This is a genomic window from Kitasatospora sp. NPDC004531 (genome assembly GCF_053602195.1).
The window spans coordinates 1-57,671 of sequence record NZ_JBSGDD010000040.1 but is presented as its reverse complement, the minus strand read 5'-3'; the positions used below and the strand labels follow the sequence as shown (position 1 = coordinate 57,671).

General features: G+C 73.6%; 45 protein-coding genes, 1 tRNA gene and 1 pseudogene (1 of these 47 running past the window's edge). 30 read left to right on the top strand and 17 right to left on the bottom strand.

The genetic code is table 11. From position 1 onward, the window contains the following. From ACWEMJ_RS18130 to rarD, 14 genes are all read left to right on the top strand, one after another. Positions 1-440: part of a molybdopterin-dependent oxidoreductase coding region (locus tag ACWEMJ_RS18130; protein WP_452138050.1), annotated on the top strand (this coding region is incomplete at its 5' end). 445 nt of the annotated region lie to the left of the window's left edge; the window shows 440 of its 885 annotated nt. Next, the gene (nuoH, locus tag ACWEMJ_RS18125) at positions 437-1,768 is read left to right on the top strand and encodes an NADH-quinone oxidoreductase subunit NuoH (RefSeq protein ID WP_452138049.1); all 1,332 of its coding nucleotides are present in this window, start codon (positions 437-439) and stop codon (positions 1,766-1,768) included. The genes ACWEMJ_RS18130 and nuoH, both read left to right, overlap by 4 nt. An 8-nt stretch (positions 1,769-1,776) precedes the next feature. Then, a complete protein-coding gene (gene nuoI / locus ACWEMJ_RS18120) occupies positions 1,777-2,358 on the top strand; it encodes an NADH-quinone oxidoreductase subunit NuoI (protein ID WP_452138048.1) in 582 nt (193 codons plus the stop codon). Beyond that, positions 2,355-3,209, top strand: a complete 855-nt coding sequence (locus tag ACWEMJ_RS18115; protein ID WP_452138047.1) for an NADH-quinone oxidoreductase subunit J — start codon at positions 2,355-2,357, stop codon at positions 3,207-3,209. Before nuoI ends, ACWEMJ_RS18115 begins: the two co-directional genes overlap by 4 nt. Then, complete coding sequence (gene nuoK / locus ACWEMJ_RS18110) at positions 3,206-3,505, top strand: NADH-quinone oxidoreductase subunit NuoK (RefSeq protein WP_035865142.1); 300 nt, start codon at positions 3,206-3,208, stop codon at positions 3,503-3,505. The genes ACWEMJ_RS18115 and nuoK overlap by 4 nt, the downstream gene beginning before the upstream one ends. A 15-nt stretch (positions 3,506-3,520) precedes the next feature. Then, a complete protein-coding gene (gene nuoL, locus ACWEMJ_RS18105; protein ID WP_452138046.1) occupies positions 3,521-5,416 on the top strand; it encodes an NADH-quinone oxidoreductase subunit L in 1,896 nt (631 codons plus the stop codon). Next, positions 5,416-7,029: an NADH-quinone oxidoreductase subunit M gene (locus ACWEMJ_RS18100; RefSeq protein WP_452138045.1), complete on the top strand. Its 1,614-nt coding sequence runs from the start codon at positions 5,416-5,418 to the stop codon at positions 7,027-7,029. Before nuoL ends, ACWEMJ_RS18100 begins: the two co-directional genes overlap by 1 nt. Further along, positions 7,026-8,663, top strand: a complete 1,638-nt coding sequence (gene nuoN / locus ACWEMJ_RS18095) for an NADH-quinone oxidoreductase subunit NuoN (protein ID WP_452138044.1) — start codon at positions 7,026-7,028, stop codon at positions 8,661-8,663. The genes ACWEMJ_RS18100 and nuoN overlap by 4 nt, the downstream gene beginning before the upstream one ends. A 90-nt stretch (positions 8,664-8,753) precedes the next feature. Beyond that, positions 8,754-9,338, top strand: a complete 585-nt coding sequence (locus tag ACWEMJ_RS18090; protein WP_452138043.1) for a Uma2 family endonuclease — start codon at positions 8,754-8,756, stop codon at positions 9,336-9,338. 162 nt (positions 9,339-9,500) lie between these two features. Then, positions 9,501-10,514 (top strand): polyprenyl synthetase family protein, encoded by a 1,014-nt coding sequence (locus ACWEMJ_RS18085; protein ID WP_452138042.1) that lies wholly within the window; start codon positions 9,501-9,503, stop codon positions 10,512-10,514. A 230-nt stretch (positions 10,515-10,744) separates the two neighbouring features. Further along, complete coding sequence (locus ACWEMJ_RS18080; protein ID WP_452138051.1) at positions 10,745-11,404, top strand: response regulator; 660 nt, start codon at positions 10,745-10,747, stop codon at positions 11,402-11,404. 143 nt (positions 11,405-11,547) lie between these two features. After that, complete coding sequence (locus tag ACWEMJ_RS18075; RefSeq protein WP_452138041.1) at positions 11,548-13,515, top strand: 2-oxoacid:acceptor oxidoreductase subunit alpha; 1,968 nt, start codon at positions 11,548-11,550, stop codon at positions 13,513-13,515. Next, entirely contained in the window at positions 13,512-14,549 is a 1,038-nt protein-coding gene (locus ACWEMJ_RS18070; RefSeq protein WP_452138040.1) for a 2-oxoacid:ferredoxin oxidoreductase subunit beta, read from the top strand. The genes ACWEMJ_RS18075 and ACWEMJ_RS18070 overlap by 4 nt, the downstream gene beginning before the upstream one ends. Before the next feature lie 126 nt (positions 14,550-14,675). Continuing rightward, positions 14,676-15,713, top strand: coding sequence for an EamA family transporter RarD (gene rarD / locus ACWEMJ_RS18065; RefSeq protein ID WP_452138039.1), 1,038 nt, complete (start codon positions 14,676-14,678; stop codon positions 15,711-15,713). A gap of 102 nt (positions 15,714-15,815) precedes the next feature. Here rarD and ACWEMJ_RS18060 read toward each other — a convergent pair. Then, positions 15,816-16,802, bottom strand: a pseudogene (locus ACWEMJ_RS18060) (extracellular solute-binding protein); the annotation flags it as partial. A 172-nt stretch (positions 16,803-16,974) separates the two neighbouring features. Next, on the bottom strand, positions 16,975-18,141 hold the full coding sequence (locus ACWEMJ_RS18055; protein ID WP_452138038.1) for a LolA family protein: 1,167 nt from the start codon (positions 18,139-18,141) through the stop codon (positions 16,975-16,977). A gap of 183 nt (positions 18,142-18,324) precedes the next feature. Between ACWEMJ_RS18055 and ACWEMJ_RS18050 the strand changes: the two genes are divergently transcribed. Further along, on the top strand, positions 18,325-20,907 hold the full coding sequence (locus ACWEMJ_RS18050) for a bifunctional FO biosynthesis protein CofGH (protein ID WP_452138037.1): 2,583 nt from the start codon (positions 18,325-18,327) through the stop codon (positions 20,905-20,907). Between the two features lie 118 nt (positions 20,908-21,025). Then, positions 21,026-22,126 (top strand): ADP-ribosylglycohydrolase family protein, encoded by a 1,101-nt coding sequence (locus ACWEMJ_RS18045; RefSeq protein ID WP_452138036.1) that lies wholly within the window; start codon positions 21,026-21,028, stop codon positions 22,124-22,126. A gap of 80 nt (positions 22,127-22,206) precedes the next feature. Here ACWEMJ_RS18045 and ACWEMJ_RS18040 read toward each other — a convergent pair whose 3' ends face one another. From ACWEMJ_RS18040 to ACWEMJ_RS18030, 3 genes are all read right to left on the bottom strand, one after another. Beyond that, positions 22,207-22,413: a DUF397 domain-containing protein gene (locus ACWEMJ_RS18040; RefSeq protein WP_452138035.1), complete on the bottom strand. Its 207-nt coding sequence runs from the start codon at positions 22,411-22,413 to the stop codon at positions 22,207-22,209. Then, positions 22,410-23,267 (bottom strand): helix-turn-helix domain-containing protein, encoded by an 858-nt coding sequence (locus ACWEMJ_RS18035; protein ID WP_452138034.1) that lies wholly within the window; start codon positions 23,265-23,267, stop codon positions 22,410-22,412. Before ACWEMJ_RS18035 ends, ACWEMJ_RS18040 begins: the two co-directional genes overlap by 4 nt. Before the next feature lie 400 nt (positions 23,268-23,667). Then, a complete protein-coding gene (locus ACWEMJ_RS18030; RefSeq protein WP_452138033.1) occupies positions 23,668-24,390 on the bottom strand; it encodes a GOLPH3/VPS74 family protein in 723 nt (240 codons plus the stop codon). Positions 24,391-24,692: 302 nt separating this feature from the next. Between ACWEMJ_RS18030 and ACWEMJ_RS18025 the strand changes: the two genes are divergently transcribed. Continuing rightward, positions 24,693-26,921, top strand: coding sequence for a serine hydrolase (locus ACWEMJ_RS18025; RefSeq protein WP_452138032.1), 2,229 nt, complete (start codon positions 24,693-24,695; stop codon positions 26,919-26,921). A gap of 71 nt (positions 26,922-26,992) precedes the next feature. On the opposite strand, the gene ACWEMJ_RS18020 is transcribed toward ACWEMJ_RS18025, so the two are convergent. After that, a complete protein-coding gene (locus tag ACWEMJ_RS18020) occupies positions 26,993-27,754 on the bottom strand; it encodes a polyprenol monophosphomannose synthase (RefSeq protein ID WP_452138031.1) in 762 nt (253 codons plus the stop codon). 216 nt (positions 27,755-27,970) lie between these two features. Here ACWEMJ_RS18020 and ACWEMJ_RS18015 point away from each other — a divergent pair, with 216 nt between their 5' ends. Together ACWEMJ_RS18015 and ACWEMJ_RS18010 are read left to right on the top strand one after the other, a co-directional pair. Then, the gene (locus ACWEMJ_RS18015; RefSeq protein ID WP_452138030.1) at positions 27,971-28,258 is read left to right on the top strand and encodes a hypothetical protein; all 288 of its coding nucleotides are present in this window, start codon (positions 27,971-27,973) and stop codon (positions 28,256-28,258) included. Between the two features lie 118 nt (positions 28,259-28,376). Further along, positions 28,377-28,449, top strand: a tRNA-Arg gene (locus ACWEMJ_RS18010). Between the two features lie 63 nt (positions 28,450-28,512). Here the strand turns inward: ACWEMJ_RS18010 and ACWEMJ_RS18005 are convergent. Then, entirely contained in the window at positions 28,513-29,166 is a 654-nt protein-coding gene (locus tag ACWEMJ_RS18005) for a response regulator (RefSeq protein WP_452138029.1), read from the bottom strand. Further along, on the bottom strand, positions 29,163-30,368 hold the full coding sequence (locus ACWEMJ_RS18000) for a sensor histidine kinase (RefSeq protein WP_452138028.1): 1,206 nt from the start codon (positions 30,366-30,368) through the stop codon (positions 29,163-29,165). The genes ACWEMJ_RS18005 and ACWEMJ_RS18000 overlap by 4 nt, the downstream gene beginning before the upstream one ends. Before the next feature lie 156 nt (positions 30,369-30,524). Here ACWEMJ_RS18000 and ACWEMJ_RS17995 point away from each other — a divergent pair, with 156 nt between their 5' ends. Next, a complete protein-coding gene (locus ACWEMJ_RS17995; protein ID WP_452138027.1) occupies positions 30,525-32,096 on the top strand; it encodes a serine hydrolase domain-containing protein in 1,572 nt (523 codons plus the stop codon). 59 nt (positions 32,097-32,155) lie between these two features. Here ACWEMJ_RS17995 and ACWEMJ_RS17990 read toward each other — a convergent pair whose 3' ends face one another. From ACWEMJ_RS17990 to ACWEMJ_RS17975, 4 genes are all read right to left on the bottom strand, one after another. Continuing rightward, positions 32,156-32,893: an isocitrate lyase/PEP mutase family protein gene (locus ACWEMJ_RS17990; RefSeq protein ID WP_452138026.1), complete on the bottom strand. Its 738-nt coding sequence runs from the start codon at positions 32,891-32,893 to the stop codon at positions 32,156-32,158. Between the two features lie 105 nt (positions 32,894-32,998). Then, positions 32,999-33,619: a mycothiol-dependent nitroreductase Rv2466c family protein gene (locus ACWEMJ_RS17985; RefSeq protein ID WP_452138025.1), complete on the bottom strand. Its 621-nt coding sequence runs from the start codon at positions 33,617-33,619 to the stop codon at positions 32,999-33,001. 168 nt (positions 33,620-33,787) lie between these two features. Beyond that, positions 33,788-34,597: an ABC transporter permease gene (locus ACWEMJ_RS17980; RefSeq protein WP_452138024.1), complete on the bottom strand. Its 810-nt coding sequence runs from the start codon at positions 34,595-34,597 to the stop codon at positions 33,788-33,790. Further along, positions 34,594-35,622 (bottom strand): ABC transporter ATP-binding protein, encoded by a 1,029-nt coding sequence (locus ACWEMJ_RS17975; protein ID WP_452138023.1) that lies wholly within the window; start codon positions 35,620-35,622, stop codon positions 34,594-34,596. The genes ACWEMJ_RS17980 and ACWEMJ_RS17975 overlap by 4 nt, the downstream gene beginning before the upstream one ends. Positions 35,623-35,896: 274 nt before the next feature. On the opposite strand from ACWEMJ_RS17975, the gene ACWEMJ_RS17970 reads away from it, so the two are divergent. From ACWEMJ_RS17970 to ACWEMJ_RS17935, 8 genes are all read left to right on the top strand, one after another. Next, a complete protein-coding gene (locus ACWEMJ_RS17970; RefSeq protein ID WP_157852240.1) occupies positions 35,897-36,061 on the top strand; it encodes a hypothetical protein in 165 nt (54 codons plus the stop codon). A gap of 101 nt (positions 36,062-36,162) precedes the next feature. Continuing rightward, on the top strand, positions 36,163-37,398 hold the full coding sequence (locus tag ACWEMJ_RS17965; protein ID WP_452138022.1) for a cytochrome P450: 1,236 nt from the start codon (positions 36,163-36,165) through the stop codon (positions 37,396-37,398). After that, a complete protein-coding gene (locus ACWEMJ_RS17960) occupies positions 37,395-38,198 on the top strand; it encodes a biotin/lipoyl-containing protein (RefSeq protein ID WP_452138021.1) in 804 nt (267 codons plus the stop codon). The genes ACWEMJ_RS17965 and ACWEMJ_RS17960 overlap by 4 nt, the downstream gene beginning before the upstream one ends. Further along, positions 38,195-40,567, top strand: coding sequence for an ATP-binding cassette domain-containing protein (locus tag ACWEMJ_RS17955; RefSeq protein ID WP_452138020.1), 2,373 nt, complete (start codon positions 38,195-38,197; stop codon positions 40,565-40,567). Before ACWEMJ_RS17960 ends, ACWEMJ_RS17955 begins: the two co-directional genes overlap by 4 nt. Then, positions 40,564-42,819, top strand: a complete 2,256-nt coding sequence (locus ACWEMJ_RS17950; protein ID WP_452138019.1) for an ATP-binding cassette domain-containing protein — start codon at positions 40,564-40,566, stop codon at positions 42,817-42,819. Before ACWEMJ_RS17955 ends, ACWEMJ_RS17950 begins: the two co-directional genes overlap by 4 nt. A 1-nt stretch (position 42,820) precedes the next feature. Then, positions 42,821-46,066, top strand: a complete 3,246-nt coding sequence (locus ACWEMJ_RS17945; RefSeq protein ID WP_452138018.1) for a DUF4135 domain-containing protein — start codon at positions 42,821-42,823, stop codon at positions 46,064-46,066. A 29-nt stretch (positions 46,067-46,095) separates the two neighbouring features. After that, positions 46,096-48,372 (top strand): TOMM precursor leader peptide-binding protein, encoded by a 2,277-nt coding sequence (locus ACWEMJ_RS17940; RefSeq protein WP_452138017.1) that lies wholly within the window; start codon positions 46,096-46,098, stop codon positions 48,370-48,372. Between the two features lie 53 nt (positions 48,373-48,425). Continuing rightward, positions 48,426-49,943, top strand: a complete 1,518-nt coding sequence (locus tag ACWEMJ_RS17935; RefSeq protein ID WP_452138016.1) for a SagB family peptide dehydrogenase — start codon at positions 48,426-48,428, stop codon at positions 49,941-49,943. 84 nt (positions 49,944-50,027) lie between these two features. Here ACWEMJ_RS17935 and ACWEMJ_RS17930 read toward each other — a convergent pair whose 3' ends face one another. The 3 genes from ACWEMJ_RS17930 to ACWEMJ_RS17920 form a co-directional block, all read right to left on the bottom strand. Then, positions 50,028-50,720, bottom strand: a complete 693-nt coding sequence (locus tag ACWEMJ_RS17930) for a response regulator transcription factor (protein WP_452138015.1) — start codon at positions 50,718-50,720, stop codon at positions 50,028-50,030. Positions 50,721-50,754: 34 nt separating this feature from the next. Next, a complete protein-coding gene (locus ACWEMJ_RS17925) occupies positions 50,755-51,021 on the bottom strand; it encodes a hypothetical protein (protein WP_452138014.1) in 267 nt (88 codons plus the stop codon). A 314-nt stretch (positions 51,022-51,335) separates the two neighbouring features. After that, positions 51,336-51,668, bottom strand: a complete 333-nt coding sequence (locus tag ACWEMJ_RS17920; RefSeq protein ID WP_452138013.1) for a hypothetical protein — start codon at positions 51,666-51,668, stop codon at positions 51,336-51,338. A gap of 277 nt (positions 51,669-51,945) precedes the next feature. Between ACWEMJ_RS17920 and ACWEMJ_RS17915 the strand changes: the two genes are divergently transcribed. After that, positions 51,946-52,959, top strand: coding sequence for a LuxR C-terminal-related transcriptional regulator (locus tag ACWEMJ_RS17915; protein ID WP_452138012.1), 1,014 nt, complete (start codon positions 51,946-51,948; stop codon positions 52,957-52,959). 19 nt (positions 52,960-52,978) lie between these two features. Here the strand turns inward: ACWEMJ_RS17915 and murJ are convergent, their stop codons facing one another. Together murJ and ACWEMJ_RS17905 are read right to left on the bottom strand one after the other, a co-directional pair. Next, the gene (murJ, locus tag ACWEMJ_RS17910) at positions 52,979-55,153 is read right to left on the bottom strand and encodes a murein biosynthesis integral membrane protein MurJ (RefSeq protein ID WP_452138011.1); all 2,175 of its coding nucleotides are present in this window, start codon (positions 55,151-55,153) and stop codon (positions 52,979-52,981) included. A 316-nt stretch (positions 55,154-55,469) separates the two neighbouring features. Further along, positions 55,470-56,288 carry a phosphatase PAP2 family protein gene (locus ACWEMJ_RS17905; RefSeq protein ID WP_452138010.1) on the bottom strand — a complete coding sequence of 273 codons (819 nt, stop codon included), beginning with the start codon at positions 56,286-56,288 and terminating at the stop codon, positions 55,470-55,472. A gap of 323 nt (positions 56,289-56,611) precedes the next feature. Here ACWEMJ_RS17905 and ACWEMJ_RS17900 point away from each other — a divergent pair, with 323 nt between their 5' ends. Further along, positions 56,612-57,583 carry a sigma-70 family RNA polymerase sigma factor gene (locus ACWEMJ_RS17900; protein ID WP_452138009.1) on the top strand — a complete coding sequence of 324 codons (972 nt, stop codon included), beginning with the start codon at positions 56,612-56,614 and terminating at the stop codon, positions 57,581-57,583. Positions 57,584-57,671: the final 88 nt, after the last annotated feature.

Sequence of the window (57,671 nt, the reverse complement as noted above, 5' to 3'; positions counted from 1 at the left end):
GGCCGATCGGCCTGCCCGACGTCCGGGCCGCCCGGCTGGAGCTGGACCGCTTCGCGCCCTGGCAGGGCGACCGCCCGGCCGCGCCCGCCGCGCACCCCGGCACGCTGCCCCGCCCGGTGACCGGGCAGGCCGTGCTGGCCGGGCACCGGATGCTGCTCGACAACGGCTCCCTCCAGGACGGCGACGAGCACCTGGCCGGCACCCGGCACCCCGTGGTGGCCCGGCTGTCCGCCGCCACCGCCGCCGAGATCGGCGCCACCGCCGCGCTGCGGATCACCGGCCCCGCCGGGTCGCTGACCCTGCCGCTGGAGATCACCGCGGCGATGCCGGACCGCACGGTCTGGCTGCCGCTCAACTCGACGCCCGGCGGCGGCGCGCACCGCACGCTCGGCACCACCCTCGGCCACCTGGTCACCATCGCCCCGGCGGAGGAATCATGAGCCTCGCTGCTGCGTACGACACCCTGGCGTTCTTCGGTCGCGACCCGTGGTGGCTGGTGCTGCTGAAGGCGGTGTTCTGCTTCGCGTTCCTGGTGCTGACGGTGCTGATCGCCATCGTCTGGGAGCGCAAGGTCGTCGCCTGGATGCAGCTGCGGATCGGCCCCAACCGGCACGGCCCCTGGGGTCTGCTCCAGTCGCTGGCCGACGGCGTGAAGCTGGCGCTCAAGGAAGACCTGGTGGTCAAGGGCGCCGACAAGGCGGTCTACATCCTGGCCCCGATCGTGGCGGCGATCCCCGCGTTCATGGCGTTCGCGGTGATCCCGTTCGGCCCGGCCGACAACGAGGTGTCGATCTTCGGCACCCGCACCCCGCTGCAGCTCACCGACCTGCCGATCGCGCTGCTGTACATCCTGGCCACCGCCTCGGTGGGCATCTACGGCATCGTGCTGGCCGGCTGGTCGTCCGGCTCCACGTACCCGCTGCTCGGCGGCATCCGCTCGTCCGCGCAGATGATCAGCTACGAGATCGCGATGGGCCTGTCGTTCGCGGCGGTGTTCATCTACTCGGGCTCGATGTCGACCTCGGAGATCGTCGCCTCGCAGCAGCCGACCTGGTTCGCGGTGCTGCTGCCGGTGTCGTTCATCGTCTACATCATCGCGATGGTCGGCGAGACCAACCGCGCGCCGTTCGACCTCCCGGAGGCCGAGGGCGAGCTGGTCGGCGGCTTCAACACCGAGTACTCCTCGCTGAAGTTCGCGATGTTCATGCTCGCCGAGTACGTCAACATGGTCACCGTCTCCGCGGTCGCCTCGACGCTGTTCCTCGGCGGCTGGCGGGCCCCGTGGCCGATCTCCACCTTCTGGGAGGGCGCGAACCACGGCTGGTGGCCGATGCTGTGGGTGGTGCTGAAGATCCAGCTGCTGCTGTTCTTCTTCATCTGGCTGCGCGGCACCCTGCCCCGGCTGCGCTACGACCAGTTCATGAAGCTCGGCTGGAAGGTGCTCATCCCGGTCTCCCTGGTGTGGCTGGTGATGGTCTCGGCGGTGCGGGCGCTGCGCAACGAGGGCTACGACTTCACCAAGGTGCTGCTGTACGTGGGCGCCCCGCTGGCGGCGGTCCTGCTGATCGCGCTGATCGCGGACGTGGTGCGCAAGAAGCCCGAGGAGCCGCCGGCCGCCGCGCCGCCCGCGGCCTTCGACCCGATGGCCGGCGGCTACCCGGTCCCGCCGCTGCCCGGGCAGGAACTGCCGCCGGTGCCGCGCCGCCGCCGCCGGACCCCGCAACTCCAGGACGCCCTCAACGGGGCCGACCATTCCGAAGGGAGCTGAGTTCCGCGATGTCTGACGAATCTTCGGAAAAGTCGGTCCTCGGACCGGCCGCCGGCTTCGGCGTGACCTTCAAGGCCATGTTCAAGAAGCGGCTCACCGAGCAGTACCCGGAGTACAAGAAGCCCACCGCCCCGCGCTTCCACGGCCGCCACCAGCTCAACCGGCACCCGGACGGCCTGGAGAAGTGCGTCGGCTGCGAGCTGTGCGCCTGGGCCTGTCCCGCCGACGCCATCTACGTCGAGGGCGCCGACAACCGCGACGAGGAGCGCTACTCGCCCGGCGAGCGCTACGGCGCCGTCTACCAGATCAACTACGCCCGCTGCATCCTGTGCGGGCTGTGCATCGAGGCCTGCCCGACCCGGGCGCTCACCATGACCAACGAGTACGAGCTCGCCGACTCCAGCCGGCAGGACCTGATCTTCACCAAGGAGCAGCTGCTGGTCGGGCTGACCGAGGGCATGGTCGACTCGCCGCACGCGTACTACCCCGGCGCCGACGAGGGCGCCTACTACCGGGGCGAGATCACCGGCGCCGCGCCGGGCACCGTGCAGCAGGAGAAGCACACGCGGGACAAGGAGGCGCAGTCATGACCTCCACCGGCGAGGCCGTGCAGTTCTGGGTGCTGGCCGTGATCGCGGTCGGCGGCGCGCTCGGCATGCTGCTGATGAAGAAGGCGGTGCACTCGGCGCTCTGCCTGGCCGCCACCATGCTGTCACTGGCGATCTGCTACCTGGCGCAGGGCGCGGTGTTCCTGGGCGTGGTGCAGATCGTGGTCTACACCGGCGCGATCATGATGCTGTTCCTGTTCGTGGTGATGCTGGTCGGCGTCACCACCGCCGACTCGCTCAAGGAGCAGCTGAAGGGCCAGCGGATCGCCGCCCTGCTCTGCGGCCTGGGCTTCGGCGTGCTGCTGGTCGCCGGCCTGGCGAACGCGAAGCTGACGCACTTCACCGGCCTGGCCGAGGCCAACGCCGAGGGCAACGTGCAGGGCCTGGCCCGGCTGATCTTCACCAAGTACGTCTGGTCGTTCGAGGTGACCGGCGCGCTGCTGATCACCGCGGCGATCGGCGCGATGGTGCTGACCCACCGCGAGCGGATCCGCGAGCGGATGACGCAGCGCCAGCTCGCCGCCCAGCGCGTCAAGGACAACATCCAGGTGCCGCCGCTGCCCGCCCCCGGCGTGTACGCCCGGCACAACGCGGTGGACATCCCCGGCCTGCTGCCCGACGGCACCGTCGCCGAGGACTCGGTGATGGGCACCCTGCGCGAGCGCGGCCAGATCCGCGACGTCAGCCAGGAGATGCTGCAGCGGATGGCGGAACTGGAGGAGAGCACCGCCGACTGGCTCGGCCGCCCGTCCTCCGCCCGCCCGCGGGTGACCGGGCCCCGCCGGCCCCTGGAGACCGTGCCCACCCCGTCGACCGAGGAGGAGGCGGAGTGAACCCGGTCAACTACCTGTACCTCGCCGCGCTGCTGTTCACCATCGGCGCTTCCGGGGTGCTGATCCGCCGCAACGCGATCGTGCTGTTCATGTGCGTGGAGCTGATGCTGAACGCCTCGAACCTGGCGCTGGTCACGTTCTCCCGGATGCACGGCAACCTGGACGGCCAGATCCTCGCGTTCTTCACCATGGTGGTCGCGGCGGCCGAGGTCGTGGTCGGCCTCGCCATCATCGTCTCCATCTTCCGGACCAGGCACTCCGCTTCGGTCGACGACAGCAACCTGATGAAGCTGTAGGCGGAGGGCCCTTCAGTGAACTCTCTCATTCCGCTGCTGGTCGCGGCGCCGCTGGCCGGCGCTGCCCTGCTGCTGCTCGGCGGACGGGCCCTGGACCGGTTCGGGCACTGGATCGCGACCGCCCTGGCGGCGCTGTCCTTCGCCTTCGGCCTCACCCTGTTCTTCGACATGCTGGGCCGCGACACCGAGCACCGCGCCGTCACCGAGCGGCTGTTCAGCTGGATCCCGGTGAACGGCTTCCAGGCCGACGTCGCCTTCCAGCTCGACCAACTGTCCGTCGTCTTCGTGCTGCTGATCACCGGCGTCGGCAGCCTGATCCACCTCTACTCGGTGGGCTACATGGCGCACGACGAGCGCCGCCGCCGGTTCTTCGCCTACCTGAACCTGTTCCTGGCGGCCATGCTGATCCTGGTACTGGCCGACAACTACCTGCTGCTGTACGTCGGTTGGGAGGGCGTGGGCCTGGCGTCCTACCTGCTGATCGGCTTCTGGCAGCACAAGCCGAGCGCCGCGACGGCCGCCAAGAAGGCGTTCATCGTCAACCGGGTCGGCGACCTGGGCCTGTCCGTCGCGATCATGCTGATGTTCGCCGAGTTCGGCTCCTTCGCCTTCCAGCCGGTGTTCGGCGCCGCGGACGGGGCGAGCGAGGGCAAGCTCACCGCGATCGGCCTGACGCTGCTGCTCGCCGCCTGCGGCAAGTCCGCGCAGGTCCCGCTGCAGTCCTGGCTGGGCGACGCGATGGAGGGCCCGACCCCGGTCTCCGCGCTGATCCACGCCGCCACCATGGTCACCGCCGGCGTCTACCTGATCACCCGCTCCGCGGCGATCTTCGACCTGGCCCCCGACGCGCAGACCGCCGTCGTGGTGGTCGGCGCGGTCACGCTGCTGTTCGGTGCGATCGTCGGTTGCGCCAAGGACGACATCAAGAAGGCGCTGGCCGGCTCGACCATGTCGCAGATCGGCTACATGATCATGGCGGCCGGCCTCGGCCCGATCGGCTACGCCTTCGCGATCATGCACCTGGTCACCCACGGCTTCTTCAAGGCCGGGCTGTTCCTCGGCGCCGGGTCGGTCATGCACGGCATGAACGACGAGGTGAACATGCGCCACTACGGCGGGCTGCGGAAGTACATGCCCGTCACCTTCTGGACCTTCATGGTGGGCTGGGCCGCGATCATCGGCTTCCCCGGCCTGTCCGGCTTCTGGTCCAAGGACAAGATCATCGAGGCGGCGCTCGCCAAGGGCGGCACCGAGGGCTGGATCCTCGGCGGCTGCGCGCTGGTCGGCGCCGCCGTCACCGCCTTCTACATGACCCGGGTGGTGCTGCTCACCTTCTTCGGCGAGAAGCGCTGGCAGCCCGACGCGGACGGCAACCTGCCGCACCCGCACGAGTCCCCGAAGACGATGACCGTCCCGATGATCGTGCTGGCCGTCGCCGCGTTCGCGGCCGGCGGGCTGTTCTCGCTCGGCGACTCCTTCCTGAAGTTCCTGGAGCCGGTCACCGGCCACGAGGAGGGCCACTCCCCGCTGAACGCCTACACCGTCAGCGGCATCGCCACCGTCTGCATGCTGGCCGGCGTCGGCCTCGCCTGGGTGATGTACGGCCGCAGCCCCGTCCCGGTGACGCCGCCGGTCGGCTCGCCGCTCACCCGGGCCGCCCGCCGCGACCTGCTCCAGGACGACTTCAACCACGCCGTCCTGGTCCGGCCCGGCACGGCGCTCGCCGCCACCCTGGTCTGGTTCGACAGCAAGGGCCTGGACGGCCTGGTCAACGGCCTGGCCGCCGCCATCGGCGGCCTGTCCGGGCGGATGCGCCGGATCCAGACCGGTTTCGTCCGGACGTACGCGCTCTCCATGTTCGGCGGCACGCTGGTGCTGGTCGCCTCCACTCTCCTGATGAGGTCGGTCTGATGAGCTACCTCCTCGCCGCCACCTGCGCCGTCCCGGCCGTCGGAGCGGTGGTCACCGCCGCTCTGCCGGCCGGCACCAGCGAGGCCCGGCGGCGCACCACCAAGGCCGTCGCCCTCGGCGCCTCGCTGGCCACCCTCGGCCTGGCCGCCGCGATCGCCGCCGCCTTCGAACCGGGCGGCCCCCGTTACCAGTTGACCGAGTCCTACAGCTGGATCCGGTCGTTCGGGATCAGCTTCTCGCTCGGCGCGGACGGCATCGGCACCGTGCTGGCCCTGCTCACCGCCGTGCTGGTCCCGCTGGTGATGCTGGCCGGCTGGCACGACGCCGACCCCGCCGCACCCGAGGGCACCTTCGAGTCCAAGCGCCGTACCCAGGGCTTCTTCGCGCTGATCCTCGCCGTCGAGGCGATGGTGCTGGTGTCCTTCCTGGCCACCGACGTGTTCGTGTTCTACGTGTTCTTCGAAGCCATGCTGATCCCGATGTACTTCCTGATCGGCGGCTTCGGCGACCGGGCCGGCGGACCCGACTCGGCCCGCCAGCGCTCCTACGCCGCCGTCAAGTTCCTGCTGTACAACCTGCTCGGCGGACTGGTCATGCTGGCCGCCGTGATCGGCCTGTACGTGGTGGCGAGCGACCAGGGCCTGGCGACGTTCAGCCTGCCCGCGCTCACCGACGCGATCTCCTCCGGCAAGCTGGTGATCGACCCGACCGCGCAGCGCGCGCTGTTCCTCGGCTTCTTCTTCGCCTTCGCGGTGAAGGCCCCGCTGTGGCCGCTGCACACCTGGCTGCCGAACGCGATGGGCGAGTCCACCGCCGGAACGGCCGTGCTGATCACCGCGGTCGTCGACAAGGTCGGCACCTTCGCGATGCTCCGGTTCTGCCTCGGCCTGTTCCCGGACGCGTCGAAGACCTTCGCCCCGACGATCATGGTGCTGTCGCTGATCGGCATCGTCTACGGCGCGCTGGTCGCCATCGGCCAGAAGGACATCAAGCGGCTGGTCGCCTACGCGTCCATCTCGCACTTCGGGTTCATCATCATGGGCATCTTCGCGATGACCAGCCAGGGCCAGTCCGGCGCCACCCTCTACATGGTCAACCACGGCATCTCCACCGCCGCGTGGATGCTGGTCGCCGGCTTCCTGATCTCCCGCCGCGGCTCCCGCCTGATCGCCGACTACGGCGGCGTGCAGAAGGTCGCCCCGGTGCTGGCCGGCACCTTCCTGATCGGCGGACTGGCCACCCTGTCGCTGCCCGGCCTGGCCCCGTTCGTCAGCGAATTCCTGGTCCTGGTCGGCACGTTCACCCGCTACCCGGTGATCGGCGTCATCGCCACCTTCGGCATCGTGCTTGCCGCGCTGTACGCGCTGATGCTCTACCAGCGCACCATGACCGGCCCGGTCAAGGAGTCCGTCAGCGGCATGCACGACCTGAAGGCCCGCGAACTCGCCGTCGTCGCACCGCTGGTGGCCCTCACCCTGCTGCTCGGCGTCTACCCGCAGCCGCTCACCCGGATGGTGAACCCGGCCGTCGACGACACCCTCAGCCAGGTCCACCGGACCGACCCCGCGCCCGCCCACCCGGTCGCCGCCACCAACGGAGGTGAGCAGAAGTGATCGCCACCCACGCGCTTGCCGCCGCCGGCGGCAACAGCCCCAGCATCCCCGCCCCGCACATCGAGTACGGCCAACTCTCGCCGATGCTGGTGGTGTTCGGCGCCGCGCTGCTCGGCATCCTGGCCGAGGCCTTCCTGCCCCGCCGGCTGCGCGCCGCCACCCAGCTGGGCATCTCGCTGCTCGGCCTGGTCGGCGGCTTCGTCGCCGTCGTGGTGCTCGCCGCCCAGGGCCACGCCACCACCCGGGCCGGCCTGCTGGCGATGGGCTCGGTCGCCATCGACGGGCCCGCGCTGTTCCTCCAGGGCGTCATTCTGCTGACCGCCGTCCTCGCCGTCCTCACCTACGCCGAGGGCCGCCTGGAGCCGCGCATCAACGGCCACCGGATCGACGCGTTCGCCGCCCAGGCCGCCGCCGTCCCCGGCGGCGAGCAGGAACGCGAAGCCACCCGCGAGGGGCTGCGCACCACCGAGATCTACCCGCTCACCCTGTTCGCGGTCGGCGGCATGCTGCTCTTCCCCGCCTCCAACGACCTGCTCACCATGTTCGTGGCGCTCGAAGTGCTCTCGCTGCCGCTGTACCTGATGTGCGCGCTCGCCCGGCGCCGCCGGCTGCTCTCGCAGGAGGCCGCCGTCAAGTACTTCCTGCTCGGCGCGTTCGCCTCCGCGTTCTTCCTGTTCGGCACCGCGCTGCTGTACGGGTACGCGGGCACCCTCCGCCTCGGCGAGATCGCCGACGTGGTCTCCGGCGTAGCCCCCGTCACCCCCGCGCTCGCCGTCACCACCCAGAACGACGCGCTGCTGCTCATCGGCCTCGCCATGCTCGCCGTCGGCCTGCTGTTCAAGGTCGGCGCGGTGCCGTTCCACTCCTGGACGCCGGACGTCTACCAGGGCGCGCCCACCCCCGTCACCGGGTTCATGGCCGCCGCCACCAAGACCGCCGCGTTCGGCGCGCTGCTGCGGCTCTTCTACGTCGCCTTCCCCGGCATCCGCTGGGACTGGCGGCCCGTCATGTGGGGCGTCGCGATCCTCACCATGGTGGTCGGCTCGATCCTCGCCGTCACCCAGCAGGACGTGAAGCGGCTGCTCGCCTACTCCTCCGTCGCGCACGCCGGGTTCATCCTCACCGGCCTGATCGCCACCGACCGGCGCGGCGTCGCCGCCGTCCTCTTCTACCTGCTCGCGTACTCCTTCGTCACCCTCGGCGCGTTCGCCGTCGTCACCCTGGTCCGCGACTCCAAGGGCGAAGCCACCCACCTGTCCAGCTGGGCCGGGCTCGGCCGGCGCTCGCCGCTGCTCGCGGCGGTCTTCGCGCTGTTCCTGCTGGCCTTCGCGGGCATCCCGCTCACCTCCGGCTTCACCGGCAAGTTCGCCGTCTTCCAGGCCGCGGCCGGCGGCGGCGCGACCCCGCTGGTGATCGTCGGTGTGCTGTCCTCCGCGATCGCCGCCTTCTTCTACATCCGCGTCATCGTCCTGATGTTCTTCTCCGACCCCCAGCCCTCCGGCCCCGCCGTCGCCGTCCCCAGCACCCTCACCGCCACCACCATCGCCTTCGGCGTCCTGGTCACCCTGGGCCTCGGCCTGCTCCCGCAGTACTTCCTCGACCTGGCCACCAAGGCCGCCCTCTTCGTCCGCTGACCCGTTCGCCCAGCGTTCCGGCCCCCGCCACCACCTGGCGGGGGCCGACTCGTTGTCCGTGGAAAGGGCACAAGGAAGGCGGCGTATCGGATGGACGCGGCGACTGCTGACTGGCGTTTTCCACCCTCCACGGGCTGGACGTACGACCAGGTCAAGGACTCTGATTGGCCCTTCGAGTTCGAGCTGGTGGACGGCGGGTTCGCGATCCGCGGCCGGACCGGCCAGTGGCACGACACTGTGCGGGACGAGCTGTTCTTCGCACTCCACCGCGCCTGCCAGGGGGCGTACGAGGCCGGCATCAGGCGTTGCGTGCTGGTCGATCCCCACAACGCGCCCAAGCCCGACGCGATCGTCTTCGACCGGACCGGGCTCGACTTCTTCACCATGGAGCGCGTTCCCGTCACCGCCGTGAAGCTCGCCGTCGAGGTGGTCTCGCACGGCTCGCGCAGCGACGACCGCTTCCGCAAGCCCGGCATGTACGCCGAGGCGGGCGTGCCGTACTTCTGGCGGGTCGAGCGCGGTGAGGACGGCTCCCCGGTGGTCTACGAGTTCCACCTGGACGAGGAGACCGGGGTGTACGCCCCGGCCCCCGGAGTGGCCGTTCATCACGGCAAGTTGATCACCGAACTCCCTTTCCGTATCGAGCTGGACCTCACCCGGATCGTGCCGCGCTGAGCTGGGGCTCGTGTCCTGGGCACTGGTCGGGCCCGCCACCAGCGGGGGAAGGGCCCAGGCCCGTGCAGTGATCCACTCCGGACCGGATACGCTGCCTTGTATGTGCATCGGCGGCGCTGAGGGACCGGCCCGCTGGATCGACCAGGGACAGGAGTGGTCAGCGTGACCGTCGTGGGGCCCTTCGGGCTGAGCGTGCAGGACCGCGATCTGACCCGTGACGTCCAGGCCGGGATGGAGGCCGTGGAGGCCGCCCTGATCGAGGCCGTCAAGTGCGACGTGCCCTTCATCACGGTGACCGCCAGCCACCTCATCGAGGCCGGGGGGAAGCGGTTCAGGCCGCTGCTGGTGATGCTCGCCGCCCAGTTCGGCGACGCCGCCGCACCCGGCGTGGTGCCGTCCGCCGTGGTGGTCGAACTGACCCACCTCGCGACGCTCTACCACGACGACGTGATGGACGAGGCCCCCGTGCGGCGCGGCGCCCCCAGCGCCAACAGCCGCTGGGACAACTCCGTCGCCATCCTCACCGGCGACTTCCTGTTCTCCCGCGCCTCCCAGGTGCTCTCCGACCTCGGCCCCGAAGCCGTCCGGGTCCAGGCCGACGCGTTCGAACGACTCGTCACCGGCCAGATCCTGGAGACCGTCGGCCCCCGCCCCGAGGACGACCCGCTCCAGCACTACCTCGACGTCCTCTCCGGCAAGACCGGCTCGCTGATCGCCGTCTCCTGCCGCTTCGGCGCGATGATGGCCGGCGCCGAACCGTGGATCGTCGACCTGCTCACCCAGTACGGCGAACGGATCGGCACCGCGTTCCAGCTCGCCGACGACGTCCTCGACATCGCCTCCGACGGCCACGAGTCCGGCAAGACCCCCGGCACCGACCTGCGCGAGGGCGTCCCCACGCTGCCCGTCCTGCTGCTGCGCCAGCTGCCCGTCGACCCGGCCGACGCGGAGGACGTGCGACTGCGCGAACTCCTCGACACCGACCTGGCGGCCGACGACGCCGCCCACGCGGAAGCGCTGCGCCTGCTGCGCCGGCACCCCGCGCTGGAGCGGGCGCGGCGGGAGACGCTGCGCTACGCGGAGGAAGCGCGTGCGCTGCTCGACCCGCTGCCGGACTGCCCGGCGAAGGCGGCGCTCCAGGAGCTCTGCGACACGGTGGCCATCCGCACCATGTGAGTGGGTGCGAAACCGGGGGCGCGGGGAACTGCGCGAATGGGAACGCACCACATCGGAAAGATCGCGACGCAGGACAATGACCTGCACTTGATCGCGACCTTGCGGACGGGCCTTGCGCTTGTCGCGCAGTTCTCCCCCAGCCCTGGCGGGCCGGGAGGTGCCCCCACGCGCCCCTGGTTGTGCGCTCCCTGGTCTCGCATCCTTCCGCGCCCGCTAGGGTTCGTGGCATGTTGCGTGTGGTGATCGCCGAGGATTCCGTGCTGCTCCGGGAGGGGCTGACGCGGTTGCTGACGGACCGGGGGATGGAGGTCGTGGCGGGGGTCGGGGACGGGGACGCGTTGCTGCGGGCGGTGGACGGGCTGCAGGGGGAGGGCGCGTTGCCGGACGTCGTGGTGGCGGACGTGCGGATGCCGCCGACGCACACCGATGAGGGGGTGAGGGCGTGCGTGGAGCTGCGCAAGCGGTATCCGCAGCTGGGTGTGCTGGTGCTGTCGCAGCACGTCGAGGAGCAGTACGCGGGTGAGCTGCTGGCGGGTTCGACCCGCGGGGTGGGCTACCTGTTGAAGGACCGGGTCGCGGAGGTGCGGGAGTTCGCGGAGGCGGTGACCCGGGTGGCGCAGGGCGGCACCGCGCTGGATCCGGAGGTGGTGCAGCAGTTGCTGAGCCGCAGCCGGCAGGTGGACACGCTGGCGAACCTGACGCCCCGTGAGCGCGAGGTGCTGGGGCTGATGGCGGAGGGCCGGACGAACGCGGCGATCGCCAAGCAACTGGTGGTGTCCGACGGTGCGGTGGAGAAGCATGTGTCGAACATCTTCCAGAAACTGCGTTTGGGGCCGAGCCAGGAGGATCACCGGCGGGTTCTCGCGGTGCTGGCGTATTTGGAGTCGTGACCGGCCGGGAGACCCGTCGGGGCGGTCTTCGCGAGTTCCCTTCCAGGGCTGCTCCAGCTGTTTAGGATTCCCTTGGTGCGCCAGGCGGACGGGGCACACGGCTCACGCCCGCTGCTGGCTCCTTCTTGAGGAGGTCCGCGGCAGTGACCAGTCAGGTCGATCAGTCAGAGGCAGTGGACGGCCCGGGCGGCGAGCGCCGGTCGGGCCCGGCCTCGCCCCGTTCGGGCCCGCAGGGCGGGTCCGGGCGGCCGGCCAAGCCGATCCGGCGGTTGGACCGGGTGATCATCCGTTTCGCCGGCGACTCGGGCGACGGTATGCAGCTCACCGGCGACCGGTTCACCTCGGAGACGGCGGCGTTCGGCAACGACCTGTCGACGCTGCCGAACTTCCCGGCGGAGATCCGGGCCCCCGCAGGCACCCTGCCGGGTGTGTCGAGCTTCCAGCTGCACTTCGCGGACCATGACATCCTGACGCCCGGCGACGCCCCCGACGTGCTGGTGGCGATGAACCCGGCGGCGTTGAAGGCGAACCTGCCGGACCTGCCGGCCGGCGCCGAGATCATCGTCAACACGGACGAGTTCACCAAGCGCGCGCTGGCGAAGGTCGGGTACGCCGCGGACCCGCGGTCGGACGGTTCGCTGGAGGCGTTCCGGCTGCACCCCGTCCCGCTGACCACGCTGACGCTGGAGGCGTTGAAGGACAGCGGCCTGGCGCGCAAGGACGCCGAGCGGGCGAAGAACATGTTCGCGCTGGGCCTGCTGTCGTGGATGTACCACCGGCCCACGCACGGAACGGAGTTGTTCCTGCGTCAGAAGTTCGCGAAGAAGCCGCTGATCGCCGAGGCCAACGTGGCGGCGTTCCGGGCGGGTTGGAACTTCGGCGAGACCACCGAGGACTTCGCGGTCTCCTACGAGGTCCCGCCGGCGAAGCTGCCGGCCGGCACCTACCGCAACATCTCCGGCAACCTGGCGCTGTCCTACGGCCTGGTCGCGGCGGGGGAGCGGTCCGGGCTGCCGGTGTTCCTCGGGTCCTATCCGATCACCCCCGCGTCGGACATCCTGCACGAGCTGTCCAAGCACAAGAACTTCGGCGTGCGGACCTTCCAGGCCGAGGACGAGATCGCCGGCATCGGCGCGGCGCTCGGCGCGGCGTTCGGCGGCGCGCTGGGCGTGACCACCACGTCCGGCCCCGGCGTGGCGCTGAAGTCGGAGACCATCGGCCTCGCGGTGTCGCTCGAACTGCCGCTGCTGGTGGTCGACATCCAGCGTGGCGGCCCGTCCACCGGCCTGCCGACCAAGACCGAGCAGGCCGACCTGCTGCAGGCGATGTTCGGCCGCAACGGCGAGGCCCCGGTGCCGATCGTCGCCCCCGCGACGCCCGCCGAGTGCTTCGGCGCCGCGCTCGACGCGGCCCGGATCGCGCTCACCTACCGGACCCCGGTGTTCCTGCTCTCCGACGGCTACCTGGCCAACGGCTCCGAGCCGTGGAAGATCCCGGACGTCGACGAACTCCCGGACCTGCGCGTCGAGTTCGCCACCGAGCCGAACGGCCCCGACGGCACCTTCCGCCCCTACCAGCGCGACCCGCAGACGCTCGCCCGGCCCTGGGCCGTCCCCGGCACGCCCGGCCTCGAACACCGCATCGGCGGCATCGAGAAGCAGGACGGCACCGGCAACATCTCCTACGACCCCGCCAACCACGACTTCATGGTCCGCACCCGGCAGGCCAAGATCGACGGCATCGAGGTCCCCGACGTCGAGGTCGACGACCCGAGCGGCGAGGCCCGCGTCCTGGTCCTCGGCTGGGGCTCGACCTACGGCCCGATCACCGCCGCCGTGCGCCGGGTCCGCGCGGACGGCGGCCGGATCGCCCAGGCGCACCTGCGCCACCTCAACCCGTTCCCCGCCAACCTCGGCACGGTGCTGCGCCGGTACGAGCGGGTGATCGTCCCCGAGATGAACCTCGGGCAGCTCGCCCTGCTGCTGCGCGCGAAGTACCTGGTCGACGCGCAGTCCTACAACCAGGTGCGCGGCCTGCCGTTCAAGGCCGCCCAGCTCGCCGACGTGCTGCACGCGGCGATCGGCACGCTCGACGCGGAGGAGACCCGATGACCGACTTCCCCGCCCTGCGGCTCGTCCCCAAGGCCGACGCCCCGCAGTCCGCGAAGGACTTCAAGACCGACCAGGAAGTGCGCTGGTGCCCCGGCTGCGGCGACTACGCGATCCTGGCCGCCGTCCAGTCGTTCATGCCGGAGCTCGGCATCCGGCGCGAGAACACCGTCTTCGTCTCCGGCATCGGCTGCTCCTCGCGGTTCCCGTACTACATGAACACGTACGGGATGCACTCGATCCACGGGCGCGCCCCGGCGATCGCGACCGGCCTGGCGGCGTCCCGTCCGGACCTGTCGGTGTGGGTGGTGACGGGCGACGGGGACGCGCTGTCGATCGGCGGCAACCACCTGATCCACGCGCTGCGGCGGAACGTCAATCTGAAGATCCTGCTGTTCAACAACCGGATCTACGGACTGACGAAGGGGCAGTACTCGCCGACCAGCGAGGTCGGCAAGATCACCAAGTCGACGCCGATGGGGTCGCTGGACGCGCCGTTCAACCCGCTGTCGCTGGCCATCGGGGCGGAGGCGAGCTTCGTGGCGCGGACCATCGACTCCGACCGGCAGCACCTGCAGTCGGTGCTGCGGGCGGCCGCGCAGCACGAGGGCGCCGCGCTGGTGGAGATCTACCAGAACTGCAACATCTTCAACGACGGGGCGTTCGAGCTCCTCAAGGAGCCCGGGACGCGGGACGAGGCGCTGATCCGGCTGGAGCACGGGCAGCCGGTCCTGGTCGGCGCGGAGCGGCAGGTGACCCGCGGCGCGGACGGCGAGCTGCGGATCGTCCCCCGGGGGGAGGGCGAGCCGCTCGTCCACGACGCGCACGCGAGCAGCCCGGCGACGGCGTTCGCGCTCAGTCGACTCGCGGAGGCGGACGCGCTGCACCACACGCCGATCGGGGTCCTGCGGGACGTGGCGAGGCCGGTGTACGACACGCAGATGGCGGATCAGTTGGCTATGGCGGAGGAGCAGAAGGGGCGGGGGGAGCTGGCCGGGCTGCTGGCGGGGTCCAGTACGTGGACGGTGAGCGAGTAGGGGGGACGCCCACGAGTCGCTGATCACCGACCCGTCAGCAGCAAAAGCTCTTTTTGGGGATGACACCTTCACCCGCGTGCCGCTACCTTTCGTAGGACGTTTCGTGCGCGGGTGAAGGGCAGGGCCATGGCGGAGGGTTCGCGGGAGGCCAGGGTCGGTTTGTGGAACGGGTTCGCGGCGTACGGGATGTGGGGGTTGTTCCCGCTGTTCTGGCCGCTGCTGGAGCCGGCCGGGGCGACGGACATCCTGGCGAACCGGATGGTGTGGTCGCTGGTGGCGGTGGCGGTGATGCTGCTGGTGCGCCGGCGCTGGGGGTGGATACGCCCGTTGCTGCGCCAGCCGAGGAGGCTGGCGCTGCTGGCGTTGGCGGCGGTCACCGTCTCGGTGAACTGGGGCGTGTACATCTGGGCGGTGAACGCCGGGCACGTGGTGGAGACGAGTCTCGGGTACTTCATCAATCCGCTGGTGACGATCGCGTTCGGCGTGCTGGTGCTGCGCGAGCGGCTGCGGACGGCGCAGTGGGCGGCGGTCGGGGTCGGGGTGGCGGCGGTCGCGGTGCTGACGGTGGCGTACGGCCGGCTGCCGTGGATCGCGTTGACGCTGGCGTTCTCGTTCGCGACGTACGGGCTGCTGAAGAAGAAGGTCGCGCTGGGCGGGGCGGAGAGCCTGGCGGTGGAGAGCGCGGTGATGTTCCCGTTCGCGCTCGGGTTCCTGGTGTACCTGGGGGTGCGCGGCGAAGGCAGTCTGGGGCAGTACGGCTGGGGGCACACGGCGCTGCTGATGGCGAGCGGGGTGATCACGGCGGTGCCGTTGATGTGCTTCGGGGCGGCCGCGCTGCGGGTGCCGCTGACCACGCTGGGGCTGTTGCAGTACCTGGCGCCGGTGTTCCAGTTCCTGATCGGGGTGACGGTCTTCCACGAGTCGATGTCGCCGGCCCGCTGGGCGGGCTTCGGGCTGGTGTGGGTGGCGCTGGTGGTGCTGAGCGCGGACGCGCTGCACCGGGTGCGGTCAGCCGGCCGCCAGGTCGCGCGCCAGGCGGGTGCTGTCGCGGTGGGTGGTGAACGCCGTGGCGGCGGCCAGCGCGGCGGTGCGCCGGCGGTGGTCGAGCAGGCCGCCGTGGGCGAGGGAGTCGAGGGGGCGGCGAAGGCGCCACTCGTCCAGTGACCAGCGGGCGTACGCGCCGAACAGGGCGAGGGCGGGCTCGGGCAGGTCGGTGCGGGCGGGGACGGCGGCGCGGGCGCCGTTGAGGGCGATCTGGCCGTCGAGGCTCGCGCAGACGTCCAGCCAGGCGAGGGCGGCGGCGCGGTGGCGGGCGTCGCGCGGGAGGACGAAGACGTCGGCGCGGGACTGGAACAGCGTCGCGGTGCCGGGCGCGGCGGCCCAGCGGTAGTCGGCGCCGGGGCGCAGGGCGAGGTTGTCGCGGAGCCAGCCGTCGGCCCAGTCCCCGGTGAGCAGGTAGCCGGCCCCGCCGGTGCCGAGGAGGCGGGCGGCGTCCGTCCAGTCGGCGTCGGGGCCGATCGGGGCGGCGTGGGCGAGCAGGGTGTCCAGGACGCGCAGGGCACCGGTGGTGGCGGGGGAGCTCCAGGGGCCGCCGGGCTGCCAGAGGGCGGTGAACGCGTCGGGGCCGTGGGCGGCCAGCAGGACGGTCTCGGCGAGGTGGAGCACCTCGGCGGGGCCGCCGACGGCGAGGGCGGGGCGGCCGGTGGCGGTGACGCGCTGGAGCTGGGCGATCAGCAGGTTCGGGTCGGCCGGGGCGGGGTCGGCGGCGGCCTCGGCGAGGACCTGGGGGTGCGACCAGAGCAGGTTGGTGCGGCGCACGCCCGCCGGGACGCCGTACAGCCGGTTGCCGGCCCGCAGGCGGGGGCGGAGCGCGGCGGGCAGGCCGGCGGCCCAGCGGCGACCCCGGGCGAGTGCGTCGAGGGGCTCCAAGTGCGGGGCCAGGGCGGCGAGTTCGGCGCCGCCGGAGCAGCGGAGGCTGTCCGGTGGGCGGCCGGTGGCGAGGCGGGCGGCCGGGTCGGTGTCGGTGGAGCCGTCGCCGGTGACGAAGGTGACGTCCGGGGCGTGGCCCTTGAGGGCGGCGAGCAGGGCCTGCAGGCCGTTGCGGTCGGGGCCGGAGCTCCAGCCGCAGGTGACCTCCAGCAGCCCGGCGGGGTGGCCGGAGGAGTCGGCGACGGCCGGTCCGCAGCGGGCCAGGGCGGCGGCGCAGGCGACCGCGATCCCGCCGAGCAGGGCTGAACGGCGGCGGATCGGCACGGTGCTCCCAGCGGACGGGCGGACTGAGCGGACGGGCGGGCGAACAGCGGACGAACGGCCCGCGGCGGCGCACCATCCCACCGGTTCGCCCGAGCCCGCGTCAAGAGTCGCGCCGGGCCGGAACACGACGCGGGGCCCCGGGGTGCCGACTCCCCGGGGCCCCGCGCGACGGCTACTTGCCGGTGGCGGCGACCCGCTCCAGGGTCTCCGCGGTGACGGCGCCCACGTACACCTTGCCGTCGTCGGTGACCAGGGCGTTGACCACCCGGGTGGACACCAGGGTGCCGCCCTTGGCCGGGTGGCCGGCGAACTTGGCGAGGCCCTTCGCGGCGTCCGCGCCCGCCTCGGCGCGCAGCACGGCCGTCCAGCCCTCGCCGATGACGTCCGCCTTGCCCGCGTCGCCGGCGGTCGGCAGGCCCGGGACGGACGGCAGCGGGTTGGCGTCGTGCTGGCCCGGGGACCGCTCGACCACCTTGGCGCCCTTGGGGACGGTGAACTGGAAGGTCTTGGCGTCCGGCTTGGCGTAGGACAGGGTGCCGAAGCGGACGTCGAACGCGGTCGCGTCGTCCACCGTGCGCAGCTGCACGGCCAGCGGCAGGCCCTTCTCGGCGTCGATCGAGACCCGGATCTCGGCGACCGTGGAGCCGGCCTGCTTGGGCTTGACGCTGAGCTTGTACGCGGCGTGCCCGGCGACCCGCTCGGTGCCGTCGACGGTGACCGAGGTGGAGTCCGCGGAGTGCTCCAGCAGCTGCTTGGCGACGTCCTGCGGGGTGATCGAGCCGATGCCCTCCTTGCCGTCGGGGCGGTGCCCGTCGGCGCCGGTCAGGTGCAGCGCCTGCTGGGAGTTGCGGTCGTACGCCCACACCTGGTCGCCGTTGTGGACCAGCTCGTAGCCGGACTTCTGGCCGGACAGGGTGAGCTTCTGGCGGTCCGGGCCGTCGGAGGCGACCGTCAGGGTGTGCGAGCCGCCGAGCAGTTCGACGGCCTTCAGCTGCGGGTCGGCGCTGCCGGTCTTCGCGCCGGCGCTGCGGGCGAGTTCGCCGATCGGGCCGGAGCCGGTGGCGGCGTCGGTCAGCGCGCCGGGCAGGCCCAGGTCGGCGTTGACCCGGACGGTGCCGGTGAAGGTGTCGGTGTTCGCCGAGAGGGCCTTGGCGATCAGGTCCTGGGCGCTGATGGCGGGCAGGTTCGGCGACTCGTCGCTGGCCAGCGCGGGCACCAGGCCGAGGCCGGTGGCGACCGCGGCGGCGATCGCCGCGGGCACGCCGATCCGCACGGCGGCGCGCGGCCGGCCGGTCCGCTTCGGCGTCAAGTCCTGTACTGCGGTGGATTCCTGGTCCACTGCGGCCCCCTTCGGAGTTCGTTCGCTGTCACTGTCCATTGAAGCCGCGCGCAGCTGTTCGACGCGTCGCCCGGCGGCAGCAGATTGCGGTACGTCTCGCGTCGTATCCGGCGCATGACGACCCTGAGACGCCCTCAGGGTCGGGTACTCCCACAGGCGTACGGCTCGCGTAGGGTCGGGCCCATGAACGACCAGCCCTCGCAGCCCCAGTACCCCACCACCACGGCCATGCGGCGGGCGCTGCGCCGGGCCAGGGACGGGGTGGCGCTGGACGCCGCGGAGGCCGCGGTGCTGCTCCAGGCGCGCGGCGCGGACCTGGAGCAGCTGTGCGCGGTGGCCGCGCGGGTCCGGGACGCCGGGCTGGAGCAGGCCGGCCGGCCCGGGGTGATCACGTACTCGCGGAAGGTGTTCATCCCGCTCACCCGGCTGTGCCGGGACCGCTGCCACTACTGCACCTTCGTCACCGTGCCCGGCAGGCTCCGCAAGGACGGCCACGGGATGTACCTGTCCCCGGACGAGGTGCTGGAGATCGCCCGCAAGGGTGCCGAACTCGGCTGCAAGGAAGCCCTGTTCACGCTCGGCGACCGCCCCGAGGACCGCTGGCCGGAGGCCCGCGAGTGGCTGGACGCGCACGGCTACGACGACACCCTGGCGTACGTCCGGGCGATGGCCGTGCGGGTGCTGGAGGAGACCGGGCTGCTGCCGCACCTGAACCCCGGCGTGCTGTCCTGGACGGACTTCCAGCGCCTCAAGCCCGTCGCCCCGTCCATGGGCATGATGCTGGAGACCACCGCCACCCGCCTGTGGTCGGAGCCCGGCGGCCCGCACCACGGCTCCCCGGACAAGGAGCCCGCCGTGCGGCTGCGGGTGCTGGAGGACGCCGGGCGCAGCGCCGTCCCGTTCACCACCGGGGTGCTGATCGGGATCGGCGAGACCTATCAGGAGCGGGCCGAGTCGCTGCTGGCGATCCGCAAGGTGGCCCGCGCCTACCAGGGCGTGCAGGAGGTGATCGTGCAGAACTTCCGGGCCAAGCCGGACACCGCGATGCGGGCCATGCCGGACGCCGAACTCTCCGAGCTGGCCGCCGCCGTGGCGGTGGCCCGGCTGGTGCTCGGCCCCGCCGCCCGGATCCAGGCCCCGCCGAACCTGGTGGACGCCGAGTTCGCGCTGCTGATCGGCGCCGGCCTGGACGACTGGGGCGGCATCTCGCCGCTGACCCCCGACCACGTCAACCCGGAACGCCCCTGGCCACACATCGAAGACCTGGCCGAACGGACCGCCGAGGCCGGGTACACCCTGCGCGAGCGGTTGACGGTCTACCCCGAGTACCTCAAGCGCGGCGAACCCTGGCTCGACCCCCGCCTGCTGCCGCACGTCCGCGCCCTCGCCGACCCCGCCACCGGCCTCGCCGTCGAGGGCCGCAACCCGGTCGGCCTGCCCTGGCAGGAACCCGACGAGCCGATGACCGGCGGCGGCCGCACCGACCTGTTCCGCACCGTCGACACCGAGGGCCGCACCGGCGACCGCCGCTCCGACTTCGACGACGTCTACGGCGACTGGGACGCGCTGCGCGAACAGGCCGCCGTCCCCGCCCCGCGCCGACTGGACGCGGACGTCCGGGCCGCGCTGTCGGTGGCCGCCGACGACCCGACGAAGCTGACGGACGACCAGGCCCTCGCGCTGTTCCACGCCGACGGCGAGGCGCTGGACGCCCTCACCCGGATCGCCGACGAGCTGCGCCGCGACACCGTCGGCGAGGAGGTGACGTACTGCGTCACCCGGAACATCAACTTCACCAACGTCTGCTACACCGGCTGCCGGTTCTGCGCGTTCGCCCAGCGCCGCACCGACGCCGACGCGTACACCCTCTCGCTCGACCAGGTCGCCGAACGCGCCGAGCAGGCCTGGCAGGTCGGCGCGACCGAGGTGTGCATGCAGGGCGGCATCCACCCCGACCTGCCCGGTACCGCCTACTTCGACATCGCCCGGGCCGTGAAGCAGCGGGTGCCCGGCATCCACGTGCACGCGTTCTCGCCGATGGAGGTCGTCAACGGCGCCACCCGCACCGGGATGTCGATCCGCGACTGGCTGGCCGCCGCCAAGGAGGCCGGGCTGGACTCGATCCCCGGCACCGCCGCCGAGATCCTCGACGACGAGGTGCGCTGGATCCTCACCAAGGGCAAGCTGCCCGCCGCGACCTGGGTCGAAGTCGTCACCGCCGCCCACGAGTCGGGCCTGCGCTCGTCGTCCACCATGATGTACGGGCACGTCGACACCCCGAAGCACTGGCTCGGCCACCTGCGGCTGCTCGCCGAACTCCAGCAGCGCACGGGCGGGTTCACCGAGTTCGTCACGCTGCCGTTCGTGCACACCAACGCCCCCGTGTACCTGGCGGGCATCGCCCGGCCCGGCCCGACCGCGCGCGACAACCGGGCGGTCACCGCGATGGCCCGGCTGCTGCTGCACCCGCACATCCGCAACATCCAGACCAGCTGGGTGAAGCTCGGCGCGGAGGGCGCCGCCGAGATGCTCCGCAGCGGCGCCAACGACCTCGGCGGGACGCTCATGGAGGAGACCATCTCCCGGATGGCGGGCTCCTCCTGGGGCTCCTACAAGTCGGTCCGCGACCTGGAGGCGATCGCCGCGCTGGCCGGCCGGCCCGCCCGGCAGCGCACCACCGACTACGGCGAGGTGTCCGCCGAGCGGCGCGCGGCCGCCCTCGCCTCGGACGGGCACCTGCCCCGGCTGCTGCCGGTGCTCGACTGAGGGCGGCCTCCCGGCGGCGGGCGGATGGATGTTCGGTGGAGCCCGGCGGTTTCGACCGGACCTTCGAATACAGTGCGTCTGCTGTCCGACGCCGCCGACCGAAAGGCCCCCACCCGTGATGCCCCTGTGGTCACGCGCCCAGCAGCAGGACTTCCGCAGCCGGGTGCGGGGCTGCCTGCTCGGCGGCGCGATCGGCGACGCGCTCGGCGCCGGCATCGAGTTCGAGCGGCTGGAGCAGATCCGCGCCGCCCACGGCGAGGCGGGCGTCACCGGCTACGTCCCCGCCTACGGGCGGCGCGGCGCCGTCACCGACGACACCCAGATGAGCCTGTTCACCGTCGACGGCCTGATCCGCGCCCACGTCGGCCGCGACACCGGCCACTGGCACCCGCCGTCCGACGTGCACCGCGCCTACCTGCGCTGGTACACCACCCAGCAGGACTGGGGCCCGGACGAGCGCCGCAAGGACCTCGGCTGGCTCGGCCGCGAGGAGTGGCTGTACGAGCGCCGCGCCCCCGGCAACGCCTGCCTGAGCGGCCTGGCCGGCACCGGCGACGGGCCGCCCGCCACCGTCGAGGAGCCGCGCAACCCCGGCTCCAAGGGCTGCGGCACCGTGATGCGGGCCGCCCCGTTCGGCCTGCTCACCGCCTGGGACCCGGCCCTGGTGTTCCAACTGGCCGTCGAGTGCTCGGTGCTGACCCACGGCCACCCCACCGGCTACCTGTCCGCCGGGGCGTTCGCGGTGATCGTCCACGCGGTCGCCCGCGGCGGCACCCTGGAGGAGGGCGTCCACCTCGCCCTGGCGCTGCTCTCCGAACGGCCCGGCCACGAGGAGACCACCGGCGCGCTGCGCGCCGCCCTGGACGCCGTCCGGGCCGGCGTGCCGTCCGCCGAACGCGTCGAGGAACTCGGCGCGGGCTGGACCGCCGAGGAGTCGCTCGCCATCGGCCTGTACTGCGCGCTGGTCGCCGAGGACGTCCGCAGCGGCCTGCTGCTGGCCGTCAACCACTCCGGCGACAGCGACTCCACCGGCTCCATCTGCGGCAACCTGCTGGGCGCCCTGCACGGCGAGACCGCGCTGCCGCCCGACCTGCTGGTCGAACTGGAGGGCCGGGGCGCGATCCTGGAACTCGCCGACGACCTGGTGCTGGAACTCCTGCACGGCCCCGCCCTGCACGGCACCGAGGGCTGGAACACCCGCTACCCCGTGGGCAGTTGATCCCTCGGCCGGCCCCGGACGCGACGGTGCCCGCCGCAGGGGGAGCGGCGGGCACCGGACGCTGTGCAGGGAGCCGTGGATCAGACCGTGCCGAAGGCGCCCGCGCCGGCGGCGGACGCGAAAGCCGCCCAGCTCGCGCTGGAGAAGCGCAGCTGCGGGCCCTGCGGGTCCTTGGAGTCCCGGACCGCGATCGAGGCAGCACCCGGCACAGCGATCTCCACACATGCGCCGTTGCCGCCGCTGTAGCTGCTCTTGCGCCAGGTCAGGGTCTCGATGGCCTTGCTCATTTCATGAACTCCTCTGCCAATTCGGTGATCATCGACCGGCTTTCCGTGACGCTCAGCGCCGCGGCGCGCAGGTGGTCGTACAGATTGGTATAGCGGCGGACGTCGGCTTCCTTCTCCAGGTAGAGATCGCTCGTCACTCCTTCGAAGTAGACGACCGTGGAATCCGCGGACTCCGGGAACTCCATCAGGGAAAATGTGCCGGTCATACCGGGATGCGCACCGTGCGTGAACGGTATGACCTGCAGGTTGATGTTCGGCCGCTCGCCGAGGTCGACCAGCTGGAACAGCTGCTCCGCCATCACCCGGGGCCCGCCGACCTGCCGCCGCAGCACCGCCTCGTCCACCACCACCCACAGGCTGCCGAGCTGGTCCTCGCCGTGTATCCGGTGCTGGCGCTTGAGCCGCACGTCCACCCGCCGCCGGATCGCCACCGGGTCGGTGTCCGGCTGGGTGCCCGTCACCACCGCCTCCGCGTACTCCGGGGTCTGCAACAGGCCCGGCACGAACGAGGATTCGTACGCCCGGATCGACGAGGCCTCCGCCTCCAGGCCGATGTACACGCTGTACGGGATGTCGCCGAACTCGTGCCACCAGCCGCGCTGGCGCGACTCCTTGGCCATCTCCATCAGCCCGTTGCGGACCCGCTCGTCGTCGACCGCGTAGACCTCGCACAGGTCGCGCACGTCGCGCGGGCTGATCGAACGGCGGCCGTTCTCCAGTCGGCTGATCTTCGACTGGGAGACCATCAGGCGGCCGGCCACTTCTTCCGCGGTCATCCCGCGGAGCTCGCGCAGCCGCCGGAGCTCGGCGCCGAGCCTGCGACGTCGGACCGTCGGATTCACGCTGGCGGACACATCGACCTCCGGCCCCACTACTGGCAACAGTGCGGTAATTGGTACCAACCCCCCTGACGCTGAGCAGCATGCCACCTCAACTGCGGTCCACGCCCGGGAATCGCAGCAGCACGGTAGAACAGATCATCGGAAAATAGCTCAATGGGGACGGTGGTACTTGCGCACCACGCGCCCCGCGCGCTAAGGGACTTCCCGCGCGCCCCCGCGCACGTGACGGTCCGTCGGAACGCCTGACGGCCGCCGGCGCTGCGGAATCCCGTCCGCCGCCGGACGGGCCGGTGCAGGACGGCTCGGCGCGGGGACGGTCGCGGGGACGGTGAAGGGCGGCCACCCGGCGCCTCGCACCAGGACGACCGCCCTCGAACCGCATCGAACGACAAGCCCTAACGGCGCGCGCGGCTCACCGCGCGCCCACCCGGCTGGCGACACCGCGCCCCGCGGCGGCGGGCCGACCGGCCGGCCCCCGCGAACCGGCCGGCACCGACCTGCCCTGCTGGGCCGGCAGACCGTTCTGCACGTCCATCACCGCGTGGGCCACCATCCCGCCCAGCGGGTCGTACCGGATCAGGTCCCGCAGCCGGGAGCGCGAGGACCGCCCCTCGTTGCCCGGGTACAGATGCTTGCCCAGACCCACCGCGTGCGCCAGCGCCGCCAACGCCGCCGTCCGCGGGTCCGGCGGCACGCCGGTGCGGATCGCCGTGTCCAGCCGCTGCTTGATCGCCGCGTTGGTGCAGTCGTCCGACGCCTGATAGCGAGTGGTCGGCAGCACGCCGCACACCTGGCCCGGCACCGCCGTCACCATGCCGCACCGCTCCAGGTGCGCCAGGTACGTCTGCCTCAGGCCCAGGCGCGGCCCGCCGATCCAGTGCGCGGCGCGCACCGGACTGCCGCGCCTGCGCAACAGCTCCAGCGCATGGTCCAGCGTCGGGTCGCCGGTCGGCCGTGGCACCACCACGGCGATCCGGTCCCCGTCCGGGACTATCCTTCCGGCCAGGGACAGCTCGACGAGCTGCGCCCCGGCAAGTCCGAGGTCGAGGGTCTGCGGCTGCGCGGTGGTACCCGTGGCCGGGTCCAGCGCGAGCAGCAACAGCTCCTCGGGAATAGTTCTGCGGCTCCTGCCCATCCAAGCCTCCCCGCGTGGATGAATGACAGGGTGACGCCTCTCACACAGGCTTGTCGAGTACGCCTCCGAATCGTGACCTTGGCCAGGCAGGCTGGAACCGCCGTCCGACGCCGCCGCGTCTGAACCGGCAACGGCCCGTGCGGGCAGGGAAAACCGCCGGTGGGGCGGGGTGCGGCGGGCCATCGTGGCCACGGTGCCGGAGACTGTACAGGTACTCGGGTGGGTCGAGAACCCGCGCGAAAAAAACCAGCTTGTGTGATCGGACCGGCAACCGCCGGGGTGGACGAGGAGGAGTGGGTTACGTGGGCAAGTCCCCGCAGAGCGAACCGCGCGACGGCACGACGAGGCCGGCCGAGGCCGAAGCCGAAGAGCGAGCTCCTCGCGAGGGCGGCTCCTCCACGGTGCACCTCCGCGTTCGCGACGCCGAGGAGTCCACGAACCCGTCCGAGTCCGCCACCGACCTCGACCTGCCGGAGGCCGGCGCCGCGCTGACGGCGGACGCGCCCGGGCTGCGGCTGGGGCGGGTGTCGGCGGCGAAGGCGACGGAGGAAGAGGAGTCGGCGGACGCTCCGGCGGTGGCCGAGCCGACCATGACGCTGCGCGTCGAGCCGGGGGAGAAGGCGGAGGAGGAGCCGGAGGACGTCGAGGAGTCCGGGGAGGCCGAGGCGGCTGCGGGGGAGCCGGAGGCCGAGGACGCCGACGAGAAGACGCCTGCTCCGGTTGTGGTCGAGCCGACCATGACGCTGCGCGTCGAGAAGGCCGAGAAGGACGAGACGGCCGAGGAGGATGCGGAGGCCGAGGAGGCCGACGAGAAGCCTGCTCCGGTCGTGGTCGAGCCGACCATGGCGCTGCGCGTCGAGAAGGCTGCGGAGCCCGAGGCGGAAGCGGGGGAGTCGGAGGACGAGGACGCCGACGACGAGGCGAAGCCCGCTCCGGCCACGCCCGAGCTGACGATGACGCTGCGCATCGAGAAGGTCGAGAAGGTCGAGGAGAAGCCCGCTCCCGCCGTGGCCGAGCCGACGATGACGCTGCGCATCGGGAAGGTCGAGCCGGACGACGAGGCGGAGGAGTCGAAGGACGCTCCCGCCAAGCCCGAGCAGACCGTCATGCTGCGACTGCCCAAGGACGGGACCGCGTCCAAGCCGACTCCGGCCCCTACCCCGGCGCCCGCCAAGCCGAGCCCGCCCGCGAAGCCCGTGGCCGCGTCCGCGCCCGTCCTCGCGCCGGCGGCCGCTGCCGCCCCCGCCGCCGCCGGGCCGGAGAGCACCGTCGAGGCGCTGGAGGTGCTGAAGGCGCTGAGCGCCCGGCCGATGACCCCGCTGCGGCGGGCGATGAAGCGGGTGGTGATCTGGGGCGTCTTCCTGGCGGTGGTGTTCGGCGTGCTGGCGTCCGTGCAGCTGCTGCGCCCGCTGCCCGCGCCGAAGGCGAAGCTCGGGCTGGCGGACTCGTTCACGTTCCAGGGCGGGCAGTTGAACATCCCGTGGCCGGCCAAGGGGCAGGCGGCGGCCGAGGTGATCGGGGTCGGTGATCTCGGTTCGTCCGGCGAGGAGACGCCGGTGCCGATCGCGTCCGTCACCAAGGTGATGAACGCGTACCTGATCCTGCAGGCGCACCCGTTGAAGAAGGGCCAGACCGGCCCGATGCTGACGGTCGACAAGCAGGCCGCGCAGGAGTCGACGAACGGCGACGAGTCGCGGGTGACGCTGGTGGAGGGCCAGCAGCTCAGCCAGTACGAGGCGTTGGAGATGCTGATGCTGCCGTCGGCGAACAACGTGGCCCGCCTGCTGGCGCGTTGGGACTCCGGCAGCGAGGAGGCGTTCGTCAAGAAGATGAACGACACCGCCAAGCAGCTCGGCATGACCAACACCAGCTACGCCGACCCGGCCGGGTACAACAACGACACCAAGTCGACCGCCAAGGACCAGGTGAAGCTGGCCCAGGAGGTGATCAAGGACGAGGTGTTCCGCCAGGTCATCGCCGAGCCCGACACCAACTTCAAGGGCCAGCGGATCTACAACACCAACAAGCTGCTCGGCCAGAACGGCATGATCGGCGGCAAGACCGGCTCGTCCAGCCCGGCGCAGTCCTGCTTCATGTGGGCGGCGGTCAAGGAGATCGGCGGCGTCAAGCGGACCCTGGTCGGCGTCACCCTCGGCCAGCCGCAGACCAAGGTCGACGGCCTGGTGACGGCGGCCCAGCCGGTCAGCCAGCAGATCAACGTGGCCGCGCAGTCCGCGCTGACCGGGCAGACCCTGGCCAAGCAGGGCGACGTGGTCGGCTACGTCAGCGACGGCATCGGCGGCAAGGTGCCGGTGGTGGCCACCAAGGACCTCACGGTGGCGGGCTGGTCCGGCATCACCGCGCACCTGACCCTCACCCCGATCGGCCGGATCGCCCACACCCTGCCGGCCGGCACCCAGGTCGGCACCCTGTCGGCGGGCGACGGTGCGGACAAGATCGAGGTCCCGGTCGCGCTCCAGACGAACCTGGCGCCGCCGTCCATCGCCGACCGCCTGCTGCGCCTCGGCTGAGACAGCAGGGCACTTGAGAAGCCTCCGCACCCGCCCGTCGGGCTGCGGAGGCTTTTCGGTGGGGCCCCGGCTCAGCGCCTGCCGGTGAGCCGCGCCACCCGGTCGGAGACGCCCCACGCGGTGACCCGCCACAGGGCCTCCGCCACGATGGTGCGGCTCATCTTCGACGCGCCGTGCTCGCGCTCCACGAAGGTGATCGGCACCTCGGCCACCTTGAACCCGGCCTTGACGGCCCGCCAGGCCAGATCGACCTGGAAGCAGTAGCCCTGCGAGGCGACCTGGTCCATCCCGAGGCCCAGCAGCGTCTCCTTGCGGAACGCCCGGTAGCCGCCGGTGACATCGCGGATCGGCACGTTCAGCATCAGCCGCGAGTACGTCGAGCCGCCCTTGGACAGCAGCAGCCGCGACTTCGGCCAGTTCACCACCGCGCCGCCCGGCACCCAGCGCGAACCCAGCACCAGGTCCGCGCTGCGCAGCGCGGTCAGCAGCCGGGGCAGCTCCTCCGGCTGGTGCGAGCCGTCCGCGTCCATCTCCACCAGCACGTCGTACCCGTTGTCGATGCCCCAGCGGAACCCGGCCAGGTACGCCGCGCCCAGGCCCTCCTTGCCCTTGCGGTGCAGCACCCGCACCTGCTCGTCGGCCTCGGCCAGCCCATCCGCCAACTTGCCCGTCCCGTCGGGGCTGTTGTCGTCCGCCACCAGCACATGGGCCTCCGGGACGGCAACCCGGACCCGGGAGACGATCCGTTCGACGTTCTCCGCCTCGTTGTAGGTCGGGATGATCACCAGGATCCTGCCGAGGCCGCCGAACGGAGTCTGAGGAGAGGAAGTCACGGGGCCGGTGCCTTTCGGAGAGGTCGGATCTGTCACAAGAACGAACAAATCCACCGTAAGGCCACGCCCGGTCCGGTTCCCTGTGCCGGAACCCCGGCCAGGCCGGTGCGGTCGGTCATACAGTCGCACCAATGAGGTCGCCCGATCGGGTGCGCACGAGGCGAACGCGCCGGGCCCGGCGGGGACTTCGGGACCGTCGAACGACATGGAGGCTTCATGTATCTCAGCGCCGCCGATTCGCAGAACCTCGTCGAGGGCGTCGCCGTCATCGTCGTGGGCGTCGTCATGTGCCTCTACGGCCTGGCCCTGCTCGCCGACTTCCGGGGCCTCCGCAGCCGCAGGCAGGCCGAGTGGGACCACGCCGTCAAGCGCGCCCGACTCCACGACCCGAACCACACCCCGGCTCTCCGTGCCCGGATCAACGGCCAGCCGCGTCTCCGGGCCGCCGTCAGCCTCGCCGGAGGCGTGGCCTCCGTGGCGATCGCGCTCTACGTCCTGCAGTGACCCGGCCGCCTCGACCGCCCGGCGGCGGGAGGCCACCGGGTGCCGGAGAAACGGCGGGCCACCGTGCGGGCCCGATCCGCTAGGCTGTGACCGGTCGGCGGGGTGTTCCGTCGGCCGCGCCTCAGTAGCTCAGGGGATAGAGCACGGCTCTCCTAAAGCCGGTGTCGCAGGTTCGATTCCTGTCTGGGGCACAGCAGAACCGCAGGCCACAGGCCCTCTCCGCGCGGCGGGGAGGGCCTGTGGCGTTGGGCGGGTCAGGTGGGGTCGTCGAGGTGGCCGTGGCGGTGGGCCCAGGCGGCGAGTTCGACGCGGTTGCGGAGGTTGAGCTTCAGCTGGGCGGCGGCGAGGTGCTTCTTGACGGTGCCGAGGGAGATGTAGAGGCGGTCGGCGATCTCGGGGTTGGTGAGGCCGGTGGCGGCCGCGCGGACGGTGGCGAGTTCGCGGTCGGTGAGGGGGTGCCGGGCCGGGGGCGCGGCCCGGCGGGAGGTGAAGTGCCGCAGCAGGCGGACCGTGATCTGCGGGGAGACCATGGCTTCGCCCCTCGCGGCGGCGCGGACGGCCTCGATGAGCATGACCGGGCCGGCGTCCTTGAGCAGGAAGCCGGCGGCGCCGCCGTGCAGCGCCTCGTGGACGTACTCGTCGAGGTCGAAGGTGGTGACGACGATGACGCGGAGCGGGTCCGGGACGCCGGGGCCGGCCAGCCGGCGGGTGACGTCGAGGCCGGTCAGGCCGGGCATCCGGATGTCCAACAGGCAGACGTCGGGCCGGTGTTGCTCGGCGAGGCGGAGGGCTTCGATGCCGTCGCCGGCCTCCGCGACCACCTCGATGTCGGGTTCGGCGTCGAGGATGTAGCGGAAGCCGGTGCGGACCATGCGCTGGTCGTCGGCGAGCAGGACGCGGATGGTCATCGGGCCGTCCCCGGCAGCGTGGCGGTGACGCGCCAGCCGGCGCCGGACGGGTCCGGGCCGGCCCGGAAGGCGCCGCCGAGGAGTTTGGCGCGTTCGGCCATGCCGATCAGGCCGTAGCCGTCCCCGCCGGGGGCGCGGGCCGGGCCCCGGCCGTCGTCGTGGACGTCCAGCCGCAGCCGGCCGTCGTCGGTGCGGAGCCGGACGGTGATCCGGGTGGCGGCGCGGGCGTGGCGGTCGGCGTTGGTGACGGCCTCCTGGGCGATCCGCAGGACGGCGGCGCCGATCTCGGCCGGGACGCGGTCGAGCTCGGCCGGGCCGTCGACCGCGACCTCGACCCGGTGGCGGTCGCCGGGCCGGGCGAGGGCGGCGAGCCCGCCGGCCGGTGAGTCGGCGCTCCGGGGCAGGTGTTCGCCGTCGCGCAGCGCGCCGACCATGCGGCGCATGGCGGTCATGGCCTCGGCCCCGGCGTGTTCGATGTCGGCGAGGGCTTCGCGCAGCAGCGCGGGGTCGTGGGCCGCGACGTACTGGAGCGCCTGGGCCTGGACGACGATGCCGGTGACCTGGTGGGCGACGATGTCGTGCAGGTCGCGGGCGAGGGCGCCGCGTTCCGCGCGGACGGCGCGTTCGATGTGCCAGGCCTGGCGTTCGGCCCGCCAGCGCAGCAGCAGGCCGGGGCCGAGCAGCACCAGCACCAGCAGCGCGTTGTCCACGTCGTACGGCCCGCCGTCGCGTCCGGCGGCGGCCAGCAGGGCGGCGAAGGAGGCGAGCGCGGTGCCCGCGACCGCCGTCGGCCGGCAGCGGTAGGCGACCAGGGGCAGCAGCAGGGCGACGGCGAGGGCCTCGGTGAGGCCGGTCGGCCGGTGGCCGGCGGGCAGCAGGTGGTACCCGGCGGAGGCGGCGAAGGACACCAGCAGGGCGCCGGTGGCCGCCGGGGCGGTCCGTGCGGGGCGGTGCAGCGCCCACCCGGCGAGCACGCCCATGGCCGTGCCGGAGAGCAGGAACAGGGCGTCCGCGGGCGGCCCCGGCCGCATGCCCCACCAGCGGTCGAGGTCGGCGAGCAGGGCCAGCAGCAGCGCGGGTGCGGCGAGGACGGACGGCAGCAGGCGGGTGTGCCGGGCGCCGCCGCCCGGGCGCGCGGGGGCGTCCGTGCGGGCGTCCGTGCGGGCGTGGACGGGCGGACCGCCGGCCGATCGGTTGTGCATGCCACCCACCGTACGCAGCCGCGCACGCCCCCGGGGTGGCCGATCGGCCACTTCGAAGCGGTCCGGTCGGCCGCCGCGGCACCCTGCTGACCTGCGGGAACGTGAGGTGTCGTCAACCGGCGGCGACCATGCCGCCCGTACCTCCCGGAGGAGCCCGTGCCCCCGTCCGACACCACCTCGGCACCGCCCCGAGCCGCCCGCAGGAGTGCGCGGTGGACGGCGGCGGTGGCCGTGGTCGCCGCACTGGCCGCCTTCGCGGCCGGCCCGCGCAGCGCACCGGTCGCCGCGCACCGCAGCGGTGACGCCGCGTTGGCCGAGCGGGTCGCCGCGCTGCTGCCGGACGGGCAGGGCGCGGGCGGCTCGGTCGGAGTCTCGGTCGCGGTGGTGGACCACGACACCGTCACCCGCGCCGCGCTGGGGACGGTCGACGGCTCCACCCCCGTCACGCCGGACACCGCGTTCGAGACCGGTTCCGCCCAGAAGGTGCTGACCGCGTCGCTGCTCGGCAGCCTGCTGGAGGACGGGCGGATCCGGCTCACCGACACCGTCGGCGCGCTGTGGCCCGAGCGGACCTTCGCCGACCCGGCGGTGGCCGGCATCACCGTCGAGCAACTGGCCACCCACACCGCCGGGTTGCCGTCCTTCCCGAGCGACGGCGCGCGCTTCCCGCTGGCGATGGCCGGCTACCTGCTCGGCGGCAACGGCTACGCGATCCTGCCGGACCCGGTGCACGCGCTGGCCGGCCTGTCCGGCTTCGGCCCGAAGCCGGACACCGCGTGGTCCTACTCCAATCTCGGCTACGCCGTGCTTGGCGAGACCCTCGCCAAGGTGGACGGCCGCGACTACCCCACCGCGCTGCGCGAGCGCGTCCTCGCCCCGCTCGGCATGGTCCGCACCACGGTCCGCACCACCCCCGGCACCCCGGACGGCGCCGCGCTGCCGTTCCACACCGCCGGCACGCCGGTCGTGCCGTGGACCAACCCCGGTTGGGAAGCGGTCGGCACCGGCACCTGGACCACCAGCGCGGACCTGGCCGCCTTCCTGCGGGCCAACGCCGGCCCGAACCCGCCCGCCGCGCTCGCCCTCACCCACCGGCCGCGCGCCGCCGTCCCCGACTACGCCGACCGCGACGGGCACATCGGCCTCGGCTGGCAGCTGTGGAACGCCGGCGGCACCACCGTCCGCTGGCACAACGGACTCACCAACGGCACCCGGACGTTCCTCGCCCACACCGCCGACGGGCGGGCGGTGGTGGTGCTCGCCAACTCCACCCGCACCCCGGTCGAGCGGATCGGCTTCGAGCTGCTCGGCATCGACGCCGCCGAGTTCGACGAGCCGCAGAGCCCGCACCCCGTGCTGCTGGCCGGCACCGCGCTGCTCGCGGCCGGCGTGCCCGCGCTCGCGCTGCTCGGCATGGTGCGCCCGCGCCGAACGCGGCCGTCCCGCCCGCTGGACCGGCTGAAGGCCGTCTCGCTGCCGGTGTCCGGCGCCGCGTGCTGGCTGCTGGCGCTGCGGCTCGGCGAGTGGGGGCACCTGCCCGGCGTGCTGGGCGCGCTCGGCGCCGGGCTCTGGGCGGCGGCCGCCGCCGAGTCCGTCCGCCGCTGGCCCGGCCTGCCGACCGCCCGGGGCCGCCGGCCGTGGCTGCGGGCCGTCACCTTCGCGCTGGCGGTGCTGCCGCCGGCGGTGCTGCTCGGCACGACGGCGGTGATCACCCTCGACCTGCCCTGACCACGCCCGCGGGCCCGCTCCGATCGCCGGAGCGGGCCCGCGGGCGTGTCGTCGGTGGCCTACTGCGGGGCGATGCGGCGGGCCAGGGCCGTGATGTCCTCCGCGGTGCGGACCTGGAGGGAGCCGCCGAAGGTGACGCGGGCGGCGCCGAGCGAGCCGAGGCGGGCCGGGGTGGTGGCGTCGAGGTGGCAGAGGGCGTTCAGCGGGCGGGCGACGGCGGCCGCGAGTTCGGGCAGGTCCGACTCGGGGGCGAGGATCGGGTAGACGACGTCCACGCCCGCGTCGATGTACAGGGCGGCGCGCTTGACGGTCGACTCCACCGTGCGGTCGCCGAACAGGTAGGTGTCGACCCGGGCGTTCAGCACCAGCCGGTCGCCGGCGGCGGCGCGCACCTGGGCGAGCCAATCGGCGTGCCGGTCCGGGTCGTTGAGCTGCCTGGCGGCGGCGACGGAATCCTCCAGGTTGCAGCCCACCACGCCCGCGTCCAGCAGCCGTTCGACGATCTCGGCCGGGGCGAGGCCGTAGCCCGCCTCGATGTCGGCGGTCACCGGGACGTCCACCGAACGGGCGATTCGCTTGACCGCGGCGAACATCTCGTCGGCCGGGGTGTGGCCGCCGTCCCGGTGGCCGAGGGTGGCGGCGACGGCCGAGCTGGAGGTGGCCAGCGCGGTGAAGCCGGCGTCCGCGAACGCCCGGGCGCTGACCGCGTCCCAGACGTTCGGCAGGACCAGCGGGTCCGAGGGGTCGGTGCGATCGTGCAGGGCCAGGAACTCGGCGGCGCTCATGGTGGCGGCCATCGGGGGTCTCCTCCTCGTCGGTGCGGGTGCCGGTGCGGGCCGGCGGCCGTGAGCCGTCCGATGTCGGCGGCCGACCGCCGGCCGTCAGCTGTCAGCTGTCAGCTGTCAGTCGAAGTTGAGCGAACCGGTGCGGGTGCGCTTCAGCTCGAAGAAGTCCGGGAAGTTGGCCAGCGCCCGGGCGCCGTCGAAGATGGCGGCGGCCTGCTCGCCGCGCGGGATCGAGTTCAGCACCGGGCCGAAGAACGCCACCCCGTCGATGTGGATGGTCGGCGTGCCGACGTCCTCGCCGACCGGGTCCATGCCCTCGTGGTGGCTCTTGCGCAGCGCCTCGTCCCACTGGTCGGTGTCGGCGGCGGCGAGCAGCTCCGCGGGCAACCCGGCCTCGGCGAGGGCCTCGGCGGCGACGGCAGGGAAGTCCTTGTTCCCGCCGTTGTGGATCCGGGTGCCCATGGCCGTGTACAGCGCCGGGAGCACCTCCTCGCCGTGCTGGACGGCGGCGGCGGTGCAGATCCGCGTGAGGGCCAGCGAGTTGTCGACCAACTCGCGGTACCAGTCCGGCAGTTCACGGTTCTCGTTCAGCACGTACAGGCTCATCACCCGGAACCGCAGGTCGATCGGCCGGAGCTGCTGCACCTCCAGGATCCAGCGGGAGGTGATCCAGGCGAACGGGCAGGCCGGGTCGAAGTAGAAGTCGACCTTGGCGGCGGGAGTGGTGCTGGAGGTCACGCGGTGTCTCCGGTCTCAACTGCGGCGAAGGTTCGCGCCGTTCGAACAAGATTCGGACAACGCAGCCTACGTCGCGCGGAGTTGACGCTCCATTGTTTAACGCCGACGGCCCCCGGTCGGGGAGGCCGGCGGCGTTTCGCGCTTCATGCGGGCCGGTCGGGGGGTGCGTCAGCCGCGTCGGGGCTCCCAGCGCAGCAGCCGGCGGGAGAGTGCGAACGCGGCCGCCAGCCAGGCTGCCACCAGCAGCAGCGACGGGGCGGCGGACGTCCATCCGTGCAGCAGGTCCAGCTCGCGCAGCGGGCCGCCGGTCCAGCTCTCCGCGCCGAACTCGCGGCCGAACCAGGCCGTGCGCAGCCCGCGGATCACCGGCGACAGCGGCAGCGCGCCCGCCGGCCCCCGCAGCCAGTCGGGCAGCGAGGCGACCGGGGTGAACACGCCCGCGCCGAACATGCACAGCACCAGGACGGGCGTGGCCACCAGCGGGGCGGTCTCGGTGGTCGGGGTCAGCCCGGAGAGCGCCACCGCCAGCACCGAGAACAGCAGGTAGCCGCCGAGCAGGGTGAGCAGCAGCAGCCCCGGATCGGCCGGCAGCGGGGCGCCGAACCAGCCCACCGCGACGCCGCCCAGCACCAGCGCCTGGATCAGCACCACGACCGCGCCCGCGCCCAACTGCCCGGCGAACACCGCGCTCGGCGGGCACTCGGTGCCGCGCAGCCGCTTGAGCACCAGCTCCTCGCGGCGCGCCACCACGGCGCCCAGCAGGTTGACGAACGAGGTCACCAGCGCCAGCCCGAGCAGCCCGACCGCCACGTAGCCGGCGGCGTTCACCCCGCCGATCCGCTGGTCGCGCAGCGGCGCGGCGATCACCAGGTTGAGCAGCACCGGCAGCAGGAACCCGATGAAGGTGGACCGCCGGTTGCGCCAGAACACCTTCCAGGACAGGCCGAACTGGCCCTTGGCGTACCTGAACCAGCTCATCGGGAGGCTCCCTCGGGAACGGCGTGACGGTGGGCTTCCGGAGCGGCGACAGGGTCGGGCGCGGGGTGACGGGCGGCGGCGTGACGGGCGGCAGGGCCGGTGGGGCGGTGGGCGGCGGCCAGGTCGAGGAAGACGTCCTCCAGCGAGCTGGCGCGGACCTCCAGCCCGTCGAGCTCGACGCCCTGCGCGGCCGACCAGGCGTGCAGCGCGGCCAGCGCGGGCGCCGAACGCGGCACCCGGTACACCGCCCGCCCGTCCGCCAACGACGGTGCGGCGCCCAGCAGTTCGGGCAGCGACGCGAGCGGGCGGCCGGGCGGCAGCGGCAGCGTGATCAGGTCGCCGCGGCCGGACAGCACCTCCCCGACGGTGCCCGCGGCCGCGATCAGGCCGGCGTCCATGATGGCCACCCGGTCGGCCAACTGCTGGGCCTCCTCCAGGTAGTGGGTGGTCAGCACCACCGTGGTGCCGCCCGCCCGCAGCTCCTCGACCAGCCGCCAGGTGGCCCGCCGGGCCTCCGGGTCCATGCCGGTGGTCGGCTCGTCCAGGAACAGCAGCTCCGGGTCGTTCAGCACCGCCAGCGCCAGGTCCAGCCGCCGCCGCTCGCCGCCGGACAGCTGCCCGACCCGGGTGCCCGCCTTCGCCTCCAGCGCCACCCGGGCCAGCACCTCGGCGGTGGGACGGGCCCGGCTGGTGAAGGACCGCCAGCAGTCGACCGTCTCCTTGACCGTCAGCTCCTTGAAGAACCCGCCCTCCTGGAGCATCGTGCCGGTCCGCCGGCGCACCCGGGTGCCCGCCGTGAACGGGTCCAGGCCGAACACCCGGACGCTGCCGGAGGTCGGCGGGTGATAGCCCTCCAGCACCTCCAGCGTGGTGGTCTTGCCCGCGCCGTTGGTGCCGAGCAGAGCAAAGAGCTCACCGCGGGCGATGGTGAAGGAGATGCCGCGCACCGCCTCGTAGTCGCCGTAACTGCGCCGCAGATCCACTACCTCCACGGCCGGGGAATTCTTCTCGGAAAGAGGTGTCATGAATGCAGCGTGACGGGTGCGTGCGAGTATCTGCAAGTAGCGCATCGCCGCAGGTCAGAGTATGTGCAAAATGTCATCCCGGGTCGTGACATTTACGCTGCCGGGGAACTGACATCTCCTACTGCACGGGTTTTCGGAACCCGGTCATAGTTGAGACATCGCCGAGAGCGGAACCGGAGAAACGCAGAACCGGAAAAGCGAACGGCGGCCACCGAAAGACGAGGCGACCGACCCGACGAGCGGGCCGGCGCCGCGAAACCCGAGGGAGATTCCCATGGCGCAGAACGAGATCAACAAGGACGAGCAGTTCGACATCGAGGTCGAGGAGCTGGACACCGTCAACGGCGGCGTCTCCGTCTCCTCCCTGCTCTCCGCCGCCTGCCCGGTGTCGAGCTTCAGCTCGGTGTCGAACTCCGTCGCCGAGGTCGCGGCCGAGTAATTCGGGTCCTGTGCGGGGGTGGTCCGTTCCGGCGGCCCACCCCCGCACCCCACCCGGCCCCAACGCCGTTGCCCCACCGTCGGATTGAAGGAGAGCCGGGCATGGACAGCCTCCGGCACGAGCTGACGCGGTTCATCCAGCAGCCCACCGCGCAGCAGGACCCACCCGCGCTCTACCGCAGGCTGCTGGCCGAGGCGCCCGTGCTGGACCTCGGCCCGCTGTACGTGGTCTCCGGCCACCAGGAGATCCTCGCCGTCCTGATGAACCCCGGCACCAACGTCGACCCGACCACCGTCGGACTGCCCCGGGCGGGCAACACCGCCCTGCTCAAGGTCGTCAACCGGATGCTGCCGATGCGCGACGGCGCCGACCACACCCGGCTCAAGCGGCTCGCCACGGCCGCGTTCAGCCACCGCCGGCTGGAGCAGATGCGCGAACGGATCGAGACCACCGCCGCCCGACTGCTCGCCCCGCTGATCGCCGCCGGCTCCTTCGAGCTGGTCGCCGACCTCGCCGTGCCGCTGCCGGTCGCCGTCTCCTGCGCCATCCTGGACGTCCCCGACTCCGAGCACGACCGGATCACCGGCTGGGCCTCCCTGGTCGCCCGCTCCCTGCTCGACCCCTTCGGGGACGGTCCGGAAGCCGCCGAGCTGGACGCCGAGTTCGCCGAATTCCGCCGCTACGTCGAGGAGTTGTGCGCCGAAAGGGCCGCCCGGCCCGGCGACGACCTGATCTCCCGGCTGACCACCGCCCGCGACGAGGGCCGCCTCGACACCGAGGAACTGCTCGCCTTCGTGGTGATGCTGCTGGCCAACGGCCTCGAAACGCTCACCTCCGGACTGGCTGTCGCCGCCTGGGAGTTGATCCGCACCCCCGGCCTGGACGCCCGGCTGCGCGCCGAACCCGCGCTCGCCGCCGCCGTCTTCGACGAGGCCCAGCGGCTCGGCAGCCCCGTCCGGGCCAGCGCCCGCGCCCTCACCCGCGAGGTCGCCCTCGGCGACACCGCCATCCCGGCCGGCAGCGTCGCCATGCTGCTGTACGCCGCCGCCAACCGCGACCCGCGGCGCTACGCCTACCCCGACCGCTTCGACCCCGACCGCCCCGAGCGCCAGCACCTCGCCTTCGGCCACGGCCCGCACCACTGCCTCGGCGCGCCGCTGTCGCTGATCGCCGGCGCCGCCGTGCTGCGCGGCCTCGCCGAAGCCGGCCGCACCCGGCGGCTCGGTACCACGCTGACCGACGCCACCGCGCGCCGCCACGAACAGTTCGCCTTCGGCGGCATCCGCGAACTCCCGGTGCTTTGCCCGCTGCGCCAGCACGAGGAGGTGGCGGCGTGAGCACCGCGACCGAGACCCCGAACACGGACACCGCCGCACGCCGGCAGACCGCCGCCGTCGCCGCGGCGCGGGCCGCCGCCGTCCTGGAGCCCGGGCTCGACCGGCCGGTGCGGCTGATCGGCGCGCGACTGTGGGTGGCCGGCGTCGCGCTGGTGCTGGCCGTCGGCGCGGGCGCGGGCTGGACGGTGTGGGGCACCCTCCCGAACACCCTGACGGTGCCCGCCGTCGCCGCACACGGCACCGCGCCGGTGCGGGTCGCCGCGACACGGGCCGGCAGCCTGGTCGCGTTCCGGGTCGGCCCCGGCCAGCGCGTGACGGCCGGCCAGACACTGGCGCAGCTCGCCGGGCCGGACGGGACGACCACCGACCTGACCGCCCCCGTGAGCGGCACCGTCAGCGCCCTGCTGACTGCGCCCGGCGCGCAACTCGCCCCCGGCGCGCCCGTACTGGCGCTCGACGCGGCCGACGCGCCGCCCACCCTCCGCCTGCTGGTCGCCGACCCGAAGGACGCCGCGAAGCTCACCCCGGGCCGCCCCGTCCTGGTGCCGCTGCCCGGCGGGGGAGCGGTCCACGCCGTCATCGACCGGATCGACCCGCTCCCCGTCCGCGCCGACACCCTCGACGGCACCCTCCCCACCACCGTCCCCGGCCTGCCCACCGGCGCCACCCCCCTCTGGCTCGCCTACGCCCACCTCCCCCCGAACACCCCCCTCCCCGCCCCCCTGCCCCTCGACGTCCGCATCGACCTCGGCAGCCGCCACCCGTACCAGGCCGTCCTCGGAAAGGAGGCCAAGCGATGAGACCCACCACCACCCACACCGCCGAACCCCCACCACCGCCCCCCGAGACAGCCACCGAAGGCCCGGCCGGTCGCCACGTTCGGATCGACCCTGCACCGACTCCCGAAGCCCCCGAGTCCGCGAAGTCCCCGAAGCCTGCCAAGTCCCCAACCGCCAAGCGCCGCAAGCACATCCGTACTCCCGTCGTTCCGCAGATGGAGGAGCAGGACTGTGGGGCCGCGTGTCTCGCGGTGGTGCTCGGGGCGTTCGGGCGGCGGGTGACGTTGCAGGAGGCGTCGCGGGCGTGCGGGGTGAGCCGGGACGGGGTGAGTGCGGCGGCGGTGGCGCGGGCGGCCGGGCGGTACGGGCTGGTGGCCCGGGGCCGCCGGGTGGTGCGCGGCGAGGACCGGCTGGAGGGGCTGGGCTCGGTGCCGGTGCCGTCGATGGTGCTGGTGACCGGCCCGCACTTCGCGGTGTTCGAGGGCGTCAAGCGCGGCCGGGTGTACCTCAACGACCCGTCGCTGGGCTCCTATTCGGCGACCCCGGCGGAGTTCTGGGACTCCTTCGCGGGCATCGCCGTCGGCTTCGAGCCGGGCCCGGACTTCGAGCGCGGCGGCCGCCGCTTCCCGCTGCTGCGCTCGCTCGCGGAACGGATGCGGCCGTACGCCTGGCCGCTGCTGGTCGCGGTGCTGGTCGGCATGCTGATGACGGTGCCGGGCGTGGCGGGCGCGTTCCTGCTGCGGACGTACCTGGCGGCCGTGGTGAACGGCGGCGCGGACGGCTGGGCGGTGCCGCTGACGGTGGCCGGCCTGTCCGTGGCGGGGCTGGTGCTGGCCGGGAACTGGCTGCGCTCGGCGATGGTGAACCGGGTGCTGGAGGCGATGGCCGCCCGCTCCTCGGCCGCCTTCCTGTGGCGGATGCTGCGGCTGCCGGGCGCGTTCTTCCACCGGCGGCAGCTGGGCGGACTGGTCACCCGGGTGCAGCTCAACGACGGCCTGGCGAACCTGCTGTCCTACCGGGTCGCGGGCGCGGCGTCCGCACTGGCCGCCGCCGCCGTGCACCTGACGGCACTGGTCTGGCTGGCCCCGGAGCTGGCCGCGATCCCGCTGGCCGTCGCGGTCCTCGACACCCTCGCGCTGCGCTCCGCCGACCGCCGCCGGGGCGGCATGATCCACCGGCTGCACGCGGAGGGCCACAAGCGCGACGGGGTGGCGTTCGCGGGCGTCTCGGCGATCGAGACGGTCAAGGCGGAGGGCGCGGAGGACGCGCTGTTCCGCTCCTGGGCGGGCTGGCAGGCCCGCGCCGCGCACACCGGCCAGCGGGTCGCCGAGTCCGTCCTGGTGCCGCTCTCGCTGCCCGGCGCGCTCAACTCGGCCGCCGCCGCCGTCGCGGTGGTCGCCGGCACGGTGCTGCTGCTGGCCGGCTCGCTGTCCTTCGGCACGCTGCTGGCGTTCCTGCTGCTGCTCAACGGGTTTCTCCTGCCGGTGTCCCAACTGGTCGGCACCGGTGCTGAGTTCACCGTCGCCCGGGCGCAGAACGCGCTGCTGGAGGACGTCGCGACCAGCGAGGTCGACCCGTACCTGACGCCCGTCCTCGACAGCCCGGCCGAACCCGTCCGGCTGCGCGGCGAACTGGAGCTGCGCGAGCTGGAGTTCGGCTACGACCCGAACCGGCCGCCCGCGCTGTCCGGCATCTCGCTGCGGATCGCCCCCGGCGAGTGGGTCGCCGTGGTCGGCGGCTCGGGCAGCGGCAAGTCCACGCTGGCCCGGCTGGCGGCGGGCGTGCTGCGCCCGTGGAAGGGCGAGGTGCTGCTCGACGGGCGCCCCCGCGACGACTGGCACCGGTCCGTCGTGACCTCCCAGGTCGCCTACGTGGAACAGCAGTTGAGGCTCTTCGAGGGCACCGTCCGGGAGAACCTGACGCTCTGGGACCCGTCCGCCGACGAGGACGCCCTGCACCGGGCCCTCGCCGACGCGGAGGCCGCCGAACTCGTCCGCCGGCGCGGCGGGTTGGACGCCCGGATCGACGAGGACGCCCGCAACTGGTCCGGCGGCGAACGCCAACGCCTGGAGATCGCACGGGCGTTGGCCCTCGACCCGGCCCTGGTGGTGCTCGACGAGGCGACCAGCGCGCTGGACGCGCACACCGAGGCCGCCGTCAACGCGCACCTGCGCCGCCGCGGCACCAGCTGCCTGGTGCTGGCCCACCGGCTCAGCACCATCCAGGCCGCCGACCGCGTCGTGGTGATCGACCGGGGCCGCATCGTCCAGCAGGGCCCGCCCGCCGAACTCGCCGAACAGGACGGCCCCTACCGGGAGTTGCTGCGCGAGGCCGGCCACGGCACGGCCGGCGCCGAGAACCACCCCGCCCGAACGGAGGAGCAGGCATGAGCACCGCCACCGCCGCCCGCCAGGACGGCCCGCAGACCGCCGCGGCGGACGAGGAGCGCGACCCGGCGACCCGGGCCGACGCCACCGCGGCTGCCAACCGGACCGCACTCGCGGCCGCGTTGGCCGAACTGGGCACCGCCGCCACCACCGACCGTCCGCCCACCTCCCCGCGCCCCGGCGACCGTTCGCCGTTCGCGCCGCGCCACCGCGCGGACCAGGCGCGGGAGGTGCTGCGGGCGCTGGGAGTGCCGGTGCCCGAGGAGATCCCCGCCGCGGTGCGGGACGCCGCCGACCCGGTGACGGCGCTGCTGCGCCGGGCCCAGGTGCGCTGGCGCCCCGTCACCCTCCCGGACGGGGACGAGCGCGGCACGGCCGGCCCGATGGTGGCGTTCGCCGCCGAGGACGGCCGGCCGATCGCCCTGATACCCCGGGCCGGACGGCACCGCCGTCACGACCCGGCCTCCGAACGGGCCTCCGCCCGGACGGAGTTGAGCCGCCAGGCGCTGCTGCTGTACCCGCCGCTGCCACCGGGGCGCCCGACCCCGGGAGTCCTGCTGCGCTTCGCCCTCGCGGTTCCCGGTGCCCGCCGGGACCTCGCGGTGCTGAGCCTCGCGGGGCTGGTCTCGGCGCTGCTCGGCCTGCTCGTCCCGCTGTCCACCGGAGTGCTGCTGCCCGGCCTGCTGCTGGCCGAGAAGCACCCGGTGCGCTGGCTGGCCGTGCTGCTGGGCTCCGCGGTGGTGGCGTCCTGGCTGCTCACGCTGGTCCGCAACACCGCGGCCGTCCGGCTCACCAGCCGGGTGCAGCACGCGCTCGAACCCGCCGTCTGGGACCGGCTGCTGGCCCAGGACGCGCGGTTCTTCCGCGACTTCACCACGGGTGATCTGGTGCACCGGGCGAACGCGGTGGCGCAGGCCCGGCAGGCCCTCTCGGAGGTGCTGGTGGGCGCCGTGCTGGGCGCGGTGTTCGCCGTCACCGGCCTGACGGTGCTGCTGCTGGTGGACTGGCGGCTCGGCGGGCTGCTGCTGCTCGCCGTGCTGGCGGTGACGGCCGTGCTGCTGCTGCTCGGCCGTCGCCGCCAGGAGTTCGAATCGCAGGTGTTCGAGGCGCACGGGCAGCTCCAAGGGGTGCTGTACGGGCTGCTGCTGGGCATCGACAAGATCCAGACCGCGGGCCGGGAGATCCAGGCCTTCGCCCGCTGGGCGACCCCGTTCGCCGGGCAGAAACGCGCCGACGCCGCCGCGATGCGCTCCGACGCGGCCGCCGGGGCGCTGACCACCGCGCTGCAACCGCTGCTGCTGGCCGTGCTGCTGGCCGGCGCGACCTTCGGCCCGGCCGCCGCGGCCGGGCACCTGATGGCGGCCGGCGTCGCGGCCGGCCAGGTCGCCCTGGCACTCGGCCAGGTCACCCACGCCGCGGCGAGCGCGTACGGCGTCGCCCCGGTGCTGGAGCGGCTGCGCCCGATCCTTGCCGAACCGGCCGCCGCCGCCGGGGCCGACCGGACCGGGCAGCTCGCCGACCCGGGCCGGCTGAAGGGCCGACTCGCCCTGGAGAACGTGACGTTCCGCTACCCGGGCAGCGCGCTGCCCGCCCTCGACGGGGTGTCGCTGCACGCCGAGCCCGGCGAGTTCGTCGCCGTGGTCGGCCCGTCCGGCGCCGGCAAGTCCACCCTGATCCGGCTGCTGCTCGGCTTCGAACAGCCCGAGTCCGGCGCGATCCGCTACGACGGGCGCGAACTCGCCACGCTGGACGCCCGGTTGGTGCGCCGACAGCTCGGCTCGGTGCTCCAGCACGGCCGGATGCTGCGCGGCTCGCTGCTGGAGAACCTGGCCGGCGCCGACCCCGACATCGACCAGGAACGCATCTGGCACGCCGCCGAACTCGCCGGCATCGCCGACGAGTTGCGCGCCCTGCCGATGGGTCTGGGCACCCGGGTCGGCGAGGACGCGCAGGGTTTCTCCGGCGGCCAGGTGCAGCGCCTGCTGCTGGCCCGCGCCCTGGTCCGCGACCCCGCCGTGCTGCTGCTCGACGAAGCCACCTCCGCCCTCGACAACGCCACCCAGCAGCGGGTCGCCGACGCCGTCGCCGGCCTCGACCGCACCCGCCTGGTGATCGCCCACCGACTGAGCACCATCCGCACCGCCGACCGGATCCACGTGCTGGACGGGGGACGGGTGTCCGCCTCGGGCACCTACCGCGAACTGCTCGGCTCCGACCCGCTGTTCACCCGACTCGCCCGCTTCCAGGAGATGTGAGATGTCGCTCGAAATGCAGACCTGGCTCCGCACCGCCGCAAGCCCCGGCGACCGGGCCCGCGCCGCCGCCCTGCTGCCCGGCCTCCCCGGCGCCGACGAACGCCTGCACGCCGTGATCGCCGCCGCCGCGAGCTTCGAGGAACGCGCCGCCGCCCGCGACGACGGCCGGGCGCTGTTCGTCCCCGACCCGGCCGAGGACCGCCGCAGCCGCGCCGCCGCCGTGGAGACCTGGCTGCGCCGCGCCGCCGGCGACCAGCGCTCCGCCGGGGTGCTGCTCGACCACCTCGCCGAGACCGGCCGCCCGCTCGGCGAGGGCCTGCGCCGCGTCCGCCTCGCCGACCCGGCCAGGCTGCCGTCCTGGGCGTACCCGCTGGCCGTGTTCCTGCGCGCCCAGAGCGCCGAGGCCGCCACCGGCCCGGGTGCGATCGCGGCCGGCTTCGTGGCCGCCGCCGACGCCCTGCTGCCCGCCGGCGACGGCGTGATCCTCGGCGTCCCCGTCACCGCGAAGGGCCGCGCCGACGTGGTCGGCACCCTCACCGGCCGGCTGGTCGAGGTCGCCAACCTGACCCTGTGCCAGGAGTTCCAACTCGCCACCGGCCGTCCCCGCGCCACCGGCTGGGACGCCGAGGGCGGCCCGGACGCCTCCACCGCCGGCTGGCTCGCCCGCCTGGAGCGGCTGCCCGCCCTGGCCTACCTGATCGGCACCGTCTGCCGGCAGTGGCAGGAGATGTACACCGAACTGTTCGCCCGCCTCGCCGCCGACCGGGCCGGCCTGGTCGAGCAGATGTGGGACGGCGCCGACCCCGGCGCGCTCGACGCGGTGCACGGCGACGCCGGCGACCGCCACGCCCAGGGCCGCTCGGTGGCGCTGCTGCGCTTCGAGTCCGGCGCGGGCGTCGTCTACAAGCCCAAGGACATGCGGCACGCCACCGCCTTCCTCGGCCTGGTCGAACGGCTCAACCGCGAACTCTCCCTCGACCTGCCGCTGCGTACCGTGCTGGTCCGCTCCGACCGGGGCGACGACGGCCACGGCGCCTCGCTCAGCACCGACTGCTCCGGCGACTACGGCTGGGAGGAGCTCGTCCCGTCCCGCGAATGCGCCGACCCGGCGGGCTTCGCCCGGTTCTACCGCCGCCTCGGCATGACGATCCGCCTGGTCCAGCTGCTGGAGGGCCGCGACCTGTGGGCGGACAACCTGCTCGCCGACGGCGAGCACCCCGTGCTGATCGACCTGGAGTGCCTGCTGTACCCCCGGGTGCAGGCCCCGCCGGTGCTGAAGGAGTCCCAGCACGCGCTGCTGGACGAACTGGAGACCACCGTGGTGCGCACCGCGATGGCCTTCCAGGCCTGGACGCCCGCCGGACGCACCGACGCCCTCGACATCGGCTGCCTGTCCCGGGTCGGCAGCCTGGAGATCGTCCCCGGCGTGCCCGCGCTGCCCATCACCGCCTACCGCCCGGTGCACGACGGGCAGCCCGCCGACCCCTGGCAGTACACCGACGAGGTGATCGACGGCTACCGCGAGATGCACGCCGCCCTGCACCGCCTGCGCGGCGAACTCGCCGACCCCGAAGGCCCGTTGAGCGGATTCCGGGGCGTCTGGGTGCGCTACATCTGGCGCCACACCTGGGACGGCTACAAGATTCTGCGGGCCTCCACCAGCCCGCTCGCCCTGGACGACGGCGCCACCCGGGAGACCGTGATCGCGGGCGCGCTGCGCGGCGCCGTCACCGCCCGCTCCGGCGACGCCGACCGCGGCGACCTGCTGGAGGTGGTGCTCGCCGAACTCGACTCCTTCCGCACCCTGGACATCCCGTTCTTCCGCTCGCTGACCACCTCCTCCTCGGTGTTCACCGCCGACGGCCGGGAGATCCCCGGACACTTCCGCTCCACCGGCTGGCAGCGCCTGCAGCAGCGGGTCGCCGAACTCGACGGCTTCGACCTGGACACCCACGTCGCCGTGCTGTCCGGCTGCATCGACGCCGCCCGGGCCGGCACCGAACAGCCGCCCGTCAAGCCGGTGCGCCCACTGGCCGCCGCCGAACCGCCCACCCCCGGCGAGCTGCTCACCGAAGCCGTCGCCGTCGGCGACCGCATCCTCGCCGCCCGGCGCGGCACCGGCTGGGTCGCCCAGGGCTGGTACCCCGGCACCGGCCTGCGCCAGGTCGAGGTGCTCGGCCCCGACCTCGCCTCCGGCACCCTCGGCATCGCCCTGTTCCTCGCCGAACTCTGGTCCGCCACCGGCGAACCCCGCTTCCACCGCGCCGCCCACGGCCTGCTCGCCGAGGCCGCCGCCCTGATCGACCCGCGGGAGCCGAAGGCCTTCGCGTTCGCCGCCGACTCCCGGCTCGCCTCCGGCGCCCCCGTCCCCGGCGGGCTGTTCGGCCCCGGCGCGATCATCCACGGCCTGGCCCGCGGCGGACTGCTGCTCGGCGAAGCCGACTTCCTGGCCGCCGCCCAGGCCCTGGTGCCCGGCGCGCTGTCGGTCGCCGAATCCGCCTCCAACCGGCCCGGCCGCCCCACCCGCAACCCGCACCACGACATGCCGCTCGGCACCGCCGGCCTGCTGCTCAACCTGCTCCGGCTGCGCCGCGCCGCCGGCCCCGGCCACGCCGACACCGACCGGGCGATCCGCACCCTGGCGGCCGGCGCGGTCGATCGACTCGGCGCGGACGACGCCCCGTTCGACTTCCGGGAACTCGTCCCCGGCGGCCCCGACTCGATCGCCGCCGCCCTCGCCCGCACCGTCGCCGAGGCCCCCGCGCTGCTCGCCGACCCCGAGGCCGTCCGGGCCCGGCTGCGCGGGCACCGCTTCGCCACCGCCACCCGGGCCGGCCGCCTCGCCTGCCTGGACACCGCCGTCTCGCTCGGCGCGGACGCCGTGGACGGCGCCGACCTGGGCGCCCTCGCCCCGCCCGTCACCGGCCCCGAACTGGCCGCGCTCACCGGCCGGGCCCTGCTGTCCGCCGCCACCGAGGCCCTCACCGCCGCCGAGGCGGGCCTGGTCCACACGCTGCCCGACGACGCCGAGGCGCTGCTGCCCGGCCCGTTCTACGACGGCCGGGAGGCGGCCGGCCTGATGGTCCGCGAACTGCTCACCCGCCACCGCCTGCACGGCACCTGGTTCCCCGACCGAGCGGTGCAGGACGCCGTCAACCTCGGCGCGCTGGACGGCACCGTCGCCGTCGGCCTGCTGCTGCTGCGCCAGCACGACACCTCCGCCGCCCCGCTCGCCACCCTGCGCTGACCGCCCGCCGCTTCGAGGAGTACCCCGCCATGTCCGAACTCATCGGCTTCAAACGCCACTTCACCCCGTACGTGGTCGACGGCGAGGCCGTCTACCTGGTCTCCGAGCGCGGCGTCTCGGTGGTCGACGGCAGGCTCGCCCAGGCCCTCGCCCCGCTGCTGGACGGCACCCGTACGGCTGAACAGATCGGGGCCGCCCTGGACGGCGTCGTCCCCGCCGACAAGGTCGACGCGGGCGTCGACAAGCTCCGGGCCGGCGGCTGGGTCACCGCCGCCGACCCGGCCACCGACCGCCCCGGCGCGGCCTTCTTCGAGATGGCCGGGCAGGACGGCGACACCGCGATGACCGCCCTGCGCGGCGCGACCGTCCGGGTCGAGGTCTACGGCGACCTGGAGGCCGCGCCGTTCCTGGACGCGCTGGCCGCCGCCGGCGTGCGGGTCGACCAGGACGCCGCGTTCACCGTCGCCCTCACCGAGGACTACCTGCACCCCGGCCTCGCCGACCGCAACCGGCAGGCCCTCGCCGACGGCCGCCCCTGGCTGCTGGCCCGCCCGGTCGGCTCGATCGTCTGGGTCGGCCCCGTGTTCAGCCCGGACGCCCCGGACGCCGCGCACGCCGACGGCTCCGGCTGCTGGGAGTGCCTCGCGCACCGGCTGTCCGCCAACCGCCAGTCGCTCAGCTACCTCCAGCACCGCCTCGGCCAGGACGAGCCGATCTCCACCGCCGGCGCCCACCTGCCCGCCACCCTCGCCCTCGGCACCCAGCTCGCCGCCCTGGAGACCGCCAAGTGGCTGGCCGGCGCCCGCCCCCCGCAGCCCGCCGTCACCACCCTGGACACCGTGCTGCTGGAGAGCGAGAAGCACGTCCTGGTCCGCCGCCCGCAGTGCCCGTCCTGCGGCGACGACACCATGATGACCAGGCGCCAACTCGCCCCCGTCGCCTTCGAGTCCCGCCCCAAGGCGTTCACCGCCGACGGCGGCCACCGCTCCGCCGCGCCCGAGGACATGCTGGAGAAGTACCGCCCCCAGCTCAGCCCGATCACCGGCGTGGTCACCACCCTCGTCCCCGCCGCCCGCACCCCCACCGGCCTGCGGGTCTACGTCTCCGGGCAGAACCTGTCCCGGCAGAGCGGCGACCTCAAGCAGCTGCGCACCGGACTGCGCTCGGTCAGCTGCGGCAAGGGCCGCACCGACGTGCAGGCCCGGGCCTCCGCGCTCGGCGAGGCCATGGAACGCTTCTCCGGCGTCTTCCAGGGCGACGAGGCCCGCCGCCTCGCCACCTTCGCCGAACTCGGCGACGCCGCGATCCACCCCGAACGCACCCTGCTCTACTCGGCGAAGCAGTACGCCGAACGCGACCGCTGGAACGTCAAGCAGTCGATGTTCAACGTCGTCCCCGAGCCCTTCCGCCCCGACGACCCGATCGAATGGTCCCCGGCCTGGTCGCTCACCGAGCAGCGCCACCGCTGGCTGCCCACCCAGGCCATGTACTACGGCTACCGGCACCGCGGCCGGTTCTACGCCGCCGGCGACTCCAACGGCTGCGCCGCCGGCACCTCCTTCGAGGACGCCGTCCTGCAGGGCTTCCTGGAACTCGTCGAACGCGACGCCGTCGCCCTCTGGTGGTACAACCGCGTGCAGCGCCCCGGCATCGACCTCGACGCCTTCGGCGACCCGTACATCGACCAGCTGCGCGAGGTCTACCGGGGCCTGCGCCGCGAGATCTGGGCCCTCGACCTGACCGCCGACTTCGGCATCCCGGTGGTCGGCGCGTTCTCCCGCCGCCTCGACGCCGCCCCCGGCTCCGGCACCCACGAGGACGTGCTGATCGCGTTCGGCGCGCACCTCGACCCGCACATCGCGCTCACCCGCGCCCTCACCGAGATGAACCAGTTCCTCGGCCCCGTCGCCGGCGACGAACACGGCCGGGTCGGCTACGCGGGCGCCGACCCCGAGCAGAAGGCCTGGTGGACCACCGCCACCGTCGCCAACCAGCCCTACCTGCTGCCCGACCCGAACGCCCCGCGCGCCACCCCCGCCTCCTGGCTGCCGCTGGCCGGCGCCGACCTCGCCGACGACCTCGCGCTCGTCCAGCGGATCGTCGAGGACCACGGCATGGAGTTCCTGGTCGCCGACCAGACCCGCCCCGACGTCGGCCTGCCCGTCGCCCGGGTGATCGTCCCCGGCATGCGGCACTTCTGGGCCCGCTTCGCCCCCGGCCGGCTCTACGACGTCCCCGTCCGGCTCGGCTGGCTGGACACCCCGACCCCGGAGAGCGCGCTCAACCCGATCCCGATCTTCATCTGACCGAAGCGCGGGGCAGCCCGGCCCGGCTGCCCCGCCCACCCGGGGAGGTACCCATGACCGTCATCGAACACCTGCCGCCCGCCCCCGCCACCGGAGGCCACCGCCCGCTGCGCCGCCTGCTGCGGCTGCGCCCCGAGGTGGACGTCACCGCCCAGGGCGCCGACGTCGAACTCGCCCACCCGTGGGGCCGCCAGCGCGTCCACGCCCTCGGCGAGCGCACCGTCGCCGCCCTCGACGAACTCACCCGCACCGACGCCGACCTCGACGAGCTCGCCCTCGACCAGGTCCGGCTGCTCAAGCTCCTCGAACGCTTCCCGTACCTGGTCACCACCACCGTCACCGACCCGCTCGGCGACCCGCTGGCCACCGCCGTGCCGATCGCCCGCGCCGCCGCGCTGCCCGGATTCGCCCGCCCCACCGGCCAGTTGGTGCTGTCCCGGTTCGCCTACCTGCGCCGCCTGCCGGACGGCCACGGCGAGTCCTGCGTGCTGGAATCCCCGATGGCCCCGTTCCGGCTGGTCCTCCACCGGGCCTGCGCCGGCGCCTTCGTGGCCGCGCTCAGCACCTCCCGCACCGCCGAGGACGCCGCCCTGCTGTCCGGCATGTCCCCCGGCGAGGGCGAGGCACTGGCCGGACTGCTCGCCGGCGGCGGCTTCCTGGACGCCGGCCAGGGCGCCGAAGCCCCGCTCTGGGACTTCCACGACCTGCTGTTCCACGCCCGCAGCCGCCCCGGCCGGCACGACTACCCGACCGGCGGCGTCTTCGCCCACCAGGACGTCCCGCAACTGCCCGCCGTCTCCGGCCCCGGCGCCCGCGAGGAGGGCGAGGGCATCGACCTGCCCGTCCCCGACTGGGAGACCGTGGTCGCCCGCGACCCCGCCCTCAGCGAGGTCCTCGAAGGCCGCCGCTCGGTCCGCTCCTACGCCGAGACCCCGGTGACGCTGGACCAACTCGCCGAACTGCTCTACCGGGTGGCCCGGGTCCGCCGCGTCATCCCCGGCGACCCCGCCGACCCGCACGGCTACGACGGCGTCGAACGCCCCTACCCGGCCGGCGGCGCCACCGGCGAACTGGAGGTCTACCTCTCCGTCGTCAAGTGCGTCGGCCTCGAACCCGGCGTCTACCGCTACGACGCCGCCGCCCACCGGCTGCGCCCCCGCCCGTTCCAACACCCGGGCGAGGAGAGCGCGTTCAGCGAACTCGTGACCGCCGCCTGGCGGGCCACCGCCTGCACCGTCGACCCGCAGGTGCTGCTCACCGTCACCAGCCGGTTCGGCCGGCTGTCCTGGAAGTACAGCCAGATCGCCTACGCGCTGACCCTCAAGCACGTCGGCGTGCTCTACCAGACCCTCTACCTGGTGGCCACCGCCATGGGCCTGGCCCCCTGCGGACTCGGCTCCGGCGACACCGACGCCGCCGCCCGCGCCCTCGGCCTCGACTGGACGGCCGAATCCTCGGTCGGCGAGTTCCTGATCGGCAGCCGCCCCGCCGGCCTGCCGCGCACCGCGCACGGCTTCGCCGACGTGGTGGACGCCGCCCGCGCCGGGGAGGGCTTCGGCGAGAACTACTGAACCCGCACCGGGCGGGCCGTCCGGACGCACGCCTGCGACCCGTCAGCGGGAATCTGACGGGTCGTCGGCGAACTTCGGGTCGAACTACAGCCAGCCGCACTCGCGGGCGATCCGGATCGCGTCGCACCGGTTGCGCGCCCCGGTCTTGGCGATCGCCGCCGACACGTAGTTGCGCACCGTCCCGGGCGACAGCGACAGCGCCGTCGCGGCCTCCTGCACCGTGCTGCCCTCGGCGATCTCGCCCAGCACCGCCAGCTCCCGGCGGCTGAGCGGCCCCGCCTGCCCGGCACGCACCACCTCCAGCACCAGCCGCGGGTCGTACACCCGCCCGCCCCGGGCCAGTTCGCGCACCGCCGCGATCAGCGCCGGCGCCTGCACGTCCTTCAACAGCACCCCGGCCGCGCCCTCCACCAGCGCCCGCCGGTCCTGCGCCGTCCGCGGCAGGGCCGGGACCAGCAGCAGCACCGCGGCGCCCGGCGCGGCGAGCTGCACCCGCCGCGCGGCGGCCGCCGGGTCCGGCTGCTCGGCGTCCAGGCCGAGCACCACGACCGCCGGGCGCGCCCCGGGCGCCGCCGCCGCGGCCTCCTCGCCGCCGACCGCCTCGGCGACCACCGCGAGGTCCTCCTCCCGGTCCAGCAGGGCCCCCAGCCCCGACCGGAACAGGTGGTGACGGTCGGCCAGCAGCACCCTGGTCGGGCTCGCCGCCGCGGCCGCGGCGAGCGGGAACTGGTGCGACCCGGCCCGCTGCGCCAGCGGGCGTTCCAGTGCGATGGTCATCCGGACGCCTCCCCGGCCCCGCCGCCCGGCCCGGTCAGCCCCAGCCCCAGGTGTCCGAGTGCGGCGGCTCGGTCGAGGTCGGGCTGCCCGACGGCGACGGGGTGGCCGGCGGGGTCGGGCCGACCACGATCGCCTGCGCGCCCGCGTCCGTCGGCGTCTGCGGCTCGCCCGCGACGACGCCGTCCGCCGTGACCACCGCGCTCGGCCCGTTCGGCCCTGCCAGCTCGGCTGCGGTGGCGACGCCGCCCACCAACATCGCACCCAGAGCGGCAATCGTGACAAAACGGATGTTCAGCGTCATGGGAGTGCCCGATCCTCTCGCGTTCGGCCGATCCCCGGGCTGCCGCCGGGGCCGCGTGGTGTGAACAGCCGTCAGGTCTCCGGTGCGATCCGCGGCCCCCGCCGGGGGCTGCTCCCGCGGTCTCGCTCCGCCGTCCTGCCGACATCACCAAGAGTGGCCCGGCCGGCACCCCCGCGTCAGCATCCGGAGCTGGCACCAGAGTGCCGTGACACCGAACGGCCAGCAGGCCGCCCCGGCCTCAACTCCGGGCGCGCGTCAGCGACCTGGCGCCACGGCGGGTCGTCCCCGGGCCCGCGACCTGGCACAACGGCCGGTCAGCTCCGGGCCCGCGCCGGCAGCGCCCCGAGCGCGATCCACGGGTCCGCCTCGCAGCGCACCACCGACCAGCCCGCCAGCGGCCCGCCGGGCTCCGCCAGCGCACCCGCGCCCGCCCGCATCGCCCGCTCCGCGGCCAACAGCGAAGGGGCGGTCAGGAAACACACCGCCGCCAGCCCGTCCGGCCCGGACAGCACCCGGGCATGGCACACCCGGGCCCCGTCCAGCGACAGCCGCATCAGGGCCAGCCGCACCGGACCGGCCCCGGCCTCCGCCACGGGCCGACCCAGGACGGGCCGCGGCGGGATCAGCTCCAGACGGATTGCGTACACCCACCCAGCGTGACAAACCCGGGGCCCCGTCGGAGGGCGTCACGGGTGACAGATCTCCGCCTGGCACGAAGATGACAGTTGCTCGGCACCCTTCACTGTTCGCCCACCTGTCCGACAGAATCTCCGCAAGTCAGTTCTGGAGGGGAGTCGGGCGGCGCTAGCCTGACGCCCGATCAGGACGCTACCCGGGGGCAGCGCCGCGAGCCGGCGCCTTGGAGGCCGAAATGAACAGAGCGACGCGCACCGGTACCGGACAGGGCATCCGGAAGTCCGCCCGTTGACCGCCGGCGGCCCGATCGGCCTCGACGCCTTCGGCGAAGCCGTCTACCGGGCGATGCTGCTGCACCCCGACCTCGACACCGGCGGCCTCGCCGCCCACCTCGACACCACCGAGACCGAGGTCTGCGACGCCCTCGACCGCCTCGCCGACCTCGCCCTCACCCGCCCCACCAGCTGCGGCACCCGCTGGCGCGCCGTCAACCCCGAACGCGGACTGGCCGCCCTGCTCGCCCACCAGGAGGCCGAAGCCGCCCGCCGCCAGCGCGAGATGGAACGCAGCCGCGCCGCGATGGCCGGCCTGATCGCCGAGTACGCCAGCCTGCACGCCCCCGGCGAACAGCGCGGCATCGAAATGCTCGCCAGCCTCGACCAGGTCCGCGACCGGCTGATCCAGCTCGCCTCCGACGCCACCGCCGAAGTGCTCTCCTTCGCCCCCGGCGGCCCGCAGCCCGCCCAGGTGATGGAGGCCAGCCGCACCCTCGACCAGGAGACCCTGGAACGCGGCGTCCGGATGCGCACCGTCTACCAGGACAGCGTCCGTAATGACCCCAGCACCGTCCAGTACGCCCGCTGGCTGCACGGCCTCGGCGGCGCCGTCCGCACCGCGCCCACCCTGCCGCTGCGCATGATCGTCGTCGACAACGCCACCGCCATCGTCCCGATCGACCCCGAGGACCCCCGCAAGGGCGCCGTCCTGCTCCAGAGCCCCGGCGTGGTCGCCGCCCTGCGCGCCCTGTTCGACCAGGTCTGGGACCACGCCCGCCCGCTCGGCGAACCCGACCGGCGCGACCCGCACGGCCTCACCGGCCAGGAACGCGAACTGCTGCGGCTGCTCGCCGAAGGCCTCACCGACGAACGCGCCGGCCAGCGCCTCGGCGTCTCACTGCGCACCGTCCGCCGGATGATGGCCGACCTGATGGTGCGGATGGACGCCCGCAGCCGCTTCCAGGCCGGCATCCAGGTCGCCGCCCTCGGCTGGCTGGCGGCCGCCGAGGACGCCCCCGCCCAATGAGCCCTCAGCGGCTGGGCCCTCAGCGGCGGTGCTTGCCGCCGGCGGCCGGGGCCGGGGTCGGGTACGGGATCCGCAGCTTGCGGGCGAACGGGGCCACCGACGCCCCCACGCCCAGCGGACGGGCCAGCGCGAACAGCGACACCAGCACCAGCAGCGACCCCGCCGCCAGCCCCGCCAGGCTGCCGAACAGCCCCTCGCCGAACCGGCCCGCCAGCCAGTGCGCCCCGAACGCGCCCGGCAGGCACGCCAGCACCAGCCCGAGGTGCAGGGTCACCAGCCGGAAGCCCTCCAGCCCGCTGCCGCGCCGCGCACCGCGGCGCGTCCCCAGGTCCACGGTGGCGTTCGCACCCGGCGCGAAGGCGTCCGTGCGCAGCACCATCGTCGAGTCCACCGCCCCCGTCCCCGCCTGGGTCTCGGCCTTCGGCGCCGGAGCCGGGGGAGCGCCCTTCGCCAGGCGGCGGCCCAGCGCGACACCCGTCACCACCACCGACAGGGTGGCGGCCACGGTGTGCGCCACCGCCATGCCGATCACCTTGTTCTCCAGCGACAGCGTCTCGTACGCCACCCAGCACAGCGCGGCGTTCGTGCCGGTGGAGACCACGGTCAGCCAGAACGGCGTCCTGGCGTCGCCCATCGCGTAGAAGCCGCGGGCCAGGCCGTACTGGGCGCAGAACGAGGGCAGGCCGACCGCGAAGGCCATCAGCAGCGAGGCGATCACCATCGCGTTGTCGTGCACCTTGGCATCCGACCCGTAGCCGTACGCGGCCATCGCGATCTGCGGTGCCAGCGCGAAGAACAGCACGGCGGCCGTGACCACCATCGCCGCCGAGGAGCGCAGCACTCCCGACAGGTCCTCGCCGATCTTCCGGTAGTCGCCCGCCGTCGCGGCCCGTGCCATCCCCGGCAGCAGCGCGGTCACCAGCGACACGGTGATCACGCCCTGCGGGACCACGAACAGCGCGTAGGCGTTGTTGTAGGCGGAGAAGCCGCGACCACCGGCGATGTGCGCCAGCTCCGCCGCCTTGCCTGCGGCGGTGCCCAGACTGGTGATCACCGCGAAGGACAGCTGGGTGGCCACCACCAGGGCCAGCGCCCAGCCCGCCGCGCGCAGCGGCCGGGTGAGACCCGCGCCGCGCCAGTCGAAGCGCGGCCGGAAGGTGAAACGGGCCGCGCGCAGCGAGGGCAGCAGCGCGGCGGCCTGCACCACGATGCCCAGGGTCGAGCCGACGCCCAGCAGCAGCGCGTCACTGCTGCTCACCTCGTCGGCACCCCACGCGTGGTGCCCCATCGCCAGGTAGCCGCCGAACACGCCGATCGCCACCACGTTGTTCAGCACCGGCGTCCACATCATCGCGCCGAACCGGTCACGGGCGTTCAGCACCTGCCCGAGCAGGGTGAAGACGCCGTAGAAGAAGATCTGCGGCAGGCAGTAGCGGGCGAAGGTGATCGCCAGCTCGCGCTGCACCCCTTCGAACTCGGAGTAGAAGTCGACGATCTGCGGGGCGAACAGCCAGGCGCCGAGCGTCAGCACCACGAGTATCGTCCCGCACAGGGTGAGCAGCCGGTCGGTGTACGCCTGGCCGCCGTCCTTGTGGGTCTGCATCGCGTGCACCAGCTCCGGTACGAACACCGAGGCCAGCACACCGCCGATCAGCATCATGTAGACGATGTTCGGCAGCGAGTTCGCCACGTTGAACGCCTCGCCGGCCGGGCCGGTGGCCAGCGCCGCCACGATCACGGCGCTGCGCACGAAGCCCAGCGCGCGGGAGGCCAGCGAGCCCAGCGCCATGATCAGGCCGTTGCGGCCGGTCGAGGCGGCAGGCTTCTTCTCCTGCGCCGGCGGCTCCGGCGCCTGCTCCTCGCTCGCCCGCGGCGCGGGCACCGGACGCTCCGGGGCCTGTGGCGGCAGCGGGGGAGGCGGCGGGTAGCCGGCCGGGGCGAACTGCTCCCACTCGGCGGGGATCCGCGCGAGCTGCATGGTCGGCTGGTCCGGCGGAACGTACGGGACGCCCTGCGGAAGGTACGGAACCCCCTGCGGGGAGTACGGAACGCCCTGCCCCGGGTACTGGCCGTCCTGCCCCGGGTACTGCCCGTCGGGTGCCGGGTACTGCCCGTCCTGCGGGGGGTACGGGCCGCGCTGCTGGGCGTAGGGATCGTAGGGGTCGGTCGGGCCGTCCGCGGTGTGCATGGTCATCGGACCCCCCGTCGATCGGTGCCCGTCCGGCGTTGCGTGGGAAAAATCTGCGTGAACTGCGGGAGATCGGTCTGGTCCGGGCTCCACCTGCCGGTTGCAGGGTGCATCCAGCCGCAGAAGTCTGCCGCAACTCGGCACCCGATGGGGAGTCGGGTGCCTGGCGGGGGCCTGCCCGGCCGGTCGCGGCGGGTGCGCGGGCGCCGCGGGGGGTCGGCCGACGAGCACCGTTTCCGCCCGGAAACACGCGGAATGTCGCCCACGTCCGTTCCCTCCCCCGGAGGTTGCCGCTGCGGACTGTGACGTTGCTCACGAACCGTCAGGGGTGGCCCGCTTCGCCGTCCGGCTCCAGTGGCGGCGGCGGGGCCAGCACCCGCTGCACCCGGGGCCGCAGCCGCCAGTGCAGGCGGCCGACGTCCCGGCCGAACCGGCCGGGCAGCCAGAGCTCCACCGCCAGCGTCACCCCGGCCGTCACCGCGGCCGCCGCCGCCCAGCCCGCCAGCACGTCGGACGGGTAGTGCACGCCCAGCGCGAGCCGCGTCCAGCCGACGCCCAGCACGGTGAGCGCCGCACCGGTGCCCGCCACGGCGCGCACCGCCCGGTCCGCGCGGGGCCAGATCAGCACCAGCAGCGTCCCGCAGGTCACCGCCGAGGCGATCGCGTGCCCGGACGGGAAGCCCATGCCGGAGCCCACCGCGACCGGGTCGACGAAGTGCGGCCGGGCCCGGCCGATCAGCGCCCGCCCGCCCGCGCTGGCCGCCCAGCCCAGCAGCCCGGTGGCCACCACCCAGCCGGCCAGCACCCGGGCGCGCACGCACCACAGCCACAGCGCGGCGGCGCCGAGCAGGGCGCGCATCGTCCACGGCGAGCCCAGGTCGGCGAGCGTCTGCATGGCCGCCGTCCACACCGAGTGCCGCACCGCGTACCGGTGCAGCGCCGCCACACAGCCGTCGTCCAGCCGGGACAGCGGCGACCAGCCGGCTTTCACCAGGACCAGCAGCACCGCGAACAGCAGCACACTCGTCAGCCCGATCCAGGCACAACCGAGCAGTGTCCGACGTTGAACCGGAGAACGGCGGCCGCCGCGGCCGCCGACCGGGGGCGCGGCAGCCGCCCGGGAGCCAGTGGACTGGTGCATGACAGTCACCTTCCCAGTGGCGGCGGGCCAACCGGCGGTCGACGGATAGCGATTCGGCATCGGTTGTGCGGATGTGTCGCGAAGGCCCCGCGCCGATCCGGTGGCGGCGGGTGGACGCGCGGTGTGCGAACCGCGTCACGCTGCGTCGATGGCCGGGATGAAAATCGGCAGGATACTGCATGCCCTCCGAAAAACTGAGCCACTTGGGAATGTTGTCCGATTTCTGTGCGTTGGATCGTTACGTGTGAGCCGGGAAATGGCCCACACGGTTGTGCCAGGCGGCGGATCGGAGCGCCCCCGGCCTCGTCAGTGAGGGAGCAAGCATGGCCACCCGTGCCGTCGTACGCGACAGGGCCGATCGGGCGCGCACCGCCCGGCCGACCAACCTCGAAGCCGACCGCGACCTGGTCGGCATGTACCTCGACGAGATCGCCAGGACGCCCCTGCTCGACGCCGCCGAGGAGGTCGAGCTGTCCCTGCGCATCGAGGCCGGGGTCTTCGCCCAGCACCTGCTGGACGAGCAGGAGCAGCCCGACGGCATCAGCCAGGAGGAGCTCCGGGCGATAGCCGACGACGCCGAGCGCGCCAAGGACGTCTTCATCCGGTCGAACCTGCGCCTGGTCGTCGCCGTCGCCCGCCGCTACCCGCGCAGCGGCCTGCCCCTGCTCGACCTGATCCAGGAGGGCAACGCCGGCCTGGTCCGCGCGGTGGAGAAGTTCGACTACTCCAAGGGCTTCAAGTTCTCCACCTACGCGACGTGGTGGATCCGCCAGGCGATCACCCGCTCGATCGCCGACCAGTCCCGCACCATCCGGCTGCCCGTCCACCTGGTCGAGGAGCTCGGCCGGATCCGCCGGGTGCAGCGCGAGAAGTCCAAGGAGCTGGGCCGCGAGGCCGAGCCCGCCGAGATCGCCGCCGAGCTGGACACCACCGAGCAGCGGATCAAGGACGTGCTGGACTGGGCCCGCGACCCGGTCAGCCTGAACATGGCGGTCGACGACGAGGGCGAGACCCAGTTCGGAGACCTGGTGGAGGACACCGGCGCCGTCTCCCCGGAGGACGCGGTGCTGGTGATGCTCCGCCGCGAGGAGCTGGACGACCTGATCGGCCGCCTCGACGACCGCACCGCCTCCATCATCCGCAGCCGCTACGGCATGGAGGACGGCCGCGAGCGGACGCTGACCGAGGTCGGCAAGCAGCACGGTCTGACGCGCGAGCGGATCCGGCAGATCGAGAAGCACGCGCTGGCCGAGCTGAAGAAGATCGCCGACCACGCTGGCTTCGAGGCCGCCTAGGAGGACGACCAGGAGAATGCCTCGGCGATGCGGAAGGCGTTCGAGGAGTGGTGGCGCGTGCTGCTCGCCCACGGCGACGCGGACGGCG

What these genes read in the sequence shown, in the direction of transcription:
- nuoH (WP_452138049.1), top strand. Translation starts at nt 437, where the DNA reads ATGAGCCTCGCTGCTGCGTACGACACCCTGGCGTTCTTCGGTCGCGAC.
- nuoI (WP_452138048.1), top strand. Translation starts at nt 1,777, where the DNA reads ATGTCTGACGAATCTTCGGAAAAGTCGGTCCTCGGACCGGCCGCCGGC.
- ACWEMJ_RS18115 (WP_452138047.1), top strand. Translation starts at nt 2,355, where the DNA reads ATGACCTCCACCGGCGAGGCCGTGCAGTTCTGGGTGCTGGCCGTGATC.
- ACWEMJ_RS18100 (WP_452138045.1), top strand. Translation starts at nt 5,416, where the DNA reads ATGAGCTACCTCCTCGCCGCCACCTGCGCCGTCCCGGCCGTCGGAGCG.
- ACWEMJ_RS18090 (WP_452138043.1), top strand. Translation starts at nt 8,754, where the DNA reads ATGGACGCGGCGACTGCTGACTGGCGTTTTCCACCCTCCACGGGCTGG.
- ACWEMJ_RS18070 (WP_452138040.1), top strand. Translation starts at nt 13,512, where the DNA reads ATGACCGACTTCCCCGCCCTGCGGCTCGTCCCCAAGGCCGACGCCCCG.
- rarD (WP_452138039.1), top strand. Translation starts at nt 14,676, where the DNA reads ATGGCGGAGGGTTCGCGGGAGGCCAGGGTCGGTTTGTGGAACGGGTTC.
- ACWEMJ_RS18050 (WP_452138037.1), top strand. Translation starts at nt 18,325, where the DNA reads ATGAACGACCAGCCCTCGCAGCCCCAGTACCCCACCACCACGGCCATG.
- ACWEMJ_RS18045 (WP_452138036.1), top strand. Translation starts at nt 21,026, where the DNA reads ATGCCCCTGTGGTCACGCGCCCAGCAGCAGGACTTCCGCAGCCGGGTG.
- ACWEMJ_RS18040 (WP_452138035.1), bottom strand. Translation starts at nt 22,413, where the DNA reads ATGAGCAAGGCCATCGAGACCCTGACCTGGCGCAAGAGCAGCTACAGC.
- ACWEMJ_RS18030 (WP_452138033.1), bottom strand. Translation starts at nt 24,390, where the DNA reads ATGGGCAGGAGCCGCAGAACTATTCCCGAGGAGCTGTTGCTGCTCGCG.
- ACWEMJ_RS18015 (WP_452138030.1), top strand. Translation starts at nt 27,971, where the DNA reads ATGTATCTCAGCGCCGCCGATTCGCAGAACCTCGTCGAGGGCGTCGCC.
- ACWEMJ_RS18005 (WP_452138029.1), bottom strand. Translation starts at nt 29,166, where the DNA reads ATGACCATCCGCGTCCTGCTCGCCGACGACCAGCGCATGGTCCGCACC.
- ACWEMJ_RS18000 (WP_452138028.1), bottom strand. Translation starts at nt 30,368, where the DNA reads ATGCACAACCGATCGGCCGGCGGTCCGCCCGTCCACGCCCGCACGGAC.
- ACWEMJ_RS17990 (WP_452138026.1), bottom strand. Translation starts at nt 32,893, where the DNA reads ATGGCCGCCACCATGAGCGCCGCCGAGTTCCTGGCCCTGCACGATCGC.
- ACWEMJ_RS17980 (WP_452138024.1), bottom strand. Translation starts at nt 34,597, where the DNA reads ATGAGCTGGTTCAGGTACGCCAAGGGCCAGTTCGGCCTGTCCTGGAAG.
- ACWEMJ_RS17975 (WP_452138023.1), bottom strand. Translation starts at nt 35,622, where the DNA reads ATGACACCTCTTTCCGAGAAGAATTCCCCGGCCGTGGAGGTAGTGGAT.
- ACWEMJ_RS17970 (WP_157852240.1), top strand. Translation starts at nt 35,897, where the DNA reads ATGGCGCAGAACGAGATCAACAAGGACGAGCAGTTCGACATCGAGGTC.
- ACWEMJ_RS17965 (WP_452138022.1), top strand. Translation starts at nt 36,163, where the DNA reads ATGGACAGCCTCCGGCACGAGCTGACGCGGTTCATCCAGCAGCCCACC.
- ACWEMJ_RS17955 (WP_452138020.1), top strand. Translation starts at nt 38,195, where the DNA reads ATGAGACCCACCACCACCCACACCGCCGAACCCCCACCACCGCCCCCC.
- ACWEMJ_RS17950 (WP_452138019.1), top strand. Translation starts at nt 40,564, where the DNA reads ATGAGCACCGCCACCGCCGCCCGCCAGGACGGCCCGCAGACCGCCGCG.
- ACWEMJ_RS17945 (WP_452138018.1), top strand. Translation starts at nt 42,821, where the DNA reads ATGTCGCTCGAAATGCAGACCTGGCTCCGCACCGCCGCAAGCCCCGGC.
- ACWEMJ_RS17940 (WP_452138017.1), top strand. Translation starts at nt 46,096, where the DNA reads ATGTCCGAACTCATCGGCTTCAAACGCCACTTCACCCCGTACGTGGTC.
- ACWEMJ_RS17935 (WP_452138016.1), top strand. Translation starts at nt 48,426, where the DNA reads ATGACCGTCATCGAACACCTGCCGCCCGCCCCCGCCACCGGAGGCCAC.
- ACWEMJ_RS17930 (WP_452138015.1), bottom strand. Translation starts at nt 50,720, where the DNA reads ATGACCATCGCACTGGAACGCCCGCTGGCGCAGCGGGCCGGGTCGCAC.
- ACWEMJ_RS17925 (WP_452138014.1), bottom strand. Translation starts at nt 51,021, where the DNA reads ATGACGCTGAACATCCGTTTTGTCACGATTGCCGCTCTGGGTGCGATG.
- murJ (WP_452138011.1), bottom strand. Translation starts at nt 55,153, where the DNA reads ATGACCATGCACACCGCGGACGGCCCGACCGACCCCTACGATCCCTAC.
- ACWEMJ_RS17905 (WP_452138010.1), bottom strand. Translation starts at nt 56,288, where the DNA reads ATGCACCAGTCCACTGGCTCCCGGGCGGCTGCCGCGCCCCCGGTCGGC.
- ACWEMJ_RS17900 (WP_452138009.1), top strand. Translation starts at nt 56,612, where the DNA reads ATGGCCACCCGTGCCGTCGTACGCGACAGGGCCGATCGGGCGCGCACC.